Here is a 55,146-nt window from a genome sequence, read left to right as displayed (position 1 = left end):
ATGTCGTCGTATTTCGCTTCGCCCTGCGCGAGCCCGAGACGCCAGCGATAGTTGTGGATCACGACGGCCACGTGATCGGGATTCCGGAACGATGCGGCCGAGCGCGCATAGGTCTCGTCGGAGAACTGCCACTTCGGCGACGCGAGTTGCCAGATCAGCTTGTTGAACGCATCGCGGTTCTGCGCGTAGCCGAGTTCGCCGCGTTCGGTCGCGAAGTAGAACTGATACCACCATTGAAGTTCGGCCTGCGGCGGCAGCGGCTTGGCATTCGCCGCCTGGCTGCCGATCAGGTAGCCGCTCACCGACACCAGCGCCTTCACGCGCTGCGGCCACAGCGCCGCGATGACGTCGGCCGTGCGCGCGCCCCAGTCGTAACCGCCGAATATCGCGCGGTCGATCTTCAGCGCATCCATCAGCGCGACGATGTCGACGGCCGTCACCGCCTGCTGGCCGTTGCGCACCGTGTCGGCCGAACGGAACGTCGTCGAGCCGTAGCCGCGCAGGTACGGCACGATCACGCGATAGCCGGCCGCGACGAGCAGCGGCGCGACGTCCGCGTAGCTGTAGATGTCGTACGGCCAGCCGTGCAGCAGGAATACGACCGGGCCTTGCTTCGGCCCGAGATCCGCATAACCGACGTTGAGCACGCCCGCGTCGATCTGGTGGATCGTGCCCAGCGACGCGACGCCGGACGAGCGCTTCGCCGCCGCGGCATCGGGCGCCGACTGCGCATGCGCGAGCGCGCTGAAGCCGAGGTCGGCCAGGCTCAGGCTTGCCAGCGTGGTGCCCAGGATCAGGCGGCGGCGGGTGTTCACGGTATCGGTCATGACTCGTTCTCCATTGTCGATCGCTAAGGAAAGGCCCGCGGCACGTGCGGGCAATCGGATGTCGTCGTTCGCGGCGGCGGCGGATGGCGCCGCGCCGCCCTGTGAATTGCTTCACCGGTTTTATATCCGAACCGTCCGAAGGCTTTGTATCTCAACGTATCCGTGTGCGAACACGACACACGGCGATTCAAAAATCGCGAGAAAACGACGTTTCGGCGCGACCGCTCGGCGGAAACGAACACGGGCCGCGCAACAGGCCGGCCCGTGTCCGTCGTGCAACGCCGCTTACACGCGCCGCAACGGCCGGAACCCCGCACGCACTTCACGCGCGAACAATTCCGGCTCCTCCCATGCCGCGAAGTGGCCGCCCTTGTCGACTTCGTTGAAGTAGATCAGGTTGTGATAACTGCGCTCGGCCCAGCTGCGCGGCGCCTGGTAGATCTCGCCGGGAAACACCGTGATCGCGGCCGGCAGCGAGATATTCACCGCGTTGAAGTTGTTCGAGTGGTCCTCCCAGTAGATCTGCGCGGCCGACGTCGCGGTGTTCGTCAGCCAGTACAGCGAGATGTCATCGAGGATCTCGTCGCGCGGAATCGAGCGTTCGGGCACGCCGCCGCTATACGTCCACTGCGAGATCTTGTCGTACATCCACGCGGCCTGCCCGGACGGCGAATCGGCAAGCGCATAGCCGACCGTCTGCGGCCGCGTGACCATCATCGCCGAGTAGCCGCAATTGTCGCGATAGAACGTCGCGAGCTTCTCGTACGCGGCCTTCTCCTTCGGCGACAACGAAGCCGGCGCGGGCGCATCGATCGCGAGCAGCGTCGCGATATCCGGCGGCACCGTCGCCGGCATGTTGACGTGAATCCCGGCCAGACCCTGCACGCGCTGCATCGCCATCCGGTGCGAGATCACCGAGCCGCAGTCGCCGCCCTGCGACACGAAACGCGTATAGCCGAGCCGCGCCATCAACTCGCCCCACGCTCGCGCGATGTGGTCGGAGCCCCAGCCGGTCTTCGTCGGCCGGCCCGAGAAGCCGAAGCCCGGCAGCGACGGCACGACGACGTGGAACGCATCGTCGGCGCTGGCGCCGTGCGCGGTCGGATCGGTCAGCGGGCCGATCGCCTTCAGCAGCTCGAAGATCGAACCGGGCCAGCCGTGCGTCATGATCATCGGCATCGCGTTCTCGTGCCGCGACCGCACGTGAATGAAATGAATGTCGAGCCCGTCGATTTCGGTGATGAACATCGGGAACCCGTTCAGGCGCGCCTCGCCCTTGCGCCAGTCGTAGTCGGTGCCCCAGTAGCGCAGCAGCGCCTGCATGCGCTCGAGCCGCACGCCCTGCGATTCGTCGACGACGGTCTCGCGGCCCGGCCAGCGCGTCGCGACGATGCGACGGCGCAGATCGACCACGGCTTCATCGGGGATATGGGCGGTGAACGGGCGTATGCCGCTCGCGCCGGTGGCCGCATGCAGCGCGGTGGGCAGCATCGCCGAGACCCCGGCGGCCACCGAAGTGGCCAGCAGGTGGCGACGCATCGGGGAAAACGGTGTGGAAGACATCGTTCGGCATCTCCTTTCGTGAAGTGGAAAGTGAACATGCCGCGGGGGATCGCGCTCAGGCTTTCAATCCGGCGTGCCCATGTCACGCGGCGTCGCCCATTTGAAAGGTCTGATGTATCCCGGATTTGTCTGATTTGTACGCGTTTGTAGCGGCTGCACGGCGAGCGAACACGCTTGCGCGGCTGCTCGCCGATGCGGCGCTCAGCGCGCCTTGACGATCGCGCCGTCGACGCGAATGTTCTGCCCGGTGATGTAGCCCGCGCCGTCCGACAGCAGGAACGCGACCGTCTTCGCGATCTCGCCGGTCTTGCCGAAGCGGCCGGCCGGAATGCGCGCGACGATCTCCGGCGTTTCCGGCCAGCTGTCGATGAAGCCCGGCAGCACCGCGTTCATCCGGATGTTCTCGGCCGCATAGCGTTCCGCGTAGAGGCGCGTCCATGCGCTCAGCGCCGCGCGCAGCGCCGACGACACGGGCATCGGCTGCTCGGGCGCGTCCGCCGCGAAGCTCGAGATGTTCACCACCGCGCCGCCGCCCTGCTTCTGGAAGATCGGCGTCACGCGGCGCATCACGCGCACCACGTTCAGCAGGATCAGGTCGAGCCCCGCGTGCCAGTTGTCGTCGGTGATCGCCAGCAGTTCGCCCTTCGGCGGATGGCCGGTGTTGTTCACGACCGCGTCGATCCGGCCGTAGCGCGCGACCGTTTCCCGCACGAGCTTGTCGATGTCGGCCTCTTCGGTCACCGAGCCCTTGATGCCGAAACCGCCGAGTTCCTCGCCGAGCGCCACCGCGCTCCCCGACGGCGACATCAGCGCGACGCGATAGCCCGTTGCCGCCAGTTCGCGCGCGATCGCCGCGCCCATGCCCTTGCCCGCCGCCGTGATCAACGCTACTTTTTCTACAGTCACGATCCGCTCCTCGTTTCGATTCTGCCGCCGCGCAGCCGCCCTTCGGCGCGCCATGGTGGTAATGTAGGCGCATCGATTCCGGCTGTCGAACCAGTATTTCTGCCGCCAGCCAATAGTTTTTCTACAGCCCGACGATGCCGCCACGCCCTTCCCGCCTGCCGCCGCTGAATGCGCTTCGTGCGTTCGAAGTGTCCGCTCGGCACCTCAATTTCCGCGCCGCCGCCGACGAGATCGGCGTCACGCAGGGCGCCGTCGCGCAGCAGGTGCGCCACCTCGAGGACGTGCTCGGCCTGAAGCTGTTCGAGCGCCTGCCGCGCGGCCTCGCGCTCACGCACGACGGCGCCGCGTATTTCTCCGACGTGCAGCGTGCGCTGCACGCGATCGCCGATGCGACCGACAAGCTCGTGAAGCGGCGCGCGGCGCTGACGATCAGCACGACGCCGTCGTTCGCGTCGAAGTGGCTGATTCCGCGGCTCGCGCAGTTCACCGACGCGCATCCCGACTACGACGTGCGCGTGATCGCCGATCCGCAGATCGCGACGTTCCGCCACGACGGCGTCGATCTCGCGATCCGCTACGGCAAGCCGCCGTTCGGCAAGCATCTCGCCGCCCATGCGCTGTTTCCGCTCGACGTGTGCGCGGTGTGCAGCCCGTCGCTGCTGACCGCACCGGCTTCGCCGCGCGCGCTCGCCGGGCAGGTGCTGCTGCACGACGCGCACGACCTGTGGCCCGAATTCCTCGCGGCGATGCCGGAACCCGTCGACGTCGATCCGCACAAGGGGTTGCGCTTCAACCAGACGTCGCTCGCGATCGATGCGGCCGTCGCCGGCCAGGGCATCGCGCTCGCGACCGAGCCGCTCGTCGAACGCGACATCGCCGCCGGACGGCTGTGCAAGCCGTTCGACTTCGCGTTTCCGCTGTCGATGGGCTTCTATCTCGTGTATCCGGCCGAGCGCCGCGACGACGATGCGATCGCGGTGATGCGCGAGTGGATGATCCAGGCCGCGTCGGACGGGCGGCCTTGAGTGGATCGAGCGCGCTCGGCCAGCGTCAGGGTGCGATCCAGCGGGCTTCGCGGCCGCTTTCATTCAGATCGAATACCGCGCGGCGATGGCCGGCACTCGCGAGTTCGAGCCAGTCGATACGCGTGACCGTCATGTGGATCAGGCAGAAGTTTTCGTAGCCGTCGCCGGTGGGTGCGGCGCTGTCGACATGCGCGTCTTCCGGTGAGAAGATCGGCGTGCCGGGCGGCAACGGCGCGCGATACAGCAGCAGCGTATGCGGGCGGCTCGATGCCCAGATCGCGCGCCGTTGCGCTTCGTCCTCGCAGATCGATGCAACACCTTCCGCGCGAATCTGCACGAGCGCATCGAGATCGTTCGCGACGATCGAGATGCGCGGATCGCGACGCAACTCCGCGACTTTCGCCGAACGCACGTCGGTATGAAACGACAGCACGCGCCCGGTGCGATTGACCTGACGCAATACGATCGTCCGAACCTTCGGCGCGCCATCGAGGCCGAGCGTGGCCGCCTGCAGCATCGTAAACGGCGAACGCTGTACGCTCACGCCGGATTCGAGGCAGGACCAGACGCGGTCGTAGGTTTGCGCGAGCGATTCGGAGGTCGAGTCGGACATGAGGCGGCGGCGATCGTCGGTGTTTCGATCGCGCAAGCTTAACCGTTTGTGTCGGCGACGGCGCGCATGTGGCGAGCCGCCGCCCCCGTGCCGGTCAGTTGTAGCCGAGCACGACCGGCGCCGCATCGTCGGCATCGGTTGCCGGCTCCGCGCCGAAGCGGCCGAGCACGTCGGCCACATATTGCGGCCCGGCGCTGATCTGCGACGAGCGATGCTTTGCCGGCCGCTTGTCGCCCGCGCCCGGTGCTGCACTCGTCGATACCGTTTCGTTGACGGTGATCGTCATGTCGATGTCTCCTCACGCGGCCCGCGCCGCACCATACGCGCGCACGAGGCGCGCGACGCCTTCCCGGATCGCATCGACGTCCGGCGCGGCGAACGACAGGCGCAGCGACGCCGCGTCGACGTTGTCCGCGAAGAACGCCTTGCCGGGTACGAACACGATCTTGTTGGCGATCGCCTGTTGCAGCAGCCCATCCGACGACACCGCGCCGAGCCGCGCCCACACGAACATCCCGCCTTCCGGACGATGGAATTCGATCGCATCGCCGAAGCCGTCGCGCAGCGCGTCGCACATCGCGTCGCATTTGCGCCGGTACGCGGCCGTGATGCGCGGCAGATGGCGTTCGAGCGCACCGTCCGCCAGATATTCGGCAGCAGTGGCCTGCGTCCACGGCGCGCTGCACAGATCGACCGTCTGCTTCGCGATCACGCAGCGCCGTGCGATTTCGGCCGGCGCGATCGTCCAGCCCACACGCAGCCCCGGCGCGACGATCTTCGACAGGCTCGCGAAATGCACGAGCCAGTCGCGTGCGCCGTCCACTTCGCCGGCCAGCGCGAGCATCGACGGCACGGCTTCGCCCGCGAAACGCAGGTCGCCGTACGGATCGTCCTCGACGATCAGGAAGCGATATTGCACCGCGAGACGCAGCAGCTTCAGCCGGCGTTCGCGCGTGAGCGTCGCGCCCGTCGGGTTCGCGAAAGTCGGGACCGTGTAGAGCAGCTTCGGCTGCGCGACCGCGCCGGACGCGAGTTGTTCGCCGAGACGATCGACGTCGAGGCCTTCGCCATCGACGGGAATCGTCACGATGCGCGCCTGTTGCAAACGCATGGCCTGCAGCGTGGCCGGGTACGCCGGTTGTTCGGTCAGCACGACGTCGCCGGGGGAGACCATCACGCGCAGCAGCAGGTCGAGCCCCTGCTGCGAACCGGTCGTGACGAGCAGTTCTGCCGGCGTGCACCCGACGCCGCGACGCGCCATCAGCGCGATCAGTTGCTGCTTCAGTTCGGCGAGGCCGTCGGTCGGACCGTATTGCAGACAGCGGACGGGCTGCGCGTACGCGCGTTCGGCGGCCGCGTTCAGGCCATCGACGTCGAACAGGTCGCTGGCCGGATAGCCGCCCGCGAAGGAAATCATGCCCGGTTCGGACAAGTACTTGAACAACTCGCGGATCGGCGAGCCGGCAGGGTTTTGGAATGAGGGCGTGAACGCGTACATGTCGTCGTGAGCGGGTGGGCGCGGGAGGCCGGGATAGCCGCCGCGTGCCGGCCGCCAAGACGCTTCTGGCGCCGCGGCGGTGAATTCGAGCCACGATTGTCGATAGTCATTAAGGGCTCGGCAAACGATATCTATGCACTAGGTCTTGCGGTTTGGTCATTAAATAGGGGGTGGGGGCGACACCGGGCATGGGTTCGATGCGGGCTTCGGATGCTGCCCACGGTCACGCAACACGCCGATCACGCGTTCCCGCGCCTGTCCTGCATCGCCGCTTCCGCCGCCTGGATTCCGGAAAGCATGGCAGTGGGTACGCCATACCCCGGGAACGTCGTTTGTCCGCCGAGATAGAGGCCGCATTTCCATGCACGCCGTTTCACGGGCCGTGGCCCGGCCTCACGGGTCTTGCGGCCGTGGCAGTTGTTGAAGAGGGTGGATGGAGTATGAGTTGCGGCGCGCAGGGCAATGGCCATACGCGCAACCAGCATATGGGCAGCACCGCATCAACGCGACGACCAATCGCGCAGCGGGACCTGTATCAGCGAAGCCGGATCGGAATTCTCGCCGCGACCCAATCGAGCGTAGTGGGCGGCAGCGAGATCGACCTTTCACTGTCGTCCTCATCCGATGCATCGAAATAAATCAGCTTGTTCTTACGGCTGGAGATCGATTCTTCACCCGGCCGGCCATCCCAAAAAACGAAAAATAGTCGAGTAGCAAGCGTCGAGCCATATGCATCGCTGACGACGAGCGAGTTTGACCTGCTCATTCGGATCCGCAAAAAAACCATTGCCGGATGGCTACAAGAAACGTCTCAGGTCAGTCCGACGGACCGACTGGACCTCTCCGGCGGCTTTCGAGGCACAACAGTCCGTTCATCGCCTCGCTTGCTGAGACCGATGATCTGACCGCCCGGGTTTCTTTCTACATAGCGCAGAAAGATGTTCAGACTGAATAGCTGGACTTGGCCTCGTTCAGATAGTCGGCGAGTCGCTTCGGAGGGCGTGCGATGAGCGATTCGATATGGTCCGTGACGATAGAAAGATTGCCGGCCCGAACCTCCGCCTCGAACGACACGAGTACTGGAATAAATACGTCTGGAACACCGGCCGCTTTCAGCCCCATGGCGAGTTGCTGGTCAGTCACATCGACGACTGCAAGAGGCTTGCCCGTCGCCCGGCGAGCGATGTCGGCAATTTCTTCCTTGGACAGCGCCTCGGAGCCTGTAAGCGTGTAGGTCCGGCTATCGGAAATTGAAGTGTCCAGCGCGGCGGCGATCGCTTCAGCGATGTCCTCCCTTCCCACGTACGATGTTTTCCCGCCTTTAGTGGCTGAATGCCATTGTCCGCTCTTTAGGGCGCCAGGAAGCGAACTGAGCAGATTCTCGTGATACCAGCCGTTTCGGAAAATCACGTATGGCAGACCGGTGGCCTTGATGGTCCGCTCGGTTTCCAGATGGTCCGGCGCGAAAGTCACAAGTGAGCTGTCCGGATTGGGCAGCGACGTATAGGCGAGACGCTGGACACCGGCCGCGACGGCTGACTCCACGGCATTACGGTGCTGCCTTATTCGCGTGCCTGCTCCGTCCATTGCATCTGTCGAAATGATGAGGGCGGTATCGACGTCCTTGAAAGCTGCATGCAGGCCTTCCATTTCTTCGAAGTCCGCGTTGCGAATCTCGATGCCTGCAGCCGCCATGCTGGCAAGTTTTTCAGGGTTGCGGGTGCCAGCGATAATGCGGTTGTGCGCCACTCCGCGTGCAAGGAGATGTTTGATTACAAGCTGACCGAGGTGGCCGGACGCACCGGTCACGAAAATGGTGTTGCTCATGGGCTATCCTCTTTATGAGTGTTGCTCTCGTTTCGAGAGTGACTGGATAATCAAGTGTCTGAGCTCGTCCGTAAAGAAGGCAGTTTTTCCGGAGATAGTTACCAAATGGGAACCACCAAGGCATTGACTGGCACACTCAAAGCGAAGCTGGACGAGGCGCGGACCCAATACGGCCCCTTGACGAATTGCCCGATACGCGACGTCGTTGATGTCATCAGCGGACGATGGAGTTCGCTGATGATGTTGGCGCTGGCCGAGCACCCGCATCGCTTCGGTGAACTTCGCCGGTTGGTGCCAGACATTTCGCAGCGCATGCTCACGCAGACACTTCATGAGTTACAACGCGACGGCTACGTGTATCGTGAGGTCTTTCCTACGAAGCCACCGAGCGTCGAATACAGCCTGACCGACCTCGGTCGTTCGATGTTCGACGCACTGAACGTCCTGATTCAATGGGCGGATGAGAACCATGCCGAGGTCACGGCGGCTCGCCTGCGCTTCGATAGCGAGAAGGAATCCGCGTAAGCGGGCGTAGCATTGCTTGCCTCGGAGACAGGCTCGTACGGATTCGAAACCCTCCTCGGACACCAGCACTGCTTTTCATATCGAATGCGTCACGCCGGGCCGTGCGCCATGGATGACCGTTTTCTGAAGGGGAAGGGGCACATGAATGGCGACGCCAGGCGTCAACCGACGGTCCGTTCATGACCGAATAGCGCCGAACGTGGTCGCCGCCATCCCGCTGCCGCCCTTCGAATCCGAATGGATTGACTTCCGGCGTTGATAGACTTGTGCCCGATTTTCGTTCCTGAACACCTCGTATCAGTGGCCCCAAAGTCCAGCCAGGCCGACGTGCGTGATCCGAGGAATCAGTGGCAAAGCGTCGTGTCGGCTGCGAAAATGGCGCTCCCCGCAACCGCCTGAGCCACGACGGCGGGCGTGCTAAGTGGCCGCAGCCGCGAGGGAAGTCTCGACCAAGCGGCACCCCAGGCTGCGTCGATCATCAGAGGCGTATCTAACAGGTAATCGCTTTGAAATTGTCGTTTGAAGTTCTCGAAGTGCTCGATGCCATAGACCGGGCGGGCACGTTCGCGGAAGCGGCCGCGCTGCTTCATCGCGTACCGTCTGCATTGACTTACCTGGTGCAAAAGACGGAGGCTGATCTTGGCGTCGCCCTGTTTGATCGCAGCGGCCGGCGTGCGCAGTTGACGGAGGCGGGGCGACTGCTCGTCGAGGATGGTCGTCGTTTGCTGCGAGCCGGGCAGGATCTGGAAAGCAAGGTTCGAAGTGTCCATGCGGGTTGGGAGGCTGAGTTCAGGCTGTGCATCGACGAGATTCTTCCGTTGCCTTCATTGTGGCCGTACGTGCGTGCTTTCTACGAACTGAAGATGACGACACGGCTCCGTTTATCGACCGAAGTGCTCGGTGGCGTATGGGACGCGCTTGTGACGGGGCGTGCGGATATCGCGATCGGCGCCGCGGGAGAGCCGCCACACGCGCCAAACATTGCAGCAAGGCCGATCGGCCTGTTACGTCACGTTTTCGTCGTGGCGCCTTATCATCCGCTTGCCGCGAACGAAAAGCCACTCGACAGCGGCGCAATTTCAAGTCACCGCGGCGTCGTCATCAGCGATACATCGCGTGACCTCGAACCGAGATCGGTGGCCATTCGTGACGGACAACCGGTCATCGTCGTACCGAACCTGGCCGCCAAAATCGACCTCCTTTGCGAAGGCATTGCCGTCGGCATGCTGCCCGCGCCCGTCGCCGAAGAGTTGATACGGCAGGGCAAGCTCGTCGAGCGCCAGGTAACAGGCGTGCGGGCGCACACAAACTGCTACCTCGGCTGGCGCGAGGATAAGGCAGGACGTGCGTCGAAATGGTGGATTGAACAACTGGATCAGATCGATCTGATATCCAGGCTTTTCAGCACGCGCAGCATCGCTACCTGAAGCAAATGCCCGTCTCACACCTCGGCGCCGGCTCGCTCGATGGGGAAGATAGGATGCTCGGTAAAACGCGTCGAGGCGAGCGTGATACTTGCTCGCAGCAGCGTGAGCTGCCTCAAACGATAGATCATCGCGTCGTGCCCCCGATATAGGCGCGACGGGTATAACGCGCCATCAAGTCGCTGTTCGGGACCGACCAGTTGCATCGCTGCGTGAAGCTGCACGCCGATAGATGTCTACTCGCCGGGGACGCACTTGCACCGTCGGCAGTCGCGGTCACACGTTCCGGGAAGCCTGAGTTTGACTGCGCAGTCATGCTGTCGTGATACACGGCATCTCGTTATGATGCCGTTCGACGATGTCTGCAAGTAACCTCGTGCAACATCGAGTGGCCGTGTGGAGCCGGGGCGAAAGGCTCCTTGCGACCCGAAGCGGTCGCGCGGCATTCACCTAAACAGCCATTCGAACATGCGATGCAGACTTGCTACCATGGCACTTTTCCCCATCCGCTAGATGCAGCGACCGGAATTCGCGAAGGATAATTGGCATGGAGAAACTCAGAGACCATCGGCCACTAGGCGTCTTTTCCGATGGTGGAGGCTACTTCCGGTCGGAATATCAAATCGGCAAGAGGTTGGTCTGGGTGAGATGCCGTCATCGTCCCGATTGCTTGGAATGCGTCGGTAAGGCCGACGAAATCCTGGCCGATATATGGGCCGCTATTCCCGATGCCATCGCCCTCGCCGAAGACTATTCCAGGACAAAGATCCCGGACTTCTGGAGTAAGCACGATATGTCGAAACGGGAAGGGACTCGCTTGGATGTGTGGGGTATAACCATTACGCCTGACCTTGGGGAGGCACGGTTCGATATTTCTCGCAACCACAACTTCGATTATTCATCACCGACTTTTTTCAAGGATGATTACTGGAACGAAGAACCTGTGTCGCTACCGGAATTACCTGACCGGTATCACGTGTACCTCATCCGCAACAGGTCCGGGCAGCTCAGCGTTGCTATCGATTCCTTTCACCGACATGACGGGCCGCAAGTGAGTACAACTCCGCACTAGCGATAGGGAGGATCAACAACAACCTATGCCCCCATGTCGACCGCCCGCTCCTGGGCGAGGCTGTCACTGGCCAAATCGGTCCAGACAGCCAAGGATGCTTATCAGCGCAACGACGGCGAGCCCCCCCCCGACCGATGCGTAGGCGAAGAGAAATTTGATAGGCGATTCGGCTTTGTATATGGTCGTACCACCGCGAGCACGGACTTCGTCTTCCGTCAAATAGCTCGACAGCGTTGCCACGAAGCCAGTTGCTGACGCAAACAACGTTCAGATCCATCCAAAGTGGACGGTATCGGTTGGATGTACCACGCATGCTCCCCATGAGGCGATGGCTAGCGCGAGGAGAATCCACACGGCTGTCCTCATAAATGGATCTGTTCAGCTGCCTAAAATAGCTGCAATTGTCGGCGATCCGAGCAAAACTGTCGACCGTCCGTTCAGCCGAATGCCGACAACCGAAGGGCGGCCGCAACCGCCCCCGTCACTCAATCAACCACCCACACCCCGATTAGCCTCAATCACCGTCAAAGCAGCCATATTCACGATCCGCCGCACGGTCGCACTGGAAGTAAGAATGTTCACGGGAGCATTAACGCCCAACAGGAAAGGCCCCACCGCCACATTACTCCCCGCCTCTGTCTTGAGCAGGTTGTAAGCAATATTCCCCGCATCCACGTTCGGACAGACCAGCAAATTCGCCGCCCCCTTCAACGGCGACATCGGCAGCAGCTTCGCCCGCAGCCCTTCATCGAGCGCGCAGTCGCCATGCATCTCACCATCGGCCTCGATATCCGGCGCCTGCTCGCGCACGATCTCCAGCGCGCGGCGCATCTTCACGCCCGAAGCCGCACTCCCCGACCCGAAATTCGACCGCGACAGCAGCGCCACCTTCGGCGTCAGATTCAGCCATTCCATCTGCCGCGCCGCCGCGATCGTGAATTCCGCGATCTGCTCCGCATCGGGGTTGTCGTTCACGTGCGTATCCACCAGCGCGACCGTCCGCTGATCGAGCAACAAAATGTTCATCGCCGCATAAGTCGAAGCACCCGGCTTCTTGCCGATCACTTCGTCCACGAACCGCAGGTGATTGTGATACTCGCCCACCGTCCCGCAGATCATCCCGTCCGCGTCGCCAAGCTGCACCATCATCGCGCCGATCAGCGTCAGGCGGCGGCGCATTTCCACGCGCGCCATTTCCTTCGAAATACCGTCGCGGCAGCGCAGCTCCCAATACTTCGTCCAGTATTGCGGGAAGCGCTCGTCATATTCCGGGTTGGTTACTTCGACATCCTGACCGAGTCTCAAACGCAGGCCGAATCGCTCGATGCGCGCGAGCAGCACCTCCGGACGCCCAACCAGAATCGGCCGAGCCAGCTTCTCGTCGACGATCACCTGCACCGCACGCAGCACCCGCTCGTCTTCGCCTTCGGTGAACACGATCCGCGCCTTGCCGCCGTCACGCACCAGCTGGCGCGCGGTCGCGAACAGCGGCTTCATGAATGCGCCCGAGTGATAGACGAACTGCTGCAACTGCTCGACGTACGCATCGAGATTCGCGAGCGGACGCGTCGCCACGCCGCCTTCCATCGCCGCCTTCGCGACGGCCGGCGCGATCCGTACGATCAGGCGCGGGTCGAACGGCTTCGGAATCAGGTATTGCGGGCCGAACGACACGTCGTACGCACCATAGGCCGCCGCGACGACTTCGTTCTGCTCTTCCTCGGCCAGCCCGGCAATTGCGTGCACCGCGGCGATTTCCATTTCACGCGTGATCGTCGTCGCGCCCACGTCCAGCGCGCCCCGGAAAATGTACGGGAAACACAGCACGTTGTTGACCTGGTTCGGATAGTCCGAGCGGCCCGTCGCGATCACGACATCGTCGCGCGTCTCATGCGCCAGTTCCGGGAAGATTTCCGGCGTCGGGTTGGCCAGCGCGAGAATCAGCGGGCGCGCCGCCATCTGCTTGAGCATCTCCGCCGTGAGGATGCCGCCGACCGACAGCCCCAGGAACACATCCGCGCCGCCGATCACTTCGGCGAGCTTGCGCGCATCGGTTTCCTGCGCGAAGCGCGACTTGGCCGGGTCCATCAGCGTGGTACGGCCGCGATAGACAACGCCTTCGATGTCGGTCACCCACACGTTTTCCACCGGCAGCCCGAGGTCGACCAGCAGGTCCAGACACGCCAGCGCGGCCGCACCGGCGCCCGACGTCACGACCTTCACTTCCTTGATGGATTTCCCGACGACCTTCAACCCGTTGATGAACGCGGCGGAAACGGTAATGGCCGTGCCGTGCTGATCGTCGTGGAAGACGGGAATCTTCATGCGTTCGCGCAGCTTCTGCTCGACGGTGAAGCATTCCGGCGCCTTGATGTCCTCGAGGTTGATGCCGCCGAACGTCGGTTCGAGGCCGGCAATGATGTCGATCAGCTTGTCCGGGTCGGTCTCGTTGATCTCGATGTCGAACACGTCGATGCCCGCGAACTTCTTGAACAGGACGGCCTTGCCCTCCATCACCGGCTTCGACGCGAGCGGGCCAATGTTGCCGAGGCCCAGCACGGCGGTGCCGTTCGTGATCACGCCCACCAGGTTGCCGCGGCTCGTGAAGCGGTGCGCCTGCAGCGGATCGGCGGCGATCGACTCGCACACGCTCGCCACGCCGGGCGTATAGGCCAGCGCCAGATCGCGCTGCGTCACCAGCGGCTTGCTCGCGACGACCGAGATTTTCCCGGGAGTCGGAAACTCGTGATAGTCGAAGGCGGCCTGCTGCTGTGTCTCTGTCTGTTTCATGTTTTGGTCCCGGCGTGGGCGCCAGGCCAGTCCCGGCGCGATCCATGAAGGGGATTCTAAGGACCCACCATAACGTGATGATTCTGTTTTAATATCGGCCCATAACCTTTTCCTGATGAATGCATGACCAGTCAATGAATTTTGACGCAAACGACGTGGTCAGGCGGCTCGGCGCGCGTCTGAAGATTCGGCATCTGGTGCTGTTGCTGCAGATCCAGCAGCACGGCTCGCTGACGCGCGTCGCCGAGCACATGGCGAGCAGCCAGCCGGCCGTGACGAACGCGCTGTCCGAACTGGAGAGCATGTTCGGCACGCCGCTGTTCGAGCGCTCGTCGCGCGGCATGCGGCCCACCGCGCTCGGCGCGGTCGTGCTCGAACGGGCGAAGGCGATGATCAAGGATCTCGACCACCTCGCCCGCGAGATGGAGACCGTCGCCGCCGGGCATGCGGCCCATCTGCACATCGGCGTGATTCCGTTCATCTCCGGCCAGATGCTGTCGGCCGCGCTGAAACGGCTGCAAGCGCGCATGGAGCGGCGCCTCACCGTGACGATTCACGAAGGCACCAGCGATCAGTTGCTGCTGCAACTCAAGGATCACAGTGTCGATATCGTGATCGGGCGCGCGTCGTCGGCGATCGATCTCGGGCAGGTTTCGTTCGAAGTGCTGTATCAGCAGCAGCCGCGCATGATCGCGAGCCGGCGGCTGGCCGCCAAGCTCGCCCGCACGCCGCTGGACTGGCACAAGCTGCACGCGCTCGACTGGATTCTCGGCGCGCCGCATACGCCGATGCGCGAACAGGTGACCGACCTGTTCCTGTCGGCCGGCATCGCGCCGCCCGTGCCGATCGTCGAAAGCTACTCGTCGAAGTTGATCGGCGAAATGATCGCGTCGAGCGACGAAGCCGTGTCGATCGTGCCGGCCGATATCGCGGAGGAACTGGTGCGGATCGCCGGCGTGGCGATCGTGCCTTATTCGCTGGTGTGGACGTTGCCGCCGATCGCGCTGTTCACGCGCTCTGCCGATTCGCAATCGCCCGCGCGCGATCTGCTCGTCGACGCGCTACGCGCGGTGTGCAAGGAGACGTACGGGGACGCGCAGCGATAGCGCGTCACTTGCCCGCTGCAAGGCGACGCAGGATCTCCGCGCGCTCGGCGGCCAGCACATGGTCCGAGCCCTCGCCTCTGTCGTAGCGTTTGCTCGTGCGGTAGGAAAAGCGCTTCGCGTATCGACTGGCGGCGGGATCGAACGCCCATGCGTCGACGTCGAAGAAGTGCTGGCCGAAATGATCCTCGTCCTTGCCCCATACGTAGTCGGCCCGGACGAACAGCGGATACGGCGACACCTCCGGCAAATTCCACATCGCACGATCGGCCATCTCCGTCTGGGTGACATTCGGCATCAGGTTCTCGATCTTGCCGTTCGCGCCGACCCGCAGCACGGCCACACGCTCCAGCATCCCGCTGCCGCCGCCCGAGAACATCCCCGAGAAGAACACCCATGAGCCGCCCGACGCAATCGGCAACCGCTCGGACCGTGGATTCAGGCCGAACTGGTACAGTTCCTTCGAAGAATGGGGAAGCGGCGCCGGCGGCATCTCGAAGCACGGCGCACGGTCGGGCAGCACGCAAAGCTTCACGCCGGACAGCGGAAGCCCGTCGCCGTCGAGCTTGCCTTCCGTCTGCGTGAAGCGCGGGAATGCCGTTTCGCGGGGCGCTGCTTGAACGCAGGCGATGCCGATCAGCGCAATGCTCGAGATCGCCGCGAGCGTTTTACCGATCCAGCGCATCACCCCTCCGCCCGATGACACACCCCCTCGATATTGTGTCCATCCGGACCGATGACGAACGCCGCGTAGTAGTTCGCGTGATAATGCGGCCGCAGCCCGGGCGCGCCATTGTCTTTCCCGCCGGCCTCCAGCGCCCCGCGATGGAATGCATCGACTTGCTCCCGCGTGTCGGCCACGAACGCGATGTGGAGAGGCGCCGGCTTCTCGTCGGTCGGGAACAAACACAGCGAAGACTTGCTGGGCAGACCGATCTCGATCCCGTACGACGGGTCGCTTTCCCCGACAATTTCGGCGCCCAGCGGTTCGAGTGCCTTCAGGAAAAACGCCTTGCTGGCGGCGTAGTCGCTGACGCCGAATTTGACGTGGTCAAACATGAGTTCTCCTCGATGGATGGGTCAGTCAGCACGCTGATGTGATGTCGCGATGACCGGAATGGTGCCACATGCGGCGGGGGTTTTTACCGGCTCAGAACGGCCCGTTGCGGTCCCTCGATGATTCCCGAAGCGGCCGTTCGACGTGCCATGCGAGTTCCCGGCAGATTTATATGTACCTTCTTATTCCGGCTTGAAGAACCGGACCTCGAACTCGTCTTTGGCCTCCCTCACCAAGATTTTCCGTCCGCAGTTCCAGCATGTAAGTAGAAGTTCGGACCGCCGAATGAGATCAGAGACCAGGTCACCTGCACTTTTTGCGACATGATCCTCGTCGAGGAACTCTTCCGTCGCGAGCAGAGATATGCCCGTTCCGCAAAATAGGTTTTTGTGAACGAGTTGATCACACTTGCATCGGATCCATGAGCCCATCTCTTATTTCCCTTCACACCTAAAAGGCGCGTCAAAATAATTCTCAGCAGCCATTCCTGACTGCCCTTCGCCTGTCTGTCCTCATTTTAACGAGACATTCAGTTGCGCACGTGTGGATTCAATTCCAGCAGTTGTCGTGCCAGCCGACCGGTGATCATCAGGCCGCATCAGCCGCAAACTCCGTTGTCGGTTTCCTCGCCGCAGAAAGGGCAAAACCAACGTCCCAGACTGAACTGCGCCGACTTGCTAGTCAAGGAGGAGCCTTTCCGGGCAAGCCTCTCGAATTGCTCCCGAACAGCGGTGCTAAAGAGCGCCCCCGACAATGAACATCGGAGTTCCTCACCGGTGGTTTCAACAAGCTTCGCGGAACAGTATGGACAGTGCATAGGCTCTAACGTACGGTCTCGTTGATTGACGATGATCTTGGCGGCGCTGTAGAACGTCTGAAGTTGGCGCCGACGGCGGCCAGAGCCGTTGGGCGCTGCCGACCCGAACGGTCGGTCGGACCGCTCGAAAGCTGATGATCATCCGATCGATGCCTGGTGACAGTAACCAAGACCTGAGGTATTTTCGCTAGCCACGAATAACCACCGCGCTACTCCATGAGCCATCGTATTGCATTCTTTTGCACGCTTTTCGCTCCTATTGTGCTCGGCGCCTGTGCGTCCCCTCAATCGAACTCAACCGCTTGGCAGCCTGATAGGGAAGCCCGAATTCGCGTGTACTGGGGGGCGACCGTGTATTTTCACTACAACACGACTTGTACGCCGAAACAAGGGCTTTGGGGTGGATATCCTGAGCCCAGCCGCCTGGTATCCAAGCCGGGATTTTCCGCAATGGTGAATAAAACTGTCGGGATGCCGCTACCTTCTGACGCCTACCGTTATTATCAAGAATGGATCGTTCCTGCCGGCGAACCCTTGACAATTAGCGCTCAAATCACTGAGGCGACCATGCGCAACGCCAAAGCTTACTGGGTAACCTATGCGCCAGGCGCCGGCACTTTTGTCCCCGAAGCTGGTCGGGATTACGAGGTCTTGATAAGCGGCCCCGGTTCCGCGCAGATTCATCTGCGACGTTTGCTCGCCGGCACTGCAGGAGTGGCAACTGAACCCGTGCCCATCTCTGAAGCGCATGCTTGTAACTGAGCTTCTCCGAGTCCCGGAGAATCCCCAATACCTCCGCAAATTTTCGACGATTTCCTCGGAAAGTCGAATGGCGGAAACTGGCCGGACACGGGACCAATTGTCCGTGCTGCAAACTCGATATATCGCGCGGACTTGCCGATTTCAGCTCCTTTTAGCAGCATTCCGCACGACCTTGGAGGTTCGATGCCATGCTGCTATCGTCGAGCATTCGTTGACGACTTCGGAGTGGCCGAACCATGCCCCTGATCTTGCGTCGCGCGACGACGGCCGATGCCCCAGCGGTAGCCGACGTCTATCTTCGGTCACGCGACACGCTGGCATCCTATGCGCCACTCGCGCACGCCGGAGCGGCGGTCCGCGATTGGGTTGCCGACATGCTGGTTCCGTCGGGCAACGTTACCGTTGCCGTGAACGATGGCCACATCATCGGCATGGCCGCACACGTTGTAACTGACGGCGTGACATGGATCGAGCAATTGTACGTGTGCCCCGGATTCAAGCGGCGAGGGATCGGCACTGCCCTGCTGGAATCGGTGAAGTCGCAAACGGACGGCGCGCTCCAGCTCCATACGTTCCAGATGAACCGCGATGCTGCTGCGTTTTACGAGCAGCACGGGTTCGTTGCCATTGCGTACAGCGACGGAAGCAGAAACGAGGAAGGCTGCCCCGATGTTTTGTATCGCTTGACGCGGTAGCGCTCAGCTCAGCATCGCAAACACCGGCTGATTCCTGACGCTCTCACGCTCCAGCATTCTCGCGTACCAGGCTCGAAGCGCTTCGCACTCCTCAGGCACCGGCAGCTTCACGAGCATCGCAAAGATCAAACCGCCGATGACGGTGATGTCGGCCATCGAGAACGTCTCGCCCGCGACGTACGGTTGCCTTTGCAGAACCGCATCGAAGTAGCGCATGCCCCTCAGCGCCTTGTCGCGTTGACGGAATCCCCACTCCGGGTTTTGATACGTCTCCACGTCGGGCCCCAGGCCCGGCGTGCCGTGATGGAAATAAACGCTGATCGCGTCGAGCAACTCCAGCTCGGCGCGCTTGCTCATCATGTGGATGATGCCCTTTTCGCGCGGCGTGCTGCCGGTGAGCGCGGGTACGCCATCGAGCGTGTCGAGGTACTCGGTAATGGCCGTGCACTCGGCGATACAGGTTCCATCATCGAGTTCCAGCACCGGCAACGTACCCGAATAATTCTTGCCGGCGATGAACTCGGGCTTTTTATGCTCGCCCTTGTAAAGATCGACCATCACGAACTGGACGCGCGATTGCAGCCCCTTTTCGGCCAGCGCGATGCGCACGCGTGTCGGATAGGGCCCTGTCGGGAAATCGTGGACCTTCATCACGGGTAGTCGGGCTGTGTCGAAATCGACGTTGCTGGAAGTCATTGCAGGGGCGCTCCGTGGTCGGTTGCAGAGGATCGGACGACACGGAAACGCGTCGCCAGCGAATCTACCTAACGTTTGTTAGGTTAACCATATAAGGTAGAATCCGGGGTGTCAACACCCTTTCCTGTGCGCGGAGACTGAAGCAGTGACGAACGACGCGAGCTCGAACTCGAGAGAAAGAATTCTGGCAGCCGCCACGAGGCTCGCGCAGACGCACGGCTACGGCGGCTTGAATTACCGGGATCTCGCCAACGAGGTGGGCATCAAGGCCGCGAGCATCTACCACCACTTCGACAGCAAGGCCGATCTCGGCGCCGCGGTAGCGAGGCGTTACTGGGAGGATTCAGCGGCGGCGCTGGACGACATGCTGACCGGATCGCACGATCCGCTGGACTGCCTGCGTCGCTATCCCGATACCTTCCGCAAGGCGCTCGCGACCGGCAACCGCCTGTGCCTGTGCAGCTTCATGGCGGCCGAAACCGACGATCTGCCGGAAGTCGTGATGAAAGAAGTGCTGGCCTTCGCCGACGTGAACGTGGCGTGGCTCAGCAAGGTGCTGTCCGCGGCGGCGGTGGTCAGCGCTCGGGAGAGCAAACCGCGGGCGCGGGCAATCTTCGCCGCCATCGCCGGCGCCCAGCTCATCGCGCGGAGTCGCGCCGATCTCTCGCTCTATGACGCGCTGATCGACAATTATCGTAAAGCGGGGCTTTTGCCGGCGTAGCAGGGTAACGGTGACGCGGCTTCGAATGATGTCGAACGTTCGCGAATGCGCGATGTTCGATCGGGTGACCTACTCCGTCACAAACGCGCTCCCTAGCGCTACTTCATCGTCGACACAGTCGCGACCGACTTTGTCCAACGCGTTCAGCAATCCCGTTCGCAGCGTAGTCAACGCGTGGCGCTTTGTATCGAGTTCGGCGAGCTTTGCCTGCAGACACGCGACCTTTTGCTCGACGCCGAATGTCGGACTTTCCCATACGTGAACAACGTCGCCGATTTCCGCCAGCGTGAGGCCCAACGCCTTCGCGTGGACGATCAGCCGTATCCGCTGCAACGAAAGTGCGGAATAGTGCTTGTAAGTGTTTGTCGCATTGGGTTGGGTTGCTTTATCCAGCAGGCCCATGCGCTCGTAGTAACGGACGGTGTCGCGCGATACACCCGCCCGCTTGCATAGCTCGCCGATGCGCATGCTGCCTCCAATCGATGTCATGGAACGACATTTACGCTTGACCGTTGCCTATAGTCAACGGTTTAAAGTGCAACTCCCGTTCTTCTCCATCGGCAAGCCATGAGCAAATCTTTTGATTTCGGCGGAAAAACAGCGCTCGTCACGGGTGCATCGTCAGGTATCGGGCGCGAGTTTGCCTATGCGCTGGCCAAACGAGGCGCGAAGCTCCTGCTGGTCGCGCGCTCTGGCGACAAGCTGCGCGATCTGGTCGCGGAACTGCGACGCGACTATGTGTGCGACGCCCATTTTCTGACGGTCGACCTGAGTGCGGACGACGCCGTCAGCACGATCGATCGTCATCTGAAGGCGACCGGCACGATCGTCGATGTGCTGATCAACAATGCGGGCTTCGCAGCTTACGGGCGCTTTGAATCGATTCCGTCCACACGCCAACGCGATGAAGTCCTGGTGAACTGCCTCGCCGCGATCGAACTGACTCACCTTCTGCTGCCGGGGATGCAAGCGCGCGCCAATGGCGCTGTCATCAATGTCGCTTCAACCGCCGCATTCCAGCCCGATCCGTACATGGCCGTCTACGGCGCGACGAAGGCCTTTCTCCTGTCATTTTCGGAGGCTGTTTGGGCTGAGAACCGGCATCGGGGCATCCGGGTTGTCGCACTATGTCCCGGCGCGACACAAACGGCCTTTTTCGACGTTGTCGGCGCGAAGGAGGCTGCTGTCGGCGTGCCGATGCCGGTCACGAACGTGGTGCAGGATGCGTTGTGGGCGCTCGATCGCAATCTGAGCTATCGGGTGGTGGGATCGCGAAACCGACTGCTGGCGAATCTGCAGAGACTACTGAGCCGCCGGATGTCGGCTAGGCTCGTTGAAAAAATCCTTCGCCCGAGAGAGATCGAGGACCTCGCGACAACGAATCTGAACGCGTAGTGTTGCGTGGTTTTCACAGGGGAGCCGCTCGACGTTGCGATTCGCAGCGCGTCTTCGACGGATACGAACCCGGCTCTCTCGACCTAGTTCTTGCTGTCTCTATCCAGCGCGGTGCTAGTCACGGCCCATTTGCTTAAGCCACGCGTTCAATTCACGCGTACGATCACGTGTTCTGTCGATTTGGCAAGTCAGTAGATCAAGATTCCGATCTGCGCCTGCTTCGTTTATTAAATACCAAGCGGAACACTCGTCGCTGAGAAAACGGAGCCATTGCCGCTGAGCCTCGACAAATTGCACCTTGAGTGTCGGATAGTCAACGTACTCGTCACGTGGCCGAGATAGCGACTTCAGAACCTTGCGGTAAGTGCGGTTCAATTCGTCGTCCGCTCGCTGAAATTCATCTTGACTGCGCTGCATCAAACACTCGCGCGCCACACTATCCGGTGCACAGATCTGCGCCTGCGCAGCGGCGAACCACGACAATGTCATCGCCATAGCGACGCCCAGCGCCGCGCGACGAAGGCTGAACTCCGATGCGCGGATATGCATTCTTGCTCTCATTCCTGCTTTTCCCATTCATATGGCGATCGGAACAATTCTCGCTTCGATCGCGTTCGACCAAATCTCCGTCAGAAACTCACCCTCTACGGATGAAAAGTCTCGCCCCGCTTGAGCATGTCGATGAATTCCGCGATTTTGCGCGCCCGTGTTTCCGGCTTCCTGGCATTCTGTATCCGAAACAGGATCGCATAGCGATTACGGCTGTTCAGCGTCGCGAAAAACTTCCCGGCTTTCGGATGGGCATCCAACGCCGCCTGCAAGTCGTCCGGCACGATCGAGTTGCTGGCCGACGTATAAGCAGCCTCCCAGCGGCCGTCCTTCCTCGCCTTCTCGATCTCGCCCATGCCGGCCGCGCGCATTCTGCCTGCGGCGATCAGCGCTTCGGCCTTGTCCTTGTTGAGTTTGGACCAGATGCTTTTCGCCGAGCGCGGGGTAAAGCGTTGCAACCAGTATTGCTCGCTCTCGCCCTTCTTTTGGCCATCGATCCAGCCGTGGCAGAGGGCGCTTTCCACCGCCTCTTCATAGGTGACGGTTCGCTGCCCCGCGCCCTTTTTCGCGAGCCGCAGCCATGCTCCGGTCGACGTGCCGCCGTTCTGGCCCAACCAGCTTTCCCATTCGGCTTGACTCGCAAACGTCAGAGCGTCTTCGGCCATGTCACGATCCTAATGGTTGCGTTCTCAACGACTCAAAAGCCGCCACGCAACGAACGCGCGACGACCACCGGAGCCATCGATTCCACAACACTGCGTCAAACAATCCGGTTCAACGCATCGGCAAACCGCTTCACCGCGCCATCGACATCATGCAGCTTGTCGAGACCGAACAACCCGAGCCGGAAAGTCTTGAAATCCGCCGGCTCGTCGCATTGCAACGGCACACCGGCCGCGATCTGCAAACCGACGTCGGCGAACTTCTTCCCGGTGCGAATACCGTCATCGTCCGTATAACTGACCACGACACCCGGCGCCTCGAACCCCTTCGCGGCCACGCTCCTGAACCCCTTCTCCGTCAGCAGCGCGCGAATACGCTCGCCGAGTTCGAGCTGCTCCGCCTTTACCTTGTCGAAGCCGTACGCGTCGGTTTCCTTCATCACGTCGCGCAGCGTCGTGAGGCTGTCCGTCGGCATCGTCGCGTGATACGCGAACCCGCCGCCCTCGTACGCGTCCATGATCTGCAGCCACTTGCGCAGATCGCACGCGAAGCTGGTGCTGGTCGTCGAATCGATGCGCTCGCGCGCGAGCGGGCTCAACATGACCATCGCGCAACATGGCGACGCGCTCCAGCCCTTCTGCGGCGCACTGATCAGGATATCGACGCCGCTCGCCTGCATGTCGACCCACACGGTGCCCGACGCGATGCAATCCAGCACGAACATGCCGCCGACCGCATGCACCGCGTCGGCCACCGCGCGCAGGTACGCGTCGGGCAGCATGATTCCGGACGCGGTTTCGACGTGCGGCGCGAACACGAAATCGGGTTGGTTTGCGTGGATCGCGGCGACCACTTCGTCGATCGGGGCCGGCGCGTACGCGGCCTGCCTGCCGCCTTCGACCGGGCGCGCCTTCAGCACCGTCGTTTCGGACGGAATGCTGCCCATGTCGAAAATCTGCGACCAGCGGAAGCTGAACCAGCCGTTGCGGATGACGAGGCATTTCTTGTTCGTCGCGAACTGTCGCGCCACGGCTTCCATGCCGAACGTCCCGCTGCCCGGCACGATCGCGACCGACTTCGCGTTGTAGACTTTTTTCAGCGTGGCGGAGATGTCGCGCATGACGCCCTGGAAGCGCTGCGACATATGGTTGACCGAGCGATCGGTGTACACCACCGAATATTCGAGGAGCCCCTCGCGGTCAACATCGGGAAGTAAACCTGGCATGCTCGCCTCCGGTGAAAGATGAACGATGGAATCAGGACAAGCAGCGTCTTCGATTCGATACTGCTCTGCACCATGCAACTGCGTCATTTCCTCGACGAAAGCCGATTCTAACGAACGCCGCCGGCCGATTGGCGCATATTTTTGTCGGCTCCCAGGCTCGGTATTCGTCGAGGCCGGCCCGTGCCGCGCACATCGCCCTGTTCCGTGTAAGGATTAACGACGCGTAAGGCAACAGCCGCCTAACATGTCGACCAGCCCCCTTCACGACGGAATTTACGATGACCCCTTCTCCCGCATCGTCACGGCAGTCGTCAACCGATCCCGCGCTCGCCGAGCGCATCGACGCGGTCCTGTCCCGCCAGCTCGATACGCAACGCCTCGTCGGCGCGGTCGTCCTGGTCGCTCGCGACGGCGCGCTCGTCTATCGTCGCGCGGCCGGGTTCGCGGACCGCGAATCGCGTACGCCGATGCGCGAGGACACGCAGTTCCGGCTCGCGTCGGTCACGAAGCCGATCGTCTCGGCGGCCGCGATGGCGCTCGTCGCGCAACGCAAGCTGTCGCTCGACGAAGCCATCACGCGCTGGCTGCCCGAATTCCGCCCGGCGCTGCCCGATGGCAGCGTGCCGACGATCACGGTGCGCCAGTTGCTCGTGCATACCGCCGGCCTCGACTATCGCTTCAACGAAACCGACGCGAACGGCCCCTATGCGCGTGCGGGCATCTCCGACGGGCTCGACGGCGCCTCGATCACGCTCGCCGAAAACCTGCGCCGGATCGCAAGCGTGCCGCTGCTGTTCGCGCCCGACACCCACTGGAACTATTCGCTGTCGATCGACGTCATCGGCGCGCTGATCGAAGCCGTCTGCGGCGTGCCGCTCGCCGACGCGATCGATGCGCTCGTGTTGCGCCCGCTCGGCGCGCGCGACACGGGCTTCGTCGCACGCGATCCCGCGCGGCTCGCCACGCCATACGTGAACGACACGCCGCGGCCGCACCGGCTCGCGGAGAACGAGACGGTGCCCATCGACGAAGGGTTCGTCGGCGTCACGTACTCGCCGTCGCGCGCGCTGAATGCACAAGCGTTCCCGTCGGGCGGCGCCGGAATGGTCGGCACCGCGGGTGACGTGTTGACGGTGCTGGACACGCTGCGCGCGGGCGGCGGCTCGATCCTGCCGGCCGAACTGGTCGACGAGATGGGACGCGTGCAGACCGGCGATTTCGAATTGCCGGACCTGCCGGGCGCGGGTTTCGGGATCGGCTTCTCGGTGCTGCGCGACCCGCAGGCGGCCGCGTCGCCGGAATCCGTCGGCACGTGGCGCTGGGGCGGCGTCTACGGTCATTCGTGGTTCGTCGATCGCGCACGCGGGCTCACCGTCGTGTCGCTGTCGAACACGCTCTACGAAGGGATGAACGGGCAGTACACGCTCGATCTGCGCGATGCCGTCTACGGCGCCGGCTGACGCACGCAACGAAAAAAGGCCCGACAGCGTCGGGCCAACGGGTTTGAGACACAAGGAGAATCCCGCCCACCCCATACCGGGCGGTCACGCCGCACGACACTACACGACGTTCTTTTCGACGATCGGCCGGTTTTCCAGCACACGCGCCCAGCCAAGCGACGACAGGTCGAGCGTGTCGTAACGCCCGCCCAGAATGAGTTCACTGACGCCGCGCCCGGTCGCCGGCCCCTGCTGCAGCCCGTGGCCGCTGTAGCCGTTCGCGAACACGACGTTGTCGAGTTCGGGGTGGTAGCCGATGATCGCGTTGTGATCGAACACGTTGTACTCGTAGTAACCGGACCAGCAATTCTCGACGCGCAGCGCCTCGAATTCCGGCACGCGGTGCGCGAGCGTCGGCCAGATCACGTCGTCGAACAGGTCGTGGTCGACTTCGTCGAGCGGCAGGTCGTCCGGGTCGCGATCGGGGCTCGGCGACGTACCGCAGATATACGTGCGCCCTTCCGGCCGGAAATACACGCCGGTCGGATCGATCAGCAGCGGGCAATCGGCGAGCTTCGCCGGCGACGATACGTTGAAGATGCTGCGCCGCCGCGCATACACCGGGATGTCGATGCCCATCATCGCCGACAGCGTGCGCGTCCATGCGCCGGCCGCGTTGACGAGCGTGTCGCACGCATGGCGCTCGCCGTCGCCCGTCACGACATGCGTGATCTTGCGGCCGTCGCGCACCACGTCCTTCACGTCGGCCGGCACGTAGCGCGCGCCCAGCGCCTGCGCCTTCTTGCGCAGCGCCTGCACGAGCCCGTAGCCGTCGAACCAGCCTTCGCCGCTGGCTCCGTACGCGCCCGACACGAGATCGTCGACGTTCAGCCACGGAAACTTCGCGCGCAGCGCGTCGCCGTCCAGCAGCCGGATATCGGCGCCGAGGCGCGTCTGCAGCGCGTGGTTCTCGCGCAGCGTCGCGTCGCCGGCCGGCGTCGCGAGAAACAGGTAGCCGCCTTCGTGCAGATCGATCGACGGCCGGTTGCCGTCCACTTCGAGCCGTTCGCCGATCGTGCGCAGGAAATCGATGCCGAACAGCGACATCTCGATCGACAGCGGCGTGGAGAACTGCTGGCGAATCGACGCGGCCGACAGCGCTGACGACGATCTGGCATAGGTGGGGTCGCGCTCGATGACGGTCACGGCGACCGTGGGATCGGTGGCGCGCAGGAAATAAGCGATCGAGCTGCCGATCACACCACCGCCGACGATGACGACTTGAGAACTCACGACTGACTCCGATTGCACGTAAAAGGCTCAGGGCCTGTGGGTGATGCGTGCCGCGACTCGCGCGGCGTCGCGGGGCAAGCTTCGCGGGCGATCGCTTCGGCTATTTCAGCACGTCCGGCATCGCCGCGAAAGTCCGCGCGCAGGGTGCGTTCAGTCCGCCGATTTCGTCGTGACGGGCTGCCACGCGGCGTTCTTCACTTCATACAGCGTCGAGCTCGGGTTTTTCAGGTCGCCCGTGCTCGTGAACGCGATCGTGCCGGTGATGCCGTCGTAGCGCGTGCCCTTCAGCGCGCCGTTGAAATCGGCCGGCTTCGTCGAGTTCGCCTTCTGCATCGCGTTGATCGCGATCCACGTCGCGTCGTACGCGAACGGCGCATACGCGAGCATGTCGACGCCGTACTTCTGCTTGAATTTCGTTTCGAACAGCTTGCCCTTCGCGAGACGCGACAGCGGCTGCCCGTATTCCCACACCGACGCGCCTTCGGCCGCGTTGCCGGCGAGCCTGATGAAATTCGCGTTCATCACGCCGCCGCCCGCGAGGAACTGCGCGCGAATGCCGAGCTGGCGCATGCGCTTCACGAGCATCGCGGCCTGGGCGTCGAGGCCGCCGAAGAACACGAGATCGGCGTTGGCGCTCTTGATCTTCGTGAGCTGCGCGCTGAAGTCGACGGCCTTGTCGTTCGTAAATTCGCGCGCGACGATCGTGCCGCCGTTCGCCTTCACGGCCTTCTCGAATTCGTCGGCTTCGCCCTGGCCGAACGCGGTGCGATCGTCGATGATCGCGATGCGTTTCGCCTTCGTCACGCTCGCGGCATACGTACCGGCATTGCCGGCGTTCTGCGTGTCGGTCGCGATCACGCGGTACACGCTGTCGAGCCCGGCGCGCGTGATGTCGGGATTGGTCGCCGACGGGGTGATCATCGGAATGCCGGCCTTCGCGTAGATCTTCGACGCGGGCAGCGTCGTGCCCGAATTGAAGTGCCCGATCACGACGGCCACCTGCGCGTCGGCGAGCTGCTGCGCGGCCTGCACGCCGGTGCGCGGATCGCTCTGATCGTCCTGCGACGCGACGACGAATTTCACCGGCTTGCCGCCGACGGTCGTCCGCGCGGCATTCGCTTCGTCCACCGCCATGCGCACGCCGTTCTCGATGTCCTTGCCGTACGCGGCGCCGCCGCCCGTCAGCGGGCCGGCCACGCCGACCTTGACGATCGTCTCCTGCGCATGGGCCGCGCCCGTCTGAGACGCGAGAAGCACGGCGGTCAGTGCGACGCCGGAAAGCGAACGAATGCGGAACGTCATGGCAGTCCTTCTTGTGAGAGTCGGGATGCAACGCGCGATCGGCACGCGTCGGCAACCTCCTGCGCGCCGGTGATGTCTTGTGCTGCCGACGCGCAATGCGCGCGACCGGCTCGCCGATCACCGCGGTTCCGTCTCCGAAGAACCTTTCATCGCGAAAGAGGTGAAGGGATTGTGGGTAGCCAATACCCGTGCCGCAAACGAAATATCGGAACTACGTTGTGAGGATTTATCATCAAGTTCCGGATTGATGGCCGATCCGCGGCCCGTGCGACAGTGGGCCGTGGATGGAGGTGCTCCGAGGGGAAATGGCGGTCGCTTCGCCGAGTAAAGGCCGGCGCGGTCATGCCGGCAACGCATCATCGTCGCGACGCCGTCCGGCCTTCGCGACGCCGACGGCCGGCGCCGCGTCATCGGTCAGTGCCGATCGGTGCCCGTGTGGTGACGCACCGCATCGGCCGCCTCGCCGGCCTTCTCCTGAAGCTTGCCGGCCTGCTGTTCGGCCACGCCTTCCGCTTCGATCTCGCGGTCGCCCGTCACCTTGCCGAGTGCTTCCTTGACCGAACCCTTGACCTGCTTGAGCTTGCCTTCGATGCGATTCCTGTCCATGGTCTTCTCCTGCGATGGTTGAGGAAAGCCGGCAATGCAGCGGCCTGCGCGGCACCGCCGAGCGGACAGGATCGCAAGCCGGCGCCGCGCGCGGCAGATGCGGATGCACCAGTGCGCATGGTGCATTCGCACCCGAACACCGTCAGTCCTTGTCCTTGGCGCCGCCCTTGTCGCCACGCGCGCCGTTCGCTTCGGCCGCGGCCGCGCCGACGATCCCGCGCTCGCGCGCCCAGACGATCGCCTCGGCGCGGCTGTGCACGTCGAGCTTCGCGTAGATCGTCGCGACGTGATTGCGCACGGTGTTCGGCGCCAGCCCGAGGCGACCGGCGATCTCCTTGTCGGCGAGGCCATGGCACAGCAGGTCGAACACGTCGCGCTCGCGCGCGGTCAGGTCGGACAGCTGCGCGCCCGCATCCGGCGCATTCGCGCGCCGCACGTTCGCGAGCTTCTCGATCAGCGTGCGGCTGAACCACGACGCATCCTGCATCGCGGTCTCGATCGCATAGACGAGCTCCATCTCGGTGCGCTTGCGGTCGCTGATGTCGAGCAGCGCGACGAGCAGGCAGTCGCGCCCGTGAATCGCGACGGGGTCGGCCGACACGACGCAATCGCGGACGTCGCCGTCGCGCGTGCGGATCTGCACGTCCGCGTTGCGCACGTTGCCGTCGCGCACGAGCCGGCCTTCGATGCGCGGCCATACGCCGCGTTCGGCCCACAGCCCGATCTCGTCCGCGGATTTGCCGAGCAGGTCGGCCTGCGCGTGGCCCGTCATCGCGGCAAACGCGTCGTTCACGTCGAGCAGCTCGAAACGGTCTGCCGTGACGATCGCCATCGCGACCGGCGCCATCCGGAAGGCCGTCGCGAAGCGCTCCTCGCTTTGCATCAACGCGCGCTCGGCCTGCTTGCGCGGCTCGAGATCCATGAACGTGAACAGCATGCACGCCTCGCCGTTCATGTCGATCGGCTGCCCGGCGACGACCACCGCCTTGGTGCTGCCGTCGGCCAGTTTCAGCACGGCTTCCATCTGCGGGATCGTCGCGCCTTCGCCGAGCCGCTCGATCGCCAGCTCACGCCGCTCGGCCTGTTCGAGCACGTCGACCTCGTATACCGAGCGGCCGAGCACGTCGTCGCGTGCGTGGCCCGTCATGTCGAGGAAGCCCTGGTTGACCTTCACGTAGCGCAAGTCGTCGAGCCGGCAGATCACGGCCGGCGCCGGATTCGCGTTGAAAGTGCGCTCGAACCGCTCCTCGGCGCTCGCCCATTCGGTCGCGTCGTGCAGCACGAGCGCGAGGCAGTCCGGTGCGCCGGCCGCGTTCGTCAGCACGAGACTGCGGATGCGGTGAACCCAGCTCAACGACTCGTCGGCGGCCGATTCGACCTCCACCGTCACGTCGCTGAACTCCTCGCCGGCGATCACGCGATCCATCGGATAGTGGCCGTCGCGCACCGGATGGTTGTTCCGGTAGCGCAGCCGGAACCGCTCGCGATATTCGGTGACGTCCGCGCCGAGCGCCTTCAACTCGGTCACGCCGTGCATCGCGAGCGCGGCCTCGTTCGCCCAGACGATCCGCTGGTCGGGCTCGATCAGGATCACGCCCTCGGTGAGCCCCGCGATGATCTGGTGCAGCTGGCGCCGGTCGGTATGCGACTTGAGCACCTGTTCGTCTACTGGTTCGTTCATCGATTCGTTGTCCCTGTCGTCAAACATGAGCGTCAACAGTGCGCCGGCCGGGCGCCCGTCGCAGCGTCACGCGCCGGCCGGCGGGTGCGGCGATGATCACGTGCGGCGCAACGGCGCGACAGGCGCGGATGCACTATCTCGAATAGTACATTCGCACGCCGCCCGCGTTTCGTGCGGCGCCCCGCCAAGCGGCACAGTGCGACCCGCGCGCCGTTCACGCCGCATTGCCCGGGTCATGGTCACGTCGTGTACCCGCCCGTACGTTCCGTCCCCCGGTGCAAACGCACTAGCCGATCAGGTGAATTTGCGCGATGTCCGCTCGCGTTCGCGTCGGTACGCTGGTACTGCATCGACGCTTATGCGCCGCCCTTTCATACCGCAGAGGAGGACACCGGATGAAATTGCAACAGACACCCGATCCGACGCGGCCCGAGCCGGCCCCGGACCATCCGCCCGAACCGGCGCCCGGCACCGATCCGCCGGTGCCGCTGCCGCCCGACGTACCGCGCCCGGACATGCCGCCGCGCGAACCCGGCTACGACACGCCGATCGCCCGCTAACGCGCGGGTGTGCACGGGAACGATCCGTGCTCAGAGTAATTGATTCAACCCGCCAATCGAAGGAGAACATCAATGAACAAGACCTCGCACCTTTCGACGCTGCTCGCCGTCAGCGCGGCTTTCCTGCTTTCCGCCGCCCCGCTCACGAACGCGCACGCCCAGGCCTCGTCGACCGACAGCGGCATGGCGACCGAATCGAACCAGCCTGTCACCGATACGTGGATCACGACCAAGGTGAAGGGCGAACTCGCCACGACCGATGGCGTGAAGAGCACCGACATCAGCGTGAAGACGGTGGACGGCGTCGTCACGCTCACGGGCGTGCTGCCGACGAAGACTGCCGTGAAGAAGGCCGTCGCCGTGACGCGCGCCGTCAAGGGCGTGAAGCACGTCGACGCATCCGGCCTGAAGGCGAAGGCCTGAGCTATCCCGCGGCCGACCGCCGCACTTTTCTCCCCTTACACAAGGAGCACACCATGAACGAAGACAAGATCAAGGGCCAGTGGAAACAGCTCACCGGCAAGCTGAAGGCCAAATGGGGCAAGCTGACCGACGACGATCTCGCGGTCGCGGAAGGCAATCGAGATTATCTGGCCGGGAAGATCCAGGAGCGTTACGGGATCGCGCGCGACGAGGCCGAGAAGCAGTTGAAGGAATTCGACCGCGAGCTGTAACGCGCCAGTCGTCTCACCCGGCCGCGACGCGCAATGCGTCGCGGCCACGCGGAGGACAACGACATGGGCAAATATCTGATCGCATGGCTGCTCGGTGTACCGATCGGGCTGCTGGTGCTGTTTTATCTGGTCACGCACCTCTTCTGATGCACGCGACGCCCCGTCGACGAAAACGGGCCGGCGGCTGAAACCAGCCGCCGGCCCGTCTGCTTTTGGATGCGGTATGCGATGCGTCGCGCTTACTTCGCCGCGCTTGCCGTCATCTTGAAGATGCCTTGCGCGTTGCCCGCGTCGAAGCGCAGGTCGGTCACCCAGCGACGCGCTGCCTGATCGAACGTGCGCTTGCGCGTGATGAACTCGTAGAACGAACCCGGCACGTTGCGCTTCACCGTGCCGCCGTCGCGGGTACGGAACTCGCGCTCGACCGTATCGGCGCGATAGGCTGTCTGGAATACGCGGCCTGAGCGCGAGCGCTCGACTTCCGGCTTCATCGGTCGCCCCTTCGCCTTCTCGTCGTCGGACAGCTTGAACACGTCGGCGACGCGGTCGGTCGCGTGATTGAACGCATTGCCCTCGGTCGCGATCCACGCCATTTCCGCCGACTCCATCAGCAGCGTCTCGTAGTCGAGTTCGCTCGGCACGTCGTGCTGACGCGCGAACGCGCCGACGATCTCCGGCAACAGCGCGTGCGCGGCTTCCAGCGACAGCCAGCCTTCGCGCTCGACTTCCCACAGCAGCGCGACGGCCGCCGGCGACAGCGGATCGCGCGACGAGCCGACGACGTTCGTCACGGCCTGCTGGAATTCCTTCGAGAAGCGCTCCGGATGCAGTTCGCTGACGAAGAACTGCGCGATTTCGTCCGGCGCGTCTTCATGCGCATACGCGCGACCGGTCATGCCGAGCTTGTCGAGCGGGTAACGGCCGTTCAGGCGAAAGCCGAGCGGACGCAGGATGCGCGTGAACGCGGCCTCCCCCGGCGGCAGCGCGCCCGTGTGCGGCCAGCGCACCGTGCGCAGCGCGCCGTGGTCGAAATAGACGGAGCCGCCGCGTTCGATCGCGTCGGCCGTATACGCGCGGCCGTTCGCCGAACGCTCGAGCAGCCCTTCGAACAGCGCCATGTTCATCGCCTGCGCGATTTCCGCGCGCGTCACGATGCCGTCTTCCCATTCCTCGAGGATGGCCGGCATGTTGAGGGTCGAGAACAGGGCGTCGGTCTTCGCCTGTCCCAGCAGCTTCGTCAACAAGCTGTCGATATTCGGATTGCGCATCAGGATTCTCGTGTCGGGGGACCCGCCGGCAATCGTGCCGGCCACTCGTCGGCCGGCCGCCCGCGGGCGCCTGACCTTGCACGGGAAGCATTATTCAAAGGGTTGCAGCGGGGCGTAAAGCGAGATTAAATTGAGACGTGATGAGTTTTTGGAATTATCAGCCGCTCTTCGCTGGTGCGTCACCCGGCGCCGCGGGCCAATTCGTCAGATCAATCGAGCATCATGCGCAAATTCAAGATCCCCAACATGGGCGCGCTGGTGGCTTTCGAAGCCGCCGCCCGCCACGAGAGCTTCACGCACGCGGCCAAGGAGCTGTTCCTGACCGAAAGCGCGGTGTCGCGGCAGATCGCGACGCTGGAGGCGAGCCTCGGCGTGCGGCTGTTCGCGCGCGTGAAGCAGCGCGTCGTGCTGACGCGTGCCGGCAAGCTGTACGGCACGCAGGTGCGGCGCGCGCTGGAAGCGCTCGACCGCGACACGCTGTCGATCATCGCGCACGGCAGCGGCGGCGGTTACCTGGAACTCGCGGTGCTGCCGACCTTCGCGTCGCACTGGCTGATTCCGCGCATCAAGAGCTTCTATGACCGCACGCCGGACGTGCGCGTGAACATGGGCAGCCGTACCGACCTGTTCTCGTTCGAGGACACGCACTTCGAAGCCGCGATCCACTACGGCAAGCCGACCTGGCCCGGCACGTCGTCCGACTATCTGTTCGGCGAGGAGGTCGTGCCGATCTGCTCGCCCGCGCTGCTGAACGGGCCGGTCGAGCGCGTCGAGGATCTGCTCGCGTATCCGCTGCTCCACTCGACGACGCGCCCCGGCGCCTGGGCGCAGTGGTTCGAGACGCACGGCGTCGAGGACATCCGCACGATGCAGGGCGTGCGCTACGAACTGCATACGATGCTGATCAGCGCGGCCGCGGCCGGGCTCGGCGTCGCGCTCGTGCCGAAGTTCTTCGTCGAGGAGCAGTTGCAGCAGCTCGGCCTCGTCGTGCCGTGCGACGCGGCAACCGTCGGCGATTCGGCGTATTACCTCGTGTATCCGACCGAGTTCAGCCACAGCAAGCCGCTGGAATCGTTCCGCAGCTGGCTGCTCGAACAGGCGAGCGCGTATGCGGCGCCGGAGCGCGATGCGCGCGACGCCGACGAGGAAGATGAGGAAGACGACGAGGACGTCGAGTAACGACGCCGTCGCACCGGCGTCATCGCGCGGCGGCTGCGCATGCATGCCGCGACGGCACGTCGGCCGCCACGACCTTCACCAGCCGCGCACGATCGGGCGTTTCCAGCCCCGGGCACGCCGTCTCCAGATCGCGGATCACGAGCGTCGCGCGCCCGTCGAACCGGCATACGCCGCGGGGTTGCACGGCCGGCAGCCGTAGCGCGCGTCTCGCCTCGCGCTGGTTCGTGAAAACGATCACGCCCGCGCGTTGCGAGCGGGCGGGCAAGCGCCCCGCCGACGCGTCGTCCTCTTCGAACCACACGTCCGACCCGATCGATTCGTCGCCGTAGTCGAGCGCGTAACGCCCGGACAGCGTGATCGTCCGGTCGATCTGCATCGCATGGCAAGCCGGCTCGGCATCCGCCGGGATCGTCTGCGCGCCGGCCGCGAGCGGGCCGCACGCCAGCAACGATAAAAACAGCGCGCGGGCGCGGCCGGTCATGCTCGAGACATCAATCGCGGGGCGGATCATGGGCAGCGAAGCGCGGATCATCGTGACGAAGACCCGCATCGTCGCGCACCGCGTGCGTTACATGTGCCACTTCACCGTGGCGGTCAGCGTGCGCGGATCGCCGGGCATGTTGTACAGGTCCGCGTTGCCGTGCGCGGAGATGAAGTAGCGGCGATTGAACAGGTTGTCGAGCGTGAGCGTCACGTCGACCTTCTTGCTGCGATAGCCGGCGCCCAGGTTGAACACCGTGAACGACGGCAGCGTGACGAGATCGCTCGCCGACGTATAGCGCGCCGACTGAAACTGCATGCCGGCCGCCGCGTAGAAGCCGTACGGCAGCTCGCGCTTGAGCCACAGGTTCGCGCTGTGGCGCGGCATCAGCCCCGGCGTGTTGCTCGACACCGCGACGCCGGCCGCCGTCGATTGCGCGGAACCGTCCACCGTACCGTTCAAGTACGCGTAACCCGCATACACCGACCACTTCGGCGCGATCTCGCCCGTGAAGCCGAGCTCCATCCCGCGCACGTGCTGCGTGCCGATCGGCAGCGCGTAGCCGGGATTCGCCGGATCCCCGATCTGCTGGTTGGTCTGGCGCATGTCGAACAGCGCGACGCTGGCCGTCGCCTTGCCGCCGAGGTCGAAGCGCGAGCCGACTTCATACGCGGTGGTCTTCTGCGGCGCGAGCGCGGCGCCGTTCGAGAACGCGCCGGAACTGATCAGCGTGTCGGCCAGCGGCGAGAACGACTGGCTGAACGACCCGTACAGCGTGAGCCAGTCGAGCGGTTCGTAGATCAGCCCGACGCGCGGGCTCCACGCATGATCGGTACGGTCGAGATTGACGTTCGACGACGTGTAGTCGTGGCGGATCTGGTTCAGGTAGTCGAAGCGCAGGCCGGCGAGCACCTTCCAGTGTTCGGTCAGCGAGATCAGGTCCTGCGCATAGACACCCGCGAGCCCGACGACGGTCGACGCGTTCGTCTTCGCACGCGTGCCGGTCGGCACGCCCGGCAGGACGACCGGCTGCGGATTGAAGAGATCGTAGGTCGCGACCTTCGTCACGCTGTAGATCGTGTCGAACTTCTGCTGCTGCGACAGCTCCAGCCCGTACAGCAGCTCGTGGCGCATGCCGAACAGCGACGTCTTCTGCGTGAGTTCGAACAGCCCGTCGATGCCGTGATCGGTGCGCTGGCGCGTCGACTGGTCGAGCGTGACGACCGGGTGCGCGGCAGTCTTGATCGGCTCGTAGTTCACGTAGTTCTTCCGCTCGAGCGAGAAGTCGTACGCGCGGATCGCGCCGTGGAACGACAGCGAATCGTTGAAGCGGTGATCGAGCGACACCGTCGCGCTTTTCGCGGAAACGTCGTTGTACGAACTGTTCACCCCGTCGGCCGACCCGTAGTACGTGTTGATCGGCACGTCGACCGGCCGGCCGCGATACGCGGGCACCCCCTGGTCGGACGTGCGGCGGTCGTGCAGGTAGTCGAATTCGACGTTCAGCACCGTGTCGCGGTCGAGCTTGAACTGCGCGGACGGCGCGATCGCCTGCCGGTTGAGCTGGAACTGATCGCGGAAGCTGTTCGAATTCTCGGCCGCGCCGGTCATGCGGAAGCGCGCCGCGTCGTTCGCGTTCCAGCCGAGGTCGAATTCGCCGCGCCGCTCGCCGCGCGTGCCGAGCGTCACGCCCACGTCGTTCACCGGGTTCGCCTGCGGCCGCTTCAGCACGCGATTCACGATGCCGCCCGCCGAGCCGCGCCCGTACAGCACCGCCGCCGGCCCCTTCAGCACCTCCACGCGATCGACGTTCGACAGGTCGCGGTAGTACAGCGCGTCGTCGCGAATGCCGTCGACGTACTGGTCGGTGATGCTGTTGAAGCCGCGGATCGTGATCTGGTCGCGCTGGCCGTCGCCGACCGAGAAGCCGACGCCCGGCACGTTGCGCAACGCGTCCTGCAGCGACGTCGCGTTCTGATCCTCGATCACCGCGTGCGGCACGACGTTCACGGTCTGCGGCACGTCCATCAGCGACATGTCGGTCTTGGTCGCCGCGCGCGAATGGCCGCCGTCGTACGACGCATGCTCGGCGGCCGCGTTGACGGAAATCGCGGGGAGGGTCGCCGCGGCGTCGGCCGCTTGTGCAAACGAAGTGCGGGCGCCGGCCAGCGACGTGGCGATCAGAAGCGCATGGCACGCGCTCGTGTTGAGTTTCATCGTGAACGTAGAAGGGGGGTGAAGAAAACGGCGAACGGCAGCCCGCCGGCCGGCGCAACCGGCACGAAAAAAGCCGTGACGCCCCGTCACGGCCGGTAATGCGGCGAAATAATAAACGAGAATGATTCGTGTTTTTAGTTAATTTTCAACGTGTCGCCTGCCCGCAACGTGAACGCGCATCGCGCTCTGCATTCCTGACGAATGCCTTTCCATTTCGGGTAATCGGGCGGCCAGAATGTAATGAAAAAGAAAGCATTGATCGGTCGCCTCATGCGGCGACGATCGGTAAAAAAGCGGGATCGGGATATGGAGACGGAGAAGCGGGAAGGACCACGAAGGATCGGGTCATGCAGGCGGAGCGGATTCAACAGTCCGGTGCGCGCCGGACCGGGCAACCCCGACCCGGCGCTCCGGGCAGCCGACCTCGTATCGGCAGTGCGGCGATCTTCTTCTGTTCTTCACTACGTCTGCTCTCAGGTTCACTGCATTTTTTTCCTCGCCGCGTCGGGCCATTATCCGCTCAATTCGGGCGAAGTAAAACGTTTGCGGTTGCACCCCGGCCGTTATACCGGCGATTCGGCAACAGTCTTTCCGAATGCTTACGGTAATTGCGACGCGGTTTCCGCCATGTTGCATTCGTTGCGGCGTTCCTTTTAAATGGAACTGGTTCCATTCGTTGAATCGGCCATATTCGCGCGTGACGAGGAGTCGCGTGCGCGTCATGATGCCGATTCAGGATCGAGGATCATCCCGTTCAGGATTCGCATCGCCCGTCCTTCCCGGACACCCGTCAAACGAGACCGTCATGCCCGATTCCGCCTCCCTGCAGCACCTGTTTCCCGCATTACAGGACATCCCCGCCGAATTCCGGCTGGCTTCGCCGATTCACCAGCGCGTGTCGCTCGTCGACGGCGAATTGCGACCGTGGGACGGCGCGACCAAGACCGTGCTGTCGCCCGTGTGCGTGCGGCAGGCGGACGGCAGCGTCGAGCAGGTCGAGATCGGCAGCTACCCGGTGATGGGCGAAACGGAAAGCGACGCGGCGCTCGACGCCGCGGTGCGCGCGTACGACGCCGGCCGCGGCGAGTGGCCGACGATGAAGGTCGAACAGCGCATCGCGTGCATGCAGGACTTCATCAAGCGGATGGTCGCGCAGCGCGAACTCGTCGTGAACCTGATCATGTGGGAGATCGGCAAGAGCCTCGCCGATTCGCAGAAGGAGTTCGACCGCACCGTCACGTACATGACGCAGACGATCGACGCGCTGAAGGAGCTCGACAACGCGAACTCGCGCTTCGTGATCGCGGAAGGCACGATCGGCCAGATTCGCCGCACGCCGCTCGGTGTCGTGCTGTGCATGGGCCCGTACAACTATCCGCTGAACGAAACCTTCGCGACGCTGATCCCCGCGCTGCTGATGGGCAACACCGTGGTGTTCAAGCCGCCTCAGTACGGCACGCTGCTGTTCGAGCCGCTGCTCGAAGCGTTCCGCGACGCGTTCCCGAAGGGCGTGATCAATACGATCTACGCACCGGGCGCGGTGGTCGTGCCGCACATGCTCGCATCGGGCAAGATCAACGTGCTGGCGCTGATCGGCTCGAGCAAGGTGGCCGATCACCTGAAGAAGCAGCACCCGAAGTCGCACCGGCTGCGCGCGATCCTCGGCCTCGACGCGAAGAACGCGGCGATCGTGCTGCCCGACGCCGATCTCGACCTCACCGTGAAGGAGTGCCTGCTCGGCGCGCTGTCGTTCAACGGCCAGCGCTGTACCGCGCTGAAGATGCTGCTGGTGCATCGCTCGATCGTCGACGAATTCCTGAAGCGCTTCACCGCCGCGCTCGAACAGCTGAAGATCGGCATGCCGTGGGAAAAGGGCGTCAGCATCACGCCGCTGCCCGGCATGCACCGCACCGCGTACATGACGGATGCGATCGACGACGCGAAAGCGAAGGGCGCGCACGTCGTCAATCAGTCGGGCGGCGAGTTCAGCAAGACGCTGTTCTACCCGGCCGTCGTGTATCCGGTGTCCGAAGGGATGAAGCTGTACCGCGAGGAGCAGTTCGGGCCGATCATTCCGGTCGCGCCGTTCGACGACGTGGACACCGCGCTCGACTACGTGACGACGTCGGAGCACGGCCAGCAGGTCAGCATCTTCGGTTCGGATCCGGCGCAGATCGGCGCACTCGTCGATCCGCTCGTGAACCAGGTGTGCCGCGTGAACATCAATTGCCAGTGCCAGCGCGGGCCCGACGTGTTCCCGTTCGCGGGCCGCAAGGATTCGGCGGAAGGCACGCTGTCGGTGAGCGACGCGCTGCGCGCGTTCTCGATCCGCTCGATGGTCGCGGCGAAGCAGACCGACAGCAGCAAGCAGTTGCTCGATTCGATCGTGTCGGATCACCACTCGAAGTTCATCAATACGGGCTTCATTTTCTGAAGCGGGCTTGATCGATGCAGGCGCCTCCGTCGCACGTCGGTGCGGCGGAGGGTTTCAGGCACGCACCGTGCGGCTAGACGTTCGTCACCAGCAGCCGAATGCCCGCCACCCCGAACACGACGGCCAGACACGCTTCCATCGCGCGCCGCCCGCGCACGTACAGCCGGCGCGCACCGTCCATCGAGAACACCAGCGCATAGCCGCCGAACACGAGACAGCCGATCGCGAGGCAGCCCGGCACGACGGCGCCGTGCGCGCCGCCCGCGCCGTTCGACGACAGCGCGACGATCGACACCCACACGAGAATCGCCTTCGGATTGGTCAGGTGCAGCATCGCGCCGCGCACGTAGAAGCGCGACAGCCGCTGCTCGCGCGCCGCGTTCGCCGCTGCCGCCAGCGGGCCCGACAGCGCCGTGCGCCCCGACTTGAACGCGAGCCACAGCAGGTACAGCCCGCCGAACACCTTGATCGCCACCAGCAGCTTCGACCACGCGAGCAGCGCGGCCGAGACGCCGAGCGCCGCCACCGTCGCCCAGAACATCGACCCCGAAATCACGCCGAGCGCGAACGCGAGCGCCGCCTTGCGGCCCTGGTTCGCGGCGACCGACATGATCGCGAGATTGCTCGGCCCGGGGCTCGCCGTGCCGATGAAATAAGCGGTGTAGGCAAGCAGCAGGTTGGCGGAGAAGAAGGCGTGGACGCTCATGTCGAACCTCGCGGAGACGATCGGGAGATTGTTGGCAAACCTGCGTCGTCTGCCCATGGACAATTGCGCGGCAATTCGCTGGGCCAGTTGTGTGGCCATGCAACCGATCGCCGCGCCCGGACCGTCTCTGTTTTGAAACACCTGGCGCATGCGCTGCCGGTTCGCGCGATGCGGCAACGGGCGCTCCATGAAGTCGTTTCCCGTCGCGAACGCACGGCCGGTGTGGCCGAACCGCCCGCTACGCGCCGTTCCGGCCTTTCGCCGGCAGAAACGCACGACGCGCCCGATGTCCGCGTTACGTTACATCCGTGAAGCATTTCGCGTCGTCGAGCCGCTTCCGGCGTTCGATACCGTCTGCCTGCCGCCCATCGACCCCCTCCTCGATCGCCTGCGCGATCCAGTCCCGACGGGACTCGCCGAGCGATGCCGGACCGCGGCTCAACATTACTCAACAATCGTCCGGCGGCGCTGGTACGGAATCTGCATTCCGTTCGGGCAGAAGCCGCGCCCGGTACCGCGCGGACACGAATTCACCCTCGGGCGCTCCCCCGGATCCGCCCGTACGATATGCACACGCAACGAGGCTCTCCATGGATGCGCAGCCCAACTCGTCCGATTCGTCGTTCCAGCTCTTCCTCGCGAAGGTGCTTGAACAGCCGCTGCCCGACTGGACCGAAAAACAGCAGATGGAACTCGAGATGGCGCACACGCTGTCGACGCAAATGGTCACGCTCGCCGAAGACATGCGCGGTCGCACGCCCGATCTCGCGCGCTGCCTCGTGCTGCTCCGCTACGCGAAGGTGCTCGACTTCATGCTGACGTCGCTCGCCGCGCACCGCGACATTCATCCGCAGACGCTGCGCACGCTGTTCCGGCTCGCGAACCTGAAGGTCGACGACGCGTATCCGGTGTGAGCCGGCGCAACGGACCGGAGGCCGCGCACGGACCGGCGCGGCCACGCCGGCCAGGCGCGATTCGCTCCCGCACACGCACGGCCCGCCTGCCCCCGCGCGCAAACGGCGGTACAATCGCGCGCCATGAACGCACTTCGCCGCTTCCTGCTCCGGCCAGGCGTCGCGCGACAGTTGCTGTGGGGGTTCCTCCTCGTGACGCTGCTGTCCCGCGCGCTGATGTCGGGCGCCGTGATGCTCGATCCGGACGGTCCGGAGGCGGGCTCGGTGGTGCTGTGTTCGGGCCGCGGCCCGCTGATCGTCGCCGGCGCCGCACTGGCCGCCCGCTTCGACGCGAGCGCGCCGATCACGCCGGCCAACGATGCGCTCGCGCTCGTCGACGCGCTCAAGCATGACGCGCACGCCGACAAGGCCGCGTCCTCCGGCGACGGCGACGGCCTGTGCGCATTCGGCGCCGCGCTGTTCACCGCGCTCGCGTCGTTCGCGCTGCTGGTGCTGCTGTTTCCCGCGGCGCCGCCGCGGCGCTTCCGCGTCCACTGCTACAGTCCTCCTTTCGTGCGATCGATATTCGACGATCGCCCGCCCTCCCGCGCACCTCCCCGGTTCTGCTGAACGTTCCGCCCTGTGACGCATGCACGTCGACGTGCATGCACGTTCACGCCGTTCGTTTCGCCCGACCTGATTCACGCGTTCACCCGCATGCCCGCTTCGCGCGGGCGACGCCGCCTTGCGCTCCGTTTGCGCAGCGCGCGGCGCCGCCTGCCGCGCCGACGCATGCACGCGGGTGCGACGCACGTTGACGGCCGCCGGCCCGCGCCGGCCCCGCCGCTCGACGAAGCCGAGGAGTTCACACCATGTCGACCATCGTCGATCGGGCCATCGCGCCCGCCCGTTCCGCCAGCGCCGGTTACCGGACGCTCTGGCGCTGGCATTTCTATGCCGGCCTGTTCGTGATGCCGTTCCTCGTGATCCTCGCGATCACGGGCACGCTCTACTGCTTCCAGCCGCAGATCGAGCCGCTGCTGTATCCGCACCGGCTGGTCGTCGAACCGCGCACGACGCCGCGGCTCGATGCCGACACGCTGCTCGCCCGCGCCCGCACCGCGATGCCGGCAGGCGCAACGCCGGTTTCCGTGCAAGTTTCCTCCGCGCCGGACCGCAGCGCCGAGTATGTTTTCCGGCTGCGCGACGGCAGCCGCGAGAGCGTGTACGTGAACCCGTACGACGGCAGCGTGCTCGGCACGCTGAGCGTCGAGAACCGCTTCATGCAGGTCGACCGGATGCTGCATCGCAAGCTGCTGCTCGGCAAGACCGGCGAGTTGCTGATGGAACTCGCCGCCTGCTGGACCTTCGTGATGATCGGCACCGGCATCGCGCTGTGGTGGCCGCGCGGCGCGGCACGCGTCGGGCGCGCGCTGCAGCCCGACCTGTCGCTGCGCGGCCGGCCGCTGTGGAAGAGCCTTCATGCGACGGCCGGCATCTGGCTCGCGGCCGGCACGATCGCGTTCATCCTGTCCGGGCTGCCGTGGTCGGGCTCGTGGGGCAAGAACTTCAAGGCGCTCGCCGCGACCGTAAACCTCGGCGCGCCGGAAGGCGCGTGGGGCGGTGCGTCGGTGCGCTCGACGCGCCCGGGCGCCGCCGCGGCGGCCGGGACTGCGCGCGCGCCGGCCGCCGCCGCGTCCGGCCATCACCACGAATCGGACGAATCGATGCCCGGGATGGTGATGGACGACCTGCCGTTGCCGCAAACGCCGTGGGCGGTCGGCAACGTGCCCGTCCCGCATTCGCCATCCGCGCCGACGCCCGCGCCGCTGCCATTGGCCCGCGCGATCGCGATCGTCGCCGGGCTCGGCGTGACGAGCGGCTACACGCTCGCGCTGCCGGCCGGCACGGACGGCGTGTTCACCGCGTCGTACTTTCCCGCCGACCCGAAGGCAGAACGCACGATCTACGTCGACCAGTACAGCGGCGCGGTACTGAAGGACATCCGCTATGACGACTACGGCGCGGTATCGCGAGCGGTGTCGTACGGCACGTCGCTGCACATGGGCCGTTATTTCGGGCTCGCGAACCAGATCATCTGCGCGGTGTTGTCGCTCGGGCTGGCCGCGATGGCCGTCACGGGCACCGTGATGTGGTGGAAGCGCCGCCCGGCCCGGACGCTGGGCGCACCGTCGCGCGAACGCGGCGCGCCGCCGATGCGTGGCTGGATCGCCGGGCTCGTGCTGCTCGGCATCGTGTTCCCGTTGATGGGGCTGACGATCGTCGCGGTCTGGTTGCTCGACCGGCTGCTGTTCGGCCGCGCGGCGCGCGCCGCGGCGTGATGAACGCAAGCGCTTCCCCCATTCGAAGGAAACCGAAACAATGAAGTTCAGATTGATGCTGCCTGCCGCCGTGCTCGCGGCGCTGTCGCCGGCCGGGCAGGCACAAACACAGGAAAACGGCGTCGACGGCACCGGCGCCACGCTCGCACCGATTCGCGTCGACGCGCAGAAGGCGCCCACACTGACGCAACCGCTCGACACCGGCAGCCATCTCGGGCTGTCGCCGCTCGAAACGCCCGCGAGCGTCGAGCAGATCAGCCGCGCGACGCTCGACACGCGCGGCGACAGTTCGATCATCGACGCCGTGAGCCGCGCCGCCGGCATCAGCGCGTCGCCGCATCCGGGCAACGGCAACTCGGAGCTCGCCGCGCGCGGCTTCGTCGGCGCGTCGTCGGTCACGCAGCTCTACGACGGCGTGCGCCCGTACGGCGCGATCGGCGTCACGTTCCCGTTCGACACGTGGTCGGTCGACCATATCGACGTGCTGCGCGGCCCCGCTTCGGTGATCTACGGCGAAGGCGCGATCGGCGGCGTGGTCAACATCGTCCCGAAGAAGCCGACGCGCACGCCGATCCGCAACGAACTGCAGGTCGGCGGCGGCACCGAAGGCACCGCGCGGGCCGCGTTCGGCAGCGGCGGCGCGATCAACGACAAGCTGTCGTACCGTTTCGACATCAGCGGCAACCGATCGTCGAACTGGGTCGATCGCGGCAATTCGCGCAACCTGTCGATCTCCGGCGCGCTGCGCTACGACGTGACGCCCGACCTGTACGTGACGGCCTCGTATGCGCAGGGCTTCCTGCATCCGATGCAGTATTTCGGCGTGCCGCTCGTCAACGGTGCGCGTGACCGCGCGCTCGACAAGAAGAACTACAACGTCGGCGACGCCGACATCGCGTTCCGCGACAGCTGGGCCACCGTCTCGGTGAACTGGCAGCCGAGCGACAGCCTGAACGTGACGAGCACGCTGTACCGGATGAAGAGCAACCGTCACTGGAAGGATGCGGAGTACTACACGTACCTGCCGTCGAGCGCGCAAGTGCGGCGCAGCAGCTACACCGAGATCTTTCACGACCAGGAACAATACGGCAACGTGACGACGGCCACCGTCGGCGACGCGCTGCTCGGCATGCGCAACACGTTCTCGGCGGGCGTCGAGTTCAACCACACGACGTTCCAGCACGACAACAACTCGCCGTATGCGGGCACGTCGACGGTCGATCCGTTCAACTTCGATCCGGGCAGTTTCATCAACACGGCCGGCACGTTTCCGAAGTACCGCAGCCAGTCGAACCAGTACGCGCTGTTCGCGGAGAACCGGCTCGAGATCACGCCGCGCTGGTCGGTGATCGGCGGTCTGCGCTACGACCATGCGAGCGTGAACCGCGACGATCTCGTGAACGGCGGCGCGTTCACGAAGGTGTTCGCGAACACGGGCTGGCGCGTCGGCACCGTGTACGACGTGCGGCCCGGCCTCGCCGTGTATGGACAGTATTCGGTCGCGGCCGATCCGGTCAGCTCGCTGCTGTCGCTGAATGCGTCGAAAGCGAACTTCACGCTCGCGACCGGCCGGCAGATCGAGATCGGCGTGAAGCAGTCGTTCCTCGACGGCAAGGCGGAATGGACGCTCGCCGCGTACCGGATCGTGAAGGGCAACCTGCTGACCGCCGACCCGGTGAACCCGAACCAGTCGATCCAGGTCGGCCAGCAGTCGTCGCGCGGGCTCGAGGCGACGGTCGGCGCGGAGATCGCGAAGGACTGGCGCGTCGATGCGAACGTGTCGATCCTGCGCGCGAAATACGACGATTTCCAGCAGTCGTCCGGCGGCACGACCGTGTCGCGCGCGGGCAACGTGCCGGTGTCGGTGCCGCAGCGGCTCGCGAACCTGTGGGTAAGCTGGCGCTTCGCGCCGGACTGGACGGGCATCGCGGGCGTCAAGTACGTCGGCAAGCGGTTCGCCGACACCGCGAACCAGCTCGTGATGCCGTCGTACACGACCGTCGACCTCGGCCTGGCGTGGAAGCCGCGCAAGGATACGACGATCACCGCCCGCGCGTACAACGTGTTCAATCGCCGCTACGTGCAGTCCGCGTATTACAACGAAACGCAGTATCTGCTCGGCAACGACCGGCGGTTCGAGGTGCTGGCGAACTACCGGTTCTGAGGACGCATGCCGCCGCGCGCCGGGCAAGGCGGCACATGCGCGGCGGCGTGCCGGTCAGCCTTCGGCATCGCCAGCTCGCGTCGAGGCATCACGCACGCGTGCCCGCCGCGCGCCCCGCCATCCACTTCCGGTAGCGCCGCGTCTGGCACTGCGCGGCCAGTTGCTGCCGCACCAGCGCGCGCAGCGGCGACACCCGCGGGTGCGTGCGGCGCCCTTCGCTCAATCGCGTGAGCTGGAACTTGACGACGGCCATGTTCGCCAGCGCGCCCAGCGCCTTGTTCTTCCAGCGGATCGGCTGCAGCACCGGCGCGCTGTCCTTGCCGGCGCGCCAGTCGCGCGGCAGGTTCGGGTCGATCGACAGCGCGGTCGCGATGCCGACCATCGCGACGCCGCTGTCCACCACCTGCTCGGCCACCGCACGGCGCCGGATGCCGCCCGTGACCATCAGCGGCATCCGCGCGACGGCCGTGATGTCGCGCGCGAATTCGAGGAAATACGCTTCGCGCGCCAGCGTGCGGCCGTCGCGCGCCTCGCCCTGCATCGCCGGCACTTCGTAGCTGCCGCCCGACAGTTCGACGAGATCGACGCCGAGCGGATTCAGCAGTTCGACCACGCGCTTCGCGTCGTCCGCGCTGAAACCGCCGCGCTGGAAATCGGCCGAGTTCAGCTTCACCGCGACGACGAAGGCCGGCGACACCGCCGCGCGCACCGCCTTCACGATGTCGAGCAGCAGGCGCGCGCGGTTCTCGATGCTGCCGCCCCACTGGTCCTGCCGGCGGTTCGTCAGCGGCGACAGGAACTGGCTCAGCAGATAGCCGTGCGCCGCGTGCACCTGCACGCCGGTGAAACCGCTTTGCTCCGCGAGCTGCGCGGCGCGCACGAAACGCTGCTGCACGTCGGCGATATCGGCTGCCGTCATTTCCTTCGGCACCGGAAACTGCTTCGACAGCGCGCCGAGCGCGAGCGGCACGGCCGACGGCGCGAGCGTCGTCTGGCCGAGCGCCGCCTGCATCTGGCGCCCCGGGTGATTGATCTGCATCCACACATGCGCGCCGTTCGAGCGTGAGATCTGCGCCCAGCGGCGGAAACGGTCCAGATGCGCGTCGCTTTCGAGCACAACGCCGTTCGGCCCCGTCATCGCGCGGCCGTCCACCATCACGTTGCCAGTCAGGATCAGCCCGACCTCGCCGTCGGCCCACGCCTGGTACAGGCGCAGTAACGCGTCGGACGGCGCGTGGTCCGCATCGGCCATGTTTTCTTCCATCGCGGCCTTGGCCAGACGGTTCGGAATCACCGCCCCGTTGGGCAGTGTGAGGGGCGCAAACAGATTCATGGTGGCAGATCCTCGATTGACGATGGCCCACGATAACTTTAAAGTCAACTTTAAGGTCAAGCCCTTTTGGAACCAACATGAAAATCGGCGAACTGGCGAAAGCGAGCGGCCTCGCGGCGTCGCGCATCCGCTTCTACGAAGCGAGCGGCCTGCTCGAACCGGCCCGTCGGCAGGCGAACGGCTATCGGGAATACGGGCCGGAAGCGTTGACGCGGCTCGCGATCATCGATCGCGCGCAAGGCGCGGGCTTCTCGCTCGACGAGATCCGCGCGGTGCTGCCGCCCGATCTCGGCGCATGGCCGCACGATCAACTGCTGGCCGCGCTGCGGCACAAGGTCGACGAAATCGCGCTGCTCGAACGGCGTCTCGCGCAGAACCGGCAGCATCTGGAAACGCTGATCGGCGAGATCGAGAACAAGCCGGCCGGCGAGGATTGCGCGGGCGCCGCGCAACGGATGCTCGACCGGCTGGGCGAGCAGGCGAACGAGCCGCTGGCGCCCGCGCCTGTCGTGCGGCCGGCGCGCAAGCGGGCGTGATGGATCGTGCTGAGGGATTGCACCGCGCCGTCCATCGATCGATGCGGGCCGCGCGCCTGAAGTGAAGCGCGACGCGGGCGCGGTTGCCCCGATTTGCTTACGTCGCGGGTAATCGACGCGCGCCGCCCGCGTCGCGATCATGGGCTTCATCGACTCTCGAACCGCATCCCGCCAAGGAGCCCGCCATGACCGCGTACGCCATCGCCCACCTGCACGACGTCGACATGTGCGACGACATCATCGAATACATCGAACGGATCGACGGCACGCTTGCGCCGTACGACGGCCGTTTCGTGATTCACGGCGCCCGCCCGGAGGTACGCGAAGGCGTGTGGCGCGGCGACCTGATCGCGATCGCATTCCCCGATCTCGACACGGCGCGCGCGTGGTACGAATCGGATGCGTACCGGCAGATCCAGCCGCTGCGCGCACGGCACGCGAGCGGCCCGTTGATCCTGATCGACGGCGTCGACGAGCGGCACAAGGCGACCGACATTCTGCGTTGAACCTTGACGCGGGCAACGCCTGCCGACGCTTAGGGCGCCGTTCGCTCCATCGGCTCGCCGACGACGAACCCGCCGCCCTGGAACCGCTGCGCGGGATCGTCGTAATCGGCGGTCGGCGCCGTCACCGGGAACAGCCCGGCGAACTGCTCGGAACTGTCGCGCGGGCGAAAGCCGAGGAAGCCGACCTTCGTGTTGTCCCACCACTTCACCGGGTTGTCCGACGCGCCGTAGACGATCGCGTGCCCGACGCGGTTCGTCAGCAGCGAGCAGCGCACGAGTTCGATGAAGTCGCGGTAGCTGAGGAACGTGACGAGCATGCGCGGATTCTTCGGCACCTCGAACGACGACCCGATCCGCAGGCATACCGTCTCGATCCCGAAGCGATCGAAGTAGTAGCGCGACAGCGATTCGCCGAAGCACTTCGTCACGCCGTACAGGCTGTCCGGGCGCAGCGGCGCATCGGCGTCGAGCACCTCCGTGACCGGGTGGAAACCGATCGCATGGTTCGAGCTCGCGAACACGACGCGCTTCACGCCGTGCTTGCGCGCGGCTTCGTACAGGTTGTACGTGCCGGTGATGTTCGCGCCGACCAGATCGTCGAACGGCGCATCGACCGAAATGCCGCCGAGGTGGACGATCGCGTCCACGCCGTCGACGAGCGCCATCACGGCGGGCCGGTCGGCCAGGTCGACCACGCGCAGCTCTTCATGCGCGGCCGCGTCGCCGAGCGTCACGATGTCGCTGACGCGCACGACGTCGGCCCAGTCGGCGAGCGCGCCGCGTAACTGGCGGCCGAGGTTGCCGGCCGCGCCCGTCAGCAGCAGGCGGCCGAACGGTTTGCGCGCGGCGGTGGATGAGACGTTCATCGAATCTCCTTGGATCTGACCTAACACGGAAAACGTTTTCCAACTATACGCGGACGCGCCGCCGAGCGTCAATGGTCGAACCTGCTCGCAGCCCTCCGCATTTTCCCGATATCGGCGGCTGTCTGCGCGCGGGCTTTTTCTGCCACAATCGGGCGTTATCGAACGAAAACGTTACCCTTCGAATGAAAAAAGTTTCCTCGACGATCCGCGACGTGGCCGCGGAAGCCGGTGTGTCGGTCGCGACGGTATCGAAGTACGTGAACGGCACGCAGCGCTTCTCGCCGACCGTCGAGGCACGGCTGAAGGAGGCGATCGAGCGGCTCGGCTACCGGTCGAACCCGCTTGCGCGCTCGATGATCACCGGCCGCACGCGCACCATCGGCCTCGTGATCCTCGACATCAGCAACCCGCACTTCACGAACGTCGTGAAAGGCGCGAACCGCGTCGCGCTGCAGCACGACTACACGCTGCTGCTCGTCGATACCGAGGAGAACCAGACGCGCGAACGCTCGCTGATCGAGGCGCTCGCGCAGCGCGTCGACGGGCTGATCGTCAGCACGCGGATGCCCGACGACGAAGCCGGCTGGATGCTCGACCTCAACAAGCCGCTCGTGCTGCTGCGCCGCAGCCCCGGCCTGCCGATTCCGAGCGTCGGCATCGACAACCGGCTGTCGACCTACATGCTCGCGCGCCACCTGCTCAATCTCGGCCATACGCGCATCGCGTATCTCGGCTTCGGCACCGCGCGCGTGAACGACGAACGGATCCAGGGCGCGCGCGACTGCCTCGCCGAAGCGGGGCTCACGCTCGACGTGCACGACGCGCACGCGCCGACCGCCGAGGCCGGCGAGCGCGCGTGCTCGCGCGTGATGCTCGGGCCGCAGCGCCCGCAGGCCGTGATCTGCTACAACGACCTGATTGCGCTCGGCTTCATGAAGGAAGCCGCGTCGCTCGGCTTCCGGCTGCCGCAGGACGTGTCCGTCGCCGGCATCGACAACGTGCCCTACGGCGAATACGCGGCGCCCGCGCTGACGACCGTCGACATCCAGAGCGAGAACATGGGCGAGCTCGCGATGCAGAAGCTGATCGACGCGCTCGCCGGGCGCACCGATGCGAGCTACTCGACGTTCGAGCCGCGGCTGATCATGCGCGCGTCGACGGCCTCGGCCGGCTGACGCGGTCGCGACGCGCGTCACGTCCCCGAACTAAAAACGCCGCCCCGAGGGCGGCGTTGTCGCTTGGCCGATACGCCATCACGCATCGAGTTGCGCGGGCTTCATCTTCGGCGTGAGCACGTGCATCACGGCCAGCGCGATCAGGTAGGCCGACGCGCCGATCGCAAACAGCACCCAGTAGTGGCCGGTGCGCTGCAGCACCTGGCCGATCACTTCCGAGAACAGCACGCCGCCGATCGAGCCGGCCATTCCGCCGATGCCGACCACCGACGCGACCGCACGGCGCGGGAACAAGTCGGACGCGGTCGTGAACAGGTTCGCCGACCAGCCCTGGTGCGCGGCGGCGGCGAGGCCGACGATCAGCACCGCGATCCACAGGCTCTGCACCTGCGACACGAACGCGATCGGCAGCACGCAGCAGGCGCAGATCAGCATCGCCGTCTTGCGCGCGCGGTTCACGCTCCAGCCCGCGCGCAGCAGCATCGACGACAGCCAGCCGCCGCCGATGCTGCCGACCGTCGTCAGCGCATAGATGCAGACGAGCGGCAAACCGATGTGCTGCATGTCCATCCCGCGCGACTCGTTGAGCCACTTCGGCAGCCAGAACAGGTAGAACCACCACACCGGATCGGTCATGAACTTGCCGATCAGGAAGGCCCACGTCTCGCGCTTGCGGATCAGTTCGCCCCACCGCGGCGCGCCGGCGTTCGCGTTCGCCGCGTCGAGCGCTTCGGCTTCGTCGCGCGGCTCGTCGTATTCCGCGGCGAGCGCGCGCGTGTCGGCCGTGCGATACATCACCAGCCACACCGCGAGCCACACGATGCCGATCGCGCCGATGATCACGAACGCCGCGCGCCAGCCGTAGGCCACCGCGATCGCCGGGATGATCGCCGGCGCGAACACCGCGCCGATGTTCGCGCCCGAGTTGAAGATGCCGGTCGCGAGCGCGCGCTCCCGGCGCGGGAACCATTCGGCCGTCGTCTTGATCGCGGCCGGGAAGTTGCCGCCCTCGCCGATCCCGAGCAGCGCGCGCACGGCCGCGAAGCCCGTCACCGAGCCGACCGCCGCGTGCAGCATCGCGGCGATGCTCCATACCAGCATCGCCACCGCGTACGACACGCGCGTGCCGAGCCAGTCGACGATGCGCCCGAAGCCGAGCAGGCCCAGCGCATAGAACGCCGAAAACGCCATCACGATGCGGCCGTACTGCACCTGGCTCCAGCCGATGTCGTGCTGCAGCATCGGCGCGAGCAGGCCGAGGATCTGCCGATCCATGTAGTTGATGACGGTCGCGAAAAACAGCAGTGCACAGACGGTCCAGCGATAGCGGCTGGCGGCCGCGCGCACCGCGCCGACGACGGCAGAGGGCATGAATGTCTCCGATGCACGGTCGCGCCCGTCGCGCCGCACGAAGTGTTCGTTGACCGGCGACCGGCGCCGGGGCGAACGGCCCATGTGCTACTGCACAGGCACTTTTCGCCAATCCATCTGGAAAACGTTTTTCAAAGGATAGGCCGCGTGCCGGGGCCGTGTCAGTCCGGGATTTCGATGAGTCATCTCAAATTGGTCGCGGCAAAAGAGACGACTGTTTCGCAGAATGGCATTAACCGTTTTTCCGCTGATTTTCCCGCTGCGGCGCGGCGGGCGCGCGGCCCGCCGACACACATGTCCGATTTCAGCCAGAATCGGCCGCGAGGATGGTTTACAGTCGTCGCATGCGCCTCGACCCCGACACCTGCTACGACGCCCTGCTTTCGCGAAACCGCCGCTTCGACGGCTGGTTCTTCGTCGGCGTCGCGACGACGGGCGTGTACTGCCGCCCCGTGTGCCCGGTGAAGCCGCCGAAGGCGCAAAACTGCAGCTACTACCCGACCGCCGCGGCCGCCGAGAAAGCCGGCTTCCGCCCCTGCATGCGCTGCCGCCCCGAGCTTGCGCCCGGCCATGGGCTGCTCGATCTGTCCGGCAATCTCGCCGACGCGGCCGCGACGCTGATCGACGACGGTTTCCTGAACGCGCATTCCGTCGATGCGCTCGCACGGCGCGTCGGCGTGACCGAACGCCATCTGCGGCGGATCTTCGACGCGCGGTTCGGCGTGTCGCCGGTCGAGTTCGCGCAGACGCAGCGGCTGTTGATGGCCAAGCGGCTGCTGACCGATACCGCGCTGCCGGTGGCCGTCGTCGCGTCGACGGCCGGATTCGGCAGCGTGCGACGCTTCAACGACCTGTTCCGCCTGCGCTACGGCCTCAATCCGCTGCGGCTGCGCAAAGGGGCCGGTGCAGCGGCCGACGGCGACATGACCTTTCCGCTGCCGTACCGGCCGCCGTTCGCATGGGCCGACCTGATGCGCTTTCTCGCGCAGCGGCAGATCGACGGCGTCGAGCGGATCGACGCGCAGCGTTATGCCCGCATCGTCGACCTGCCCGACCGGAACGACGGCCGCCGCGTGGCCGGCTGGCTGTCCGTCGCGCATGTGCCGCAGCGCTTCGCGCTGGCCGTCACCGTGTCGCCCGCGCTGACGCCGGTCGTGCCGGCCGTGCTGGCACGCGTGCGCCGGCTGTTCGATCTCGACAGCCGCCCTGACGTGATCGACACGCATCTCGGCGATCTCGCGAGCGGCGCGCCGGGCTTGCGCGTGCCCGGCGCGTTCGATGGTCTCGAGATCGCGATCCGCGCGATCGTGGGCGAGCAACTTGCGCAGGCTCGGGCGAATACGCCGTTGCTCGCACGGATCGCGTCACGCTTCGGTCATTCGGTCGACGACGCGCCGCCGGGCCTCACGCACGCCCTGCCCTGCGCCGCGACGCTGGCCGCGCTGCCGCCTTCGGCCTTCGAAACGGTCGGCATCGAGCGCGACATGGCGCGCGCGATCGTGTCCGTCGCCCGCGCCGTCGACGACGGCACGCTCGCGCTCGAACCGATGGCGCCGCTCGACGCGACGCTCGCCGCGCTGCGCGCGCTGCCCGGCTTCGACGAACGCGCTGTGCAGTACGTCGCGATGCGTGCGATGGCCTGGCCGAACGCGTTCCCCGCCGACGACGCGTGGCTGCCCGCCCGCACCGAACCCGCGCGCGGGCCGTCCTGCGCGCCGCACGCAGCGGCGCACTGGGCGCCGTGGCGCGCGTATGCCGCCCTGCATGGGTGGCGCCTTCACGGAAATGTGTCGCGATGACCCCCGCTCACCTGATTCCGAGCCCGCTGGGCGACATCGCCGTGCGCATCGAGAACGATGCGCTGACCGGCCTGTACTTCGTCGGCCAGAAATACTTTCCGTCGGTAGCGATCGTGACCGAAGCGGACGCGCACGCGATGTCGCCCATCGCGCGCCAGGTCGCGGAAGAAATCGCCGAGTACTTCACCGGCGCGCGCGACACGTTCTCGGTGCCGATCCACCTGCGCGGCACCGCGTTTCAGCAACGCGTCTGGAAGGAACTGCTCGCGATTCCGTTCGGCGAACTCGTGTCGTACGGCGATATCACCGAGCGCGTCGGATTGCCGATGAGCGGCGCGCGCGCGGTGGGCGGCGCGGTCGGCCGCAATCCGGTATCGATCATCGTGCCGTGCCATCGCGTGGTCGGCGCGTCGGGCAGCCTGACCGGTTATGCGGGCGGCATCGATCGCAAACGCGCGCTGTTGTCGCTCGAAGGCGCGGGGTTTTCGCGCGGCGCATATCAACCGATGCAGCGGGCGCTTGCGTTCTGACGGAGGGTGCGCATCACGCGCTCAACACCGACCGGCGCGCTTCACGCTTCGCATACGCGCCGGGCGTCACGCGGAATTTCGCCTGGAACAGCGCGATGAAGGACGACGTCGAGTCGTAACCCAGTTGCGCGGCCACCGTGCCGATCGGCGCGCCCGCATCGAGCAGCGGCAGCGACGCGAGCAGCCGCACGGCTTGCCGCCATTCGGTGAACGACAGCCCCGTGTCCTGCCGGAACAGCCGCGACAGCGTGCGCCGCGTCGCGCCGACCTGATGGCCCCATTCGTCGAGACTGCGCGTATCGCCCGGCGCCGCATGCAACGCCCGCGCGATTTTAAGCAGGCGAGGATCGCGCGGCAGCGGCACCGTGAGCGGCGCCGGCTGCATGCGCGCGATCCGGTCCGCGATCAGGCACACGAGCGCACCGTCCGGCCCGGCCTCGTCGTAGTTCACCGGCAACTCGCCGGTCGCGATCACCAGCTCGCGCAGCAGCGGCGTCATGCAGAGGATCGTGCAATCGTTGTTCACGTCGCTGCGTGCGATGGCCTCGTCGAGATACAGGCTGTGGAACGCGACGCAATCGCGCGTCGACACCGCGTGCGGCACGTGCGGCGGAATCCACATCGCATAGTGCGGCGGCAGCAGTCGCCGGCTCGACGGTGTCGTCACCTCGAGCACGCCGCTCGTCGCATACATCAGCTGGGCCCACGGATGACTGTGCGTGTCGACGCTCACGTTGCCGGGAATGCCGAACGCACGCACGTACAGCGGCCTCGGCAGGCGCGCCATCTGCGGCACCGCGTAAGGGTCGCCGGGTTGTCCCGCCAGCAACATAAGACGTCCTCCGAAGATCATTGCACGAACGAGCGCGATGCTACCGTGGCGGCTCCTTTTTCACACGGCTTCCGCCCATGAGCGCTCATACCCGCATCACCCGCAAGACCATCACCGCGATCCGCTCGACCAAAGGCATCGGCAGCCTCGTGTCGCTGACTGCGTACTCCGCGCCGATGGCCAAACTCGTCGACGACGTGGCCGACGTGATCATCGTCGGCGACTCCGTCGGCATGGTGCTGTACGGGATGCCCGATACGCTGCGCGTCACGCTCGACATGATGATTGCACACGGCGCGGCCGTCGTGCGCGGCGCGACGCAAGCGTGCGTCGTCGTCGACCTGCCGTTCTCCACGTTCCAGGAATCGCCCGCGCAGGCCTATCGCTCCGCCGCGCGGCTCCTCGCCGAAACCGGTGCGCAGGCCGTGAAGCTCGAAGGCGGCTGCGAGATGACCGACACGATCCGCTTCCTGACCGATCGCGGCATTCCGGTGATGGCGCATGTCGGCCTCATGCCGCAGCAAGCCAACGCGACGGGCGGCTTCCGCGCGCAGGGCATGGACCCGCGTTCGGCCGCGCAGGTGTTCGACGCCGCGTGCGCGGCCGAGCGGGCCGGCGCATTCAGCGTCGTCATCGAGGGCACCGCCGAAGCACTCGCGCGCCACCTGACCGGGACGCTGACGATCCCGACGATCGGCATCGGCGCATCGCCCGCCTGCGACGGGCAGGTGCTCGTGACCGAGGACATGATCGGCGCGTTCGATGCGTACACGCCGCGCTTCGTAAAGCGTTACGCGGATGCGAACGCGATGATGCGCGACGCGATCCGCCAGTATGCGCATGACGTGCGGCGGCGCGTGTTTCCGGAGCCCGCGCATTGTTTCGGGTACGGCAAGCCGCTGCAACTGACGAACGCGGCCACTGCTGCATGACACGGGACGAACGACGCGGTCACCTCACGCTACGTGCGCTTGCGCATCGCATGCGCGACCCGCGCGTTCGCTTCGAATTTCGCGCGATGCGTCGAGAAAAACGTCCTCACGTTGCGGACGTTCGACGCGCCGGTGAACAGCCGCCGCGCGAATTCGTCGTATTCGGCGACGTCGGCGAGATCGGCGATCACGACGAAATCCGGCCCCGGCGACACGCGATAGCACTGCGTGACGGCCGGCTCCGCGCACACGTACGCTTCGAACGCGTCGTAGT

At 65.2% G+C, this 55,146-nt stretch carries 56 protein-coding genes (2 of these 56 only partly in view); 27 read left to right on the top strand and 29 right to left on the bottom strand.

The window, feature by feature from the left end; all coding sequences use genetic code 11:
• The 3 genes from CFB81_RS17270 to CFB81_RS17255 all read right to left on the bottom strand — a co-directional run.
• A protein-coding gene (locus CFB81_RS17270) for an alpha/beta fold hydrolase (RefSeq protein WP_089435970.1) crosses the window boundary here: on the bottom strand, positions 1 to 827 show its 5' portion. It extends 217 nt beyond the left edge of the window; 827 of the gene's 1,044 nt are visible here — the first part of the coding sequence; it begins with the start codon at positions 825 to 827; its stop codon lies off the left edge, out of view.
• A gap of 285 nt (positions 828 to 1,112) precedes the next feature.
• A complete protein-coding gene (locus CFB81_RS17260; protein ID WP_069618946.1) occupies positions 1,113 to 2,390 on the bottom strand; it encodes an epoxide hydrolase family protein in 1,278 nt (425 codons plus the stop codon).
• Between the two features lie 201 nt (positions 2,391 to 2,591).
• Complete coding sequence (locus CFB81_RS17255; protein ID WP_069618947.1) at positions 2,592 to 3,296, bottom strand: SDR family oxidoreductase; 705 nt, start codon at positions 3,294 to 3,296, stop codon at positions 2,592 to 2,594.
• A 134-nt stretch (positions 3,297 to 3,430) separates the two neighbouring features.
• Between CFB81_RS17255 and gcvA the strand changes: the two genes are divergently transcribed.
• Complete coding sequence (gcvA, locus tag CFB81_RS17250) at positions 3,431 to 4,321, top strand: transcriptional regulator GcvA (RefSeq protein WP_089435969.1); 891 nt, start codon at positions 3,431 to 3,433, stop codon at positions 4,319 to 4,321.
• Positions 4,322 to 4,346: 25 nt separating this feature from the next.
• Here the strand turns inward: gcvA and CFB81_RS17245 are convergent, their stop codons facing one another.
• The 5 genes from CFB81_RS17245 to CFB81_RS17225 form a co-directional block, all read right to left on the bottom strand.
• Positions 4,347 to 4,934: a pyridoxamine 5'-phosphate oxidase family protein gene (locus CFB81_RS17245; RefSeq protein WP_089435968.1), complete on the bottom strand. Its 588-nt coding sequence runs from the start codon at positions 4,932 to 4,934 to the stop codon at positions 4,347 to 4,349.
• Between the two features lie 94 nt (positions 4,935 to 5,028).
• The gene (locus tag CFB81_RS17240; RefSeq protein ID WP_089435967.1) at positions 5,029 to 5,220 is read right to left on the bottom strand and encodes a hypothetical protein; all 192 of its coding nucleotides are present in this window, start codon (positions 5,218 to 5,220) and stop codon (positions 5,029 to 5,031) included.
• Positions 5,221 to 5,232: 12 nt separating this feature from the next.
• Positions 5,233 to 6,432, bottom strand: coding sequence for a PLP-dependent aminotransferase family protein (locus CFB81_RS17235; RefSeq protein WP_089435966.1), 1,200 nt, complete (start codon positions 6,430 to 6,432; stop codon positions 5,233 to 5,235).
• Positions 6,433 to 6,967: 535 nt separating this feature from the next.
• Positions 6,968 to 7,198 carry a hypothetical protein gene (locus CFB81_RS17230; protein ID WP_256122006.1) on the bottom strand — a complete coding sequence of 77 codons (231 nt, stop codon included), beginning with the start codon at positions 7,196 to 7,198 and terminating at the stop codon, positions 6,968 to 6,970.
• Between the two features lie 176 nt (positions 7,199 to 7,374).
• Positions 7,375 to 8,259, bottom strand: coding sequence for an SDR family oxidoreductase (locus CFB81_RS17225; protein WP_089435965.1), 885 nt, complete (start codon positions 8,257 to 8,259; stop codon positions 7,375 to 7,377).
• A 105-nt stretch (positions 8,260 to 8,364) separates the two neighbouring features.
• On the opposite strand from CFB81_RS17225, the gene CFB81_RS17220 reads away from it, so the two are divergent.
• The 3 genes from CFB81_RS17220 to CFB81_RS35540 all read left to right on the top strand — a co-directional run bounded on the left by CFB81_RS17220 (position 8,365) and on the right by CFB81_RS35540 (position 11,280).
• Positions 8,365 to 8,784 carry a helix-turn-helix domain-containing protein gene (locus tag CFB81_RS17220; RefSeq protein WP_089435964.1) on the top strand — a complete coding sequence of 140 codons (420 nt, stop codon included), beginning with the start codon at positions 8,365 to 8,367 and terminating at the stop codon, positions 8,782 to 8,784.
• Between the two features lie 506 nt (positions 8,785 to 9,290).
• Positions 9,291 to 10,211: a LysR family transcriptional regulator gene (locus CFB81_RS17215; RefSeq protein ID WP_089435963.1), complete on the top strand. Its 921-nt coding sequence runs from the start codon at positions 9,291 to 9,293 to the stop codon at positions 10,209 to 10,211.
• A 544-nt stretch (positions 10,212 to 10,755) separates the two neighbouring features.
• Complete coding sequence (locus CFB81_RS35540) at positions 10,756 to 11,280, top strand: hypothetical protein (protein WP_069618955.1); 525 nt, start codon at positions 10,756 to 10,758, stop codon at positions 11,278 to 11,280.
• 489 nt (positions 11,281 to 11,769) lie between these two features.
• Here the strand turns inward: CFB81_RS35540 and CFB81_RS17205 are convergent, their stop codons facing one another.
• Positions 11,770 to 14,070: an NADP-dependent malic enzyme gene (locus CFB81_RS17205; protein ID WP_089435961.1), complete on the bottom strand. Its 2,301-nt coding sequence runs from the start codon at positions 14,068 to 14,070 to the stop codon at positions 11,770 to 11,772.
• Between the two features lie 134 nt (positions 14,071 to 14,204).
• Here CFB81_RS17205 and CFB81_RS17200 point away from each other — a divergent pair, with 134 nt between their 5' ends.
• Positions 14,205 to 15,176 (top strand): LysR substrate-binding domain-containing protein, encoded by a 972-nt coding sequence (locus CFB81_RS17200; protein WP_089435960.1) that lies wholly within the window; start codon positions 14,205 to 14,207, stop codon positions 15,174 to 15,176.
• Positions 15,177 to 15,180: 4 nt separating this feature from the next.
• On the opposite strand, the gene CFB81_RS17195 is transcribed toward CFB81_RS17200, so the two are convergent.
• On the bottom strand, positions 15,181 to 15,858 hold the full coding sequence (locus CFB81_RS17195) for a hypothetical protein (protein WP_089435959.1): 678 nt from the start codon (positions 15,856 to 15,858) through the stop codon (positions 15,181 to 15,183).
• Positions 15,858 to 16,232, bottom strand: a complete 375-nt coding sequence (locus CFB81_RS17190) for a VOC family protein (protein ID WP_089435958.1) — start codon at positions 16,230 to 16,232, stop codon at positions 15,858 to 15,860. The genes CFB81_RS17195 and CFB81_RS17190 overlap by 1 nt, the downstream gene beginning before the upstream one ends.
• A 1,031-nt stretch (positions 16,233 to 17,263) precedes the next feature.
• Here CFB81_RS17190 and CFB81_RS35535 point away from each other — a divergent pair.
• Both CFB81_RS35535 and CFB81_RS17180 read left to right on the top strand, forming a co-directional pair.
• Entirely contained in the window at positions 17,264 to 17,809 is a 546-nt protein-coding gene (locus CFB81_RS35535; RefSeq protein WP_124503513.1) for a hypothetical protein, read from the top strand.
• 236 nt (positions 17,810 to 18,045) lie between these two features.
• Positions 18,046 to 18,504 carry a GNAT family N-acetyltransferase gene (locus tag CFB81_RS17180; protein WP_089435957.1) on the top strand — a complete coding sequence of 153 codons (459 nt, stop codon included), beginning with the start codon at positions 18,046 to 18,048 and terminating at the stop codon, positions 18,502 to 18,504.
• Between the two features lie 3 nt (positions 18,505 to 18,507).
• On the opposite strand, the gene CFB81_RS17175 is transcribed toward CFB81_RS17180, so the two are convergent.
• Positions 18,508 to 19,200 carry a glutathione S-transferase gene (locus tag CFB81_RS17175; RefSeq protein WP_089435956.1) on the bottom strand — a complete coding sequence of 231 codons (693 nt, stop codon included), beginning with the start codon at positions 19,198 to 19,200 and terminating at the stop codon, positions 18,508 to 18,510.
• Between the two features lie 145 nt (positions 19,201 to 19,345).
• Here CFB81_RS17175 and CFB81_RS17170 point away from each other — a divergent pair, with 145 nt between their 5' ends.
• Complete coding sequence (locus CFB81_RS17170) at positions 19,346 to 19,921, top strand: TetR/AcrR family transcriptional regulator (protein WP_089435955.1); 576 nt, start codon at positions 19,346 to 19,348, stop codon at positions 19,919 to 19,921.
• Positions 19,922 to 19,990: 69 nt separating this feature from the next.
• On the opposite strand, the gene CFB81_RS17165 is transcribed toward CFB81_RS17170, so the two are convergent.
• The gene (locus tag CFB81_RS17165; RefSeq protein WP_089435954.1) at positions 19,991 to 20,389 is read right to left on the bottom strand and encodes a MerR family transcriptional regulator; all 399 of its coding nucleotides are present in this window, start codon (positions 20,387 to 20,389) and stop codon (positions 19,991 to 19,993) included.
• A gap of 99 nt (positions 20,390 to 20,488) precedes the next feature.
• Here CFB81_RS17165 and CFB81_RS17160 point away from each other — a divergent pair, with 99 nt between their 5' ends.
• On the top strand, positions 20,489 to 21,316 hold the full coding sequence (locus tag CFB81_RS17160; RefSeq protein WP_089435953.1) for an SDR family oxidoreductase: 828 nt from the start codon (positions 20,489 to 20,491) through the stop codon (positions 21,314 to 21,316).
• A 114-nt stretch (positions 21,317 to 21,430) separates the two neighbouring features.
• Here the strand turns inward: CFB81_RS17160 and CFB81_RS17155 are convergent, their stop codons facing one another.
• The 3 genes from CFB81_RS17155 to CFB81_RS17145 all read right to left on the bottom strand — a co-directional run bounded on the left by CFB81_RS17155 (position 21,431) and on the right by CFB81_RS17145 (position 23,753).
• Positions 21,431 to 21,865, bottom strand: a complete 435-nt coding sequence (locus tag CFB81_RS17155; RefSeq protein ID WP_256976221.1) for a lysozyme inhibitor LprI family protein — start codon at positions 21,863 to 21,865, stop codon at positions 21,431 to 21,433.
• Positions 21,866 to 21,960: 95 nt separating this feature from the next.
• Complete coding sequence (locus CFB81_RS17150) at positions 21,961 to 22,530, bottom strand: YdeI family protein (protein WP_089435951.1); 570 nt, start codon at positions 22,528 to 22,530, stop codon at positions 21,961 to 21,963.
• A gap of 95 nt (positions 22,531 to 22,625) precedes the next feature.
• Positions 22,626 to 23,753 carry an aminotransferase class V-fold PLP-dependent enzyme gene (locus CFB81_RS17145; RefSeq protein WP_089435950.1) on the bottom strand — a complete coding sequence of 376 codons (1,128 nt, stop codon included), beginning with the start codon at positions 23,751 to 23,753 and terminating at the stop codon, positions 22,626 to 22,628.
• A gap of 278 nt (positions 23,754 to 24,031) precedes the next feature.
• On the opposite strand from CFB81_RS17145, the gene CFB81_RS17140 reads away from it, so the two are divergent.
• Positions 24,032 to 25,213, top strand: coding sequence for a serine hydrolase (locus CFB81_RS17140; RefSeq protein WP_089435949.1), 1,182 nt, complete (start codon positions 24,032 to 24,034; stop codon positions 25,211 to 25,213).
• Between the two features lie 99 nt (positions 25,214 to 25,312).
• Here the strand turns inward: CFB81_RS17140 and CFB81_RS17135 are convergent, their stop codons facing one another.
• The 4 genes from CFB81_RS17135 to CFB81_RS17120 form a co-directional block, all read right to left on the bottom strand.
• Positions 25,313 to 26,485 (bottom strand): FAD-binding oxidoreductase, encoded by a 1,173-nt coding sequence (locus tag CFB81_RS17135; protein ID WP_089435948.1) that lies wholly within the window; start codon positions 26,483 to 26,485, stop codon positions 25,313 to 25,315.
• Between the two features lie 150 nt (positions 26,486 to 26,635).
• Positions 26,636 to 27,787 carry a branched-chain amino acid ABC transporter substrate-binding protein gene (locus CFB81_RS17130; RefSeq protein WP_089435947.1) on the bottom strand — a complete coding sequence of 384 codons (1,152 nt, stop codon included), beginning with the start codon at positions 27,785 to 27,787 and terminating at the stop codon, positions 26,636 to 26,638.
• 414 nt (positions 27,788 to 28,201) lie between these two features.
• A complete protein-coding gene (locus tag CFB81_RS17125) occupies positions 28,202 to 28,393 on the bottom strand; it encodes a CsbD family protein (RefSeq protein ID WP_089435946.1) in 192 nt (63 codons plus the stop codon).
• 142 nt (positions 28,394 to 28,535) lie between these two features.
• On the bottom strand, positions 28,536 to 30,074 hold the full coding sequence (locus CFB81_RS17120) for a helix-turn-helix transcriptional regulator (protein WP_069618967.1): 1,539 nt from the start codon (positions 30,072 to 30,074) through the stop codon (positions 28,536 to 28,538).
• 395 nt (positions 30,075 to 30,469) lie between these two features.
• Between CFB81_RS17120 and CFB81_RS36150 the strand changes: the two genes are divergently transcribed.
• The 3 genes from CFB81_RS36150 to CFB81_RS17110 all read left to right on the top strand — a co-directional run bounded on the left by CFB81_RS36150 (position 30,470) and on the right by CFB81_RS17110 (position 31,308).
• The gene (locus tag CFB81_RS36150; protein ID WP_162838130.1) at positions 30,470 to 30,634 is read left to right on the top strand and encodes a hypothetical protein; all 165 of its coding nucleotides are present in this window, start codon (positions 30,470 to 30,472) and stop codon (positions 30,632 to 30,634) included.
• Between the two features lie 72 nt (positions 30,635 to 30,706).
• Positions 30,707 to 31,057 carry a BON domain-containing protein gene (locus CFB81_RS17115; protein ID WP_069618968.1) on the top strand — a complete coding sequence of 117 codons (351 nt, stop codon included), beginning with the start codon at positions 30,707 to 30,709 and terminating at the stop codon, positions 31,055 to 31,057.
• Positions 31,058 to 31,110: 53 nt separating this feature from the next.
• A complete protein-coding gene (locus tag CFB81_RS17110; RefSeq protein WP_034205539.1) occupies positions 31,111 to 31,308 on the top strand; it encodes a CsbD family protein in 198 nt (65 codons plus the stop codon).
• 239 nt (positions 31,309 to 31,547) lie between these two features.
• On the opposite strand, the gene CFB81_RS17105 is transcribed toward CFB81_RS17110, so the two are convergent.
• Positions 31,548 to 32,576, bottom strand: coding sequence for a DUF1338 domain-containing protein (locus tag CFB81_RS17105; RefSeq protein ID WP_089435945.1), 1,029 nt, complete (start codon positions 32,574 to 32,576; stop codon positions 31,548 to 31,550).
• Positions 32,577 to 32,798: 222 nt separating this feature from the next.
• On the opposite strand from CFB81_RS17105, the gene CFB81_RS17100 reads away from it, so the two are divergent.
• A complete protein-coding gene (locus CFB81_RS17100) occupies positions 32,799 to 33,755 on the top strand; it encodes a LysR family transcriptional regulator (protein WP_089435944.1) in 957 nt (318 codons plus the stop codon).
• A gap of 19 nt (positions 33,756 to 33,774) precedes the next feature.
• Here the strand turns inward: CFB81_RS17100 and CFB81_RS17095 are convergent, their stop codons facing one another.
• Together CFB81_RS17095 and CFB81_RS17090 are read right to left on the bottom strand one after the other, a co-directional pair.
• Positions 33,775 to 34,236 carry a hypothetical protein gene (locus CFB81_RS17095; protein ID WP_089437041.1) on the bottom strand — a complete coding sequence of 154 codons (462 nt, stop codon included), beginning with the start codon at positions 34,234 to 34,236 and terminating at the stop codon, positions 33,775 to 33,777.
• 87 nt (positions 34,237 to 34,323) lie between these two features.
• On the bottom strand, positions 34,324 to 36,453 hold the full coding sequence (locus CFB81_RS17090; RefSeq protein WP_069618972.1) for a TonB-dependent siderophore receptor: 2,130 nt from the start codon (positions 36,451 to 36,453) through the stop codon (positions 34,324 to 34,326).
• A gap of 240 nt (positions 36,454 to 36,693) precedes the next feature.
• Here CFB81_RS17090 and CFB81_RS17085 point away from each other — a divergent pair, with 240 nt between their 5' ends.
• Together CFB81_RS17085 and CFB81_RS17080 are read left to right on the top strand one after the other, a co-directional pair.
• Positions 36,694 to 37,110, top strand: coding sequence for a hypothetical protein (locus tag CFB81_RS17085; protein ID WP_179234917.1), 417 nt, complete (start codon positions 36,694 to 36,696; stop codon positions 37,108 to 37,110).
• A 148-nt stretch (positions 37,111 to 37,258) separates the two neighbouring features.
• The gene (locus CFB81_RS17080) at positions 37,259 to 38,887 is read left to right on the top strand and encodes an NADP-dependent glyceraldehyde-3-phosphate dehydrogenase (protein WP_069618973.1); all 1,629 of its coding nucleotides are present in this window, start codon (positions 37,259 to 37,261) and stop codon (positions 38,885 to 38,887) included.
• Between the two features lie 73 nt (positions 38,888 to 38,960).
• Here CFB81_RS17080 and CFB81_RS17075 read toward each other — a convergent pair whose 3' ends face one another.
• A complete protein-coding gene (locus CFB81_RS17075; RefSeq protein WP_089435942.1) occupies positions 38,961 to 39,593 on the bottom strand; it encodes a LysE family translocator in 633 nt (210 codons plus the stop codon).
• On the opposite strand from CFB81_RS17075, the gene CFB81_RS36145 reads away from it, so the two are divergent.
• From CFB81_RS36145 to CFB81_RS17055, 5 genes are all read left to right on the top strand, one after another.
• Positions 39,582 to 39,905 (top strand): hypothetical protein, encoded by a 324-nt coding sequence (locus CFB81_RS36145; protein WP_179235994.1) that lies wholly within the window; start codon positions 39,582 to 39,584, stop codon positions 39,903 to 39,905. The two genes, CFB81_RS17075 and CFB81_RS36145, sit on opposite strands and share 12 nt — an antisense overlap.
• Positions 39,906 to 40,183: 278 nt before the next feature.
• Entirely contained in the window at positions 40,184 to 40,507 is a 324-nt protein-coding gene (locus CFB81_RS17070; RefSeq protein ID WP_050018102.1) for a hypothetical protein, read from the top strand.
• A 123-nt stretch (positions 40,508 to 40,630) separates the two neighbouring features.
• Positions 40,631 to 41,116, top strand: coding sequence for a hypothetical protein (locus CFB81_RS17065; protein WP_089435941.1), 486 nt, complete (start codon positions 40,631 to 40,633; stop codon positions 41,114 to 41,116).
• Between the two features lie 242 nt (positions 41,117 to 41,358).
• Positions 41,359 to 42,828 (top strand): PepSY domain-containing protein, encoded by a 1,470-nt coding sequence (locus CFB81_RS17060; protein ID WP_089435940.1) that lies wholly within the window; start codon positions 41,359 to 41,361, stop codon positions 42,826 to 42,828.
• 40 nt (positions 42,829 to 42,868) lie between these two features.
• Entirely contained in the window at positions 42,869 to 44,992 is a 2,124-nt protein-coding gene (locus tag CFB81_RS17055) for a TonB-dependent siderophore receptor (RefSeq protein ID WP_089435939.1), read from the top strand.
• 88 nt (positions 44,993 to 45,080) lie between these two features.
• Here the strand turns inward: CFB81_RS17055 and CFB81_RS17050 are convergent, their stop codons facing one another.
• Positions 45,081 to 46,325: an NADH:flavin oxidoreductase/NADH oxidase family protein gene (locus CFB81_RS17050; RefSeq protein WP_089435938.1), complete on the bottom strand. Its 1,245-nt coding sequence runs from the start codon at positions 46,323 to 46,325 to the stop codon at positions 45,081 to 45,083.
• 77 nt (positions 46,326 to 46,402) lie between these two features.
• On the opposite strand from CFB81_RS17050, the gene CFB81_RS17045 reads away from it, so the two are divergent.
• Together CFB81_RS17045 and CFB81_RS17040 are read left to right on the top strand one after the other, a co-directional pair.
• Positions 46,403 to 46,861: a MerR family transcriptional regulator gene (locus CFB81_RS17045; protein ID WP_089435937.1), complete on the top strand. Its 459-nt coding sequence runs from the start codon at positions 46,403 to 46,405 to the stop codon at positions 46,859 to 46,861.
• A 185-nt stretch (positions 46,862 to 47,046) separates the two neighbouring features.
• Positions 47,047 to 47,367, top strand: coding sequence for a DUF1330 domain-containing protein (locus CFB81_RS17040; protein ID WP_089435936.1), 321 nt, complete (start codon positions 47,047 to 47,049; stop codon positions 47,365 to 47,367).
• Between the two features lie 29 nt (positions 47,368 to 47,396).
• Here CFB81_RS17040 and CFB81_RS17035 read toward each other — a convergent pair whose 3' ends face one another.
• Positions 47,397 to 48,233 carry an NAD(P)-dependent oxidoreductase gene (locus CFB81_RS17035; RefSeq protein WP_089435935.1) on the bottom strand — a complete coding sequence of 279 codons (837 nt, stop codon included), beginning with the start codon at positions 48,231 to 48,233 and terminating at the stop codon, positions 47,397 to 47,399.
• A 71-nt stretch (positions 48,234 to 48,304) separates the two neighbouring features.
• On the opposite strand from CFB81_RS17035, the gene CFB81_RS17030 reads away from it, so the two are divergent.
• Entirely contained in the window at positions 48,305 to 49,408 is a 1,104-nt protein-coding gene (locus CFB81_RS17030; protein ID WP_069618982.1) for a LacI family DNA-binding transcriptional regulator, read from the top strand.
• A gap of 78 nt (positions 49,409 to 49,486) precedes the next feature.
• Here the strand turns inward: CFB81_RS17030 and CFB81_RS17025 are convergent, their stop codons facing one another.
• A complete protein-coding gene (locus CFB81_RS17025) occupies positions 49,487 to 50,779 on the bottom strand; it encodes an MFS transporter (RefSeq protein WP_069619070.1) in 1,293 nt (430 codons plus the stop codon).
• Between the two features lie 326 nt (positions 50,780 to 51,105).
• Here CFB81_RS17025 and CFB81_RS17020 point away from each other — a divergent pair, with 326 nt between their 5' ends.
• Positions 51,106 to 52,578: a DNA-3-methyladenine glycosylase 2 family protein gene (locus CFB81_RS17020; protein WP_089435934.1), complete on the top strand. Its 1,473-nt coding sequence runs from the start codon at positions 51,106 to 51,108 to the stop codon at positions 52,576 to 52,578.
• A complete protein-coding gene (locus CFB81_RS17015) occupies positions 52,575 to 53,108 on the top strand; it encodes a methylated-DNA--[protein]-cysteine S-methyltransferase (protein WP_089435933.1) in 534 nt (177 codons plus the stop codon). Before CFB81_RS17020 ends, CFB81_RS17015 begins: the two co-directional genes overlap by 4 nt.
• 13 nt (positions 53,109 to 53,121) lie before the next feature.
• On the opposite strand, the gene CFB81_RS17010 is transcribed toward CFB81_RS17015, so the two are convergent.
• A complete protein-coding gene (locus tag CFB81_RS17010) occupies positions 53,122 to 53,940 on the bottom strand; it encodes a helix-turn-helix domain-containing protein (RefSeq protein ID WP_089435932.1) in 819 nt (272 codons plus the stop codon).
• A 77-nt stretch (positions 53,941 to 54,017) separates the two neighbouring features.
• Between CFB81_RS17010 and panB the strand changes: the two genes are divergently transcribed.
• The gene (gene panB / locus CFB81_RS17005; RefSeq protein ID WP_089435931.1) at positions 54,018 to 54,872 is read left to right on the top strand and encodes a 3-methyl-2-oxobutanoate hydroxymethyltransferase; all 855 of its coding nucleotides are present in this window, start codon (positions 54,018 to 54,020) and stop codon (positions 54,870 to 54,872) included.
• 29 nt (positions 54,873 to 54,901) lie between these two features.
• Here the strand turns inward: panB and CFB81_RS17000 are convergent, their stop codons facing one another.
• Positions 54,902 to 55,146: the end of an Lrp/AsnC family transcriptional regulator gene (locus CFB81_RS17000; RefSeq protein WP_089435930.1), read on the bottom strand. The gene runs 247 nt beyond the window's last position; 245 of the gene's 492 nt are visible here — the last part of the coding sequence; its start codon lies off the right edge, out of view — the gene reads right to left on this strand; the stop codon is at positions 54,902 to 54,904.

Source organism: Burkholderia sp. AU28863 (genome assembly GCF_002223195.1).
Classification (GTDB): domain Bacteria; phylum Pseudomonadota; class Gammaproteobacteria; order Burkholderiales; family Burkholderiaceae; genus Burkholderia; species Burkholderia sola.
This window is presented reverse-complemented; position numbering and strand designations above follow the sequence as displayed.

Bases quoted from the DNA above. Each gene is read 5' to 3' on its own strand.
- CFB81_RS17260 (WP_069618946.1), bottom strand. From the start codon at position 2,390: ATGTCTTCCACACCGTTTTCCCCGATGCGTCGCCACCTGCTGGCCACT.
- gcvA (WP_089435969.1), top strand. From the start codon at position 3,431: ATGCCGCCACGCCCTTCCCGCCTGCCGCCGCTGAATGCGCTTCGTGCG.
- CFB81_RS17245 (WP_089435968.1), bottom strand. From the start codon at position 4,934: ATGTCCGACTCGACCTCCGAATCGCTCGCGCAAACCTACGACCGCGTC.
- CFB81_RS17240 (WP_089435967.1), bottom strand. From the start codon at position 5,220: ATGACGATCACCGTCAACGAAACGGTATCGACGAGTGCAGCACCGGGC.
- CFB81_RS17235 (WP_089435966.1), bottom strand. From the start codon at position 6,432: ATGTACGCGTTCACGCCCTCATTCCAAAACCCTGCCGGCTCGCCGATC.
- CFB81_RS17230 (WP_256122006.1), bottom strand. From the start codon at position 7,198: ATGAGCAGGTCAAACTCGCTCGTCGTCAGCGATGCATATGGCTCGACG.
- CFB81_RS17225 (WP_089435965.1), bottom strand. From the start codon at position 8,259: ATGAGCAACACCATTTTCGTGACCGGTGCGTCCGGCCACCTCGGTCAG.
- CFB81_RS17220 (WP_089435964.1), top strand. From the start codon at position 8,365: ATGGGAACCACCAAGGCATTGACTGGCACACTCAAAGCGAAGCTGGAC.
- CFB81_RS35540 (WP_069618955.1), top strand. From the start codon at position 10,756: ATGGAGAAACTCAGAGACCATCGGCCACTAGGCGTCTTTTCCGATGGT.
- CFB81_RS17205 (WP_089435961.1), bottom strand. From the start codon at position 14,070: ATGAAACAGACAGAGACACAGCAGCAGGCCGCCTTCGACTATCACGAG.
- CFB81_RS17200 (WP_089435960.1), top strand. From the start codon at position 14,205: ATGAATTTTGACGCAAACGACGTGGTCAGGCGGCTCGGCGCGCGTCTG.
- CFB81_RS17195 (WP_089435959.1), bottom strand. From the start codon at position 15,858: ATGCGCTGGATCGGTAAAACGCTCGCGGCGATCTCGAGCATTGCGCTG.
- CFB81_RS17190 (WP_089435958.1), bottom strand. From the start codon at position 16,232: ATGTTTGACCACGTCAAATTCGGCGTCAGCGACTACGCCGCCAGCAAG.
- CFB81_RS35535 (WP_124503513.1), top strand. From the start codon at position 17,264: ATGAGCCATCGTATTGCATTCTTTTGCACGCTTTTCGCTCCTATTGTG.
- CFB81_RS17180 (WP_089435957.1), top strand. From the start codon at position 18,046: ATGCCCCTGATCTTGCGTCGCGCGACGACGGCCGATGCCCCAGCGGTA.
- CFB81_RS17175 (WP_089435956.1), bottom strand. From the start codon at position 19,200: ATGACTTCCAGCAACGTCGATTTCGACACAGCCCGACTACCCGTGATG.
- CFB81_RS17165 (WP_089435954.1), bottom strand. From the start codon at position 20,389: ATGCGCATCGGCGAGCTATGCAAGCGGGCGGGTGTATCGCGCGACACC.
- CFB81_RS17160 (WP_089435953.1), top strand. From the start codon at position 20,489: ATGAGCAAATCTTTTGATTTCGGCGGAAAAACAGCGCTCGTCACGGGT.
- CFB81_RS17155 (WP_256976221.1), bottom strand. From the start codon at position 21,865: ATGCATATCCGCGCATCGGAGTTCAGCCTTCGTCGCGCGGCGCTGGGC.
- CFB81_RS17150 (WP_089435951.1), bottom strand. From the start codon at position 22,530: ATGGCCGAAGACGCTCTGACGTTTGCGAGTCAAGCCGAATGGGAAAGC.
- CFB81_RS17145 (WP_089435950.1), bottom strand. From the start codon at position 23,753: ATGCCAGGTTTACTTCCCGATGTTGACCGCGAGGGGCTCCTCGAATAT.
- CFB81_RS17140 (WP_089435949.1), top strand. From the start codon at position 24,032: ATGACCCCTTCTCCCGCATCGTCACGGCAGTCGTCAACCGATCCCGCG.
- CFB81_RS17130 (WP_089435947.1), bottom strand. From the start codon at position 27,787: ATGACGTTCCGCATTCGTTCGCTTTCCGGCGTCGCACTGACCGCCGTG.
- CFB81_RS17125 (WP_089435946.1), bottom strand. From the start codon at position 28,393: ATGGACAGGAATCGCATCGAAGGCAAGCTCAAGCAGGTCAAGGGTTCG.
- CFB81_RS17120 (WP_069618967.1), bottom strand. From the start codon at position 30,074: ATGAACGAACCAGTAGACGAACAGGTGCTCAAGTCGCATACCGACCGG.
- CFB81_RS36150 (WP_162838130.1), top strand. From the start codon at position 30,470: ATGAAATTGCAACAGACACCCGATCCGACGCGGCCCGAGCCGGCCCCG.
- CFB81_RS17115 (WP_069618968.1), top strand. From the start codon at position 30,707: ATGAACAAGACCTCGCACCTTTCGACGCTGCTCGCCGTCAGCGCGGCT.
- CFB81_RS17110 (WP_034205539.1), top strand. From the start codon at position 31,111: ATGAACGAAGACAAGATCAAGGGCCAGTGGAAACAGCTCACCGGCAAG.
- CFB81_RS17105 (WP_089435945.1), bottom strand. From the start codon at position 32,576: ATGCGCAATCCGAATATCGACAGCTTGTTGACGAAGCTGCTGGGACAG.
- CFB81_RS17100 (WP_089435944.1), top strand. From the start codon at position 32,799: ATGCGCAAATTCAAGATCCCCAACATGGGCGCGCTGGTGGCTTTCGAA.
- CFB81_RS17095 (WP_089437041.1), bottom strand. From the start codon at position 34,236: ATGACCGGCCGCGCCCGCGCGCTGTTTTTATCGTTGCTGGCGTGCGGC.
- CFB81_RS17090 (WP_069618972.1), bottom strand. From the start codon at position 36,453: ATGAAACTCAACACGAGCGCGTGCCATGCGCTTCTGATCGCCACGTCG.
- CFB81_RS17085 (WP_179234917.1), top strand. From the start codon at position 36,694: ATGAAAAAGAAAGCATTGATCGGTCGCCTCATGCGGCGACGATCGGTA.
- CFB81_RS17080 (WP_069618973.1), top strand. From the start codon at position 37,259: ATGCCCGATTCCGCCTCCCTGCAGCACCTGTTTCCCGCATTACAGGAC.
- CFB81_RS17075 (WP_089435942.1), bottom strand. From the start codon at position 39,593: ATGAGCGTCCACGCCTTCTTCTCCGCCAACCTGCTGCTTGCCTACACC.
- CFB81_RS17070 (WP_050018102.1), top strand. From the start codon at position 40,184: ATGGATGCGCAGCCCAACTCGTCCGATTCGTCGTTCCAGCTCTTCCTC.
- CFB81_RS17065 (WP_089435941.1), top strand. From the start codon at position 40,631: ATGAACGCACTTCGCCGCTTCCTGCTCCGGCCAGGCGTCGCGCGACAG.
- CFB81_RS17060 (WP_089435940.1), top strand. From the start codon at position 41,359: ATGTCGACCATCGTCGATCGGGCCATCGCGCCCGCCCGTTCCGCCAGC.
- CFB81_RS17055 (WP_089435939.1), top strand. From the start codon at position 42,869: ATGAAGTTCAGATTGATGCTGCCTGCCGCCGTGCTCGCGGCGCTGTCG.
- CFB81_RS17050 (WP_089435938.1), bottom strand. From the start codon at position 46,325: ATGAATCTGTTTGCGCCCCTCACACTGCCCAACGGGGCGGTGATTCCG.
- CFB81_RS17045 (WP_089435937.1), top strand. From the start codon at position 46,403: ATGAAAATCGGCGAACTGGCGAAAGCGAGCGGCCTCGCGGCGTCGCGC.
- CFB81_RS17040 (WP_089435936.1), top strand. From the start codon at position 47,047: ATGACCGCGTACGCCATCGCCCACCTGCACGACGTCGACATGTGCGAC.
- CFB81_RS17035 (WP_089435935.1), bottom strand. From the start codon at position 48,233: ATGAACGTCTCATCCACCGCCGCGCGCAAACCGTTCGGCCGCCTGCTG.
- CFB81_RS17030 (WP_069618982.1), top strand. From the start codon at position 48,305: ATGGTCGAACCTGCTCGCAGCCCTCCGCATTTTCCCGATATCGGCGGC.
- CFB81_RS17025 (WP_069619070.1), bottom strand. From the start codon at position 50,779: ATGCCCTCTGCCGTCGTCGGCGCGGTGCGCGCGGCCGCCAGCCGCTAT.
- CFB81_RS17020 (WP_089435934.1), top strand. From the start codon at position 51,106: ATGGTTTACAGTCGTCGCATGCGCCTCGACCCCGACACCTGCTACGAC.
- CFB81_RS17015 (WP_089435933.1), top strand. From the start codon at position 52,575: ATGACCCCCGCTCACCTGATTCCGAGCCCGCTGGGCGACATCGCCGTG.
- CFB81_RS17010 (WP_089435932.1), bottom strand. From the start codon at position 53,940: ATGTTGCTGGCGGGACAACCCGGCGACCCTTACGCGGTGCCGCAGATG.
- panB (WP_089435931.1), top strand. From the start codon at position 54,018: ATGAGCGCTCATACCCGCATCACCCGCAAGACCATCACCGCGATCCGC.